This window comes from Prevotella sp. P2-180, from assembly GCF_002251435.1.
Taxonomy (GTDB): Bacteria; Bacteroidota; Bacteroidia; order Bacteroidales; family Bacteroidaceae; genus Prevotella.
The window spans coordinates 1-43,950 of the sequence record NZ_NPJI01000047.1; the positions used below are offsets into that span (position 1 = coordinate 1).

Here is a 43,950-nt window from a genome sequence, read left to right on the forward strand (position 1 = left end):
GCTTTGAATGATTTTGTATAATTGTTTCTGACACTACAAAGATACAAAATTTCCGCGTAATACGGAAGTATTCAAAGCCTTTTTTATTTAAATAATGTTATATAACTTTACTTCCGAAACTTGAGTACTTTATTCAAAATATTCAATAGCATTGTGGCGCTGTAAAGTATGGGCAGTCGAATTTTTAGAAACTATCGGTTGAAAAGTTTGGTGGATAGAGGGATTTATTGTATATTTGCAGCCTGAATGAATAATGTTGCACGACGCGAAACGTACATTGCACGGCGTGAAACATATATCCCACGACGAGGAACGTACATTTCGCGCCGTGGAATATACTTCAGATAGGCTGTACGCAGACTTTTGTATAGGCTATCGGCAGAGATTTATTACCGCATTCATTAACTAATAACAGAAAGGGAACTACTACATGACACAATTTGTGCTGAAAGAGATGAACGATCTCGATGGTAAAGGCAAGGGAAGAGTCTATCCACAAGTGGTGATTAACAGGTTGATGACAACCGAAGACCTTGTGGAACGTATGCAGAACAACACACGCTTGGGTTCTGCTGTCATACATGCTATGCTTCTTTCGCTGGGCGAGAACATTGCGACATTGCTCGATTCTGGTTTTTCGGTTAAGATAGACAACTTCGGCACCTTCTCGCTCTCGCTCGGCTTTGCCGACAAGAAAGGCAACAAACTGGAGGACGAGGACGACAAGATGAAATACAGGAGGGTGATGGTGAAGAACATTACGTTCAAGCCGGAGAGCGACTTGATATTCAAAATAAACAAGAACATTAGACTTGAGAGACATGTGCCGGGAGTGGTGAAATCGGAGAGCGACAGTTTCACTCCTGAGGAACGAAGGCTGCGCGCCATTGATTTCATCGAACGGCATGGGCAAATAACCCTGCAGGAATATGCCAACCTGAACAACATCAGCCGCTCAAAGGCATCGCGCGAACTGAACAAATTGGAGGGCATTGAGGGCAGTGGCATCAGAGGCTACGGCAACGCTCCGCACAAGGTCTGGAAAAAGAAATAGCCACTTGTCGGGACAGCGCGCGAGGGACAGGGGACAAGTCCGTGTCCTGCCTCCTCATTTTTTGTAACATTTGAGATTATATTTTTGAATATCCCTGCTGGAAAGTGACCTGTCCTCTGTCCTGATGTCAGTCCTTCGATATTATCTCGTTTATATATGTCTTCAGGTAGGCGGACAATGACAAGTCCGCCCCCTTATGTCTCATCACGAAATAGGGGATGAGGTTTATCAACACATAAAAGATTACAGATGCCACGCCGAAACATATCTTCATACAGAAGGATAAATCAGCAAATGTGGCACAATAAAGACAAGTTGTCATGGCAATAAAGAAGGCTAAAGCCAACAATATCAGATATTTTCTTCTCATAGTGTTGTCGAATGATTATATATTAAACGACTTATGGAATGATGGATACCTTGTCATCCGGTATCGTCAATACAGCGAGACATTCATCCCCGACTACAAGTCTAAAGCCAATCTTGACCTTACCAATATCCCCATATCCTACACATTTGCCCACAATTCCTGCCATATAGCCTTTCGTAACTATCAGTTGGTCACCTTTATTATACTTTTGGCTACTCATATCTTTTCGTGCTACTAATACTCATCTTCTTCGTCGTCTTCCTGCCATCTGTTGTCACAGTCAGGACAAACATATGATACACCATCGTGGTATGCATCTTCGCAACCACAATTAGGACATTCTATTAACATAATAAATATTTATTTAAAAGGGTTAATACTTCTGTATTTTGCATACTTGCTATGACCTGTATAATACGACTCGCCAACTTTGTAGGAGTTGCATATTTCACCATAATGCACTAATTGAATAACGGACTGCAAATTTGCTTTCCATGCTTTGTCGAATGCCACCTTTGGGATGCCATCAGCCCGGAAAAACGAACGTTGACAGGGATTTCTTACTTCAGAAGGCTTGTGAAATACTACATAACCCCCTATGGCCAAAATTGATACACCGGCGACAGTCCCAACGCCAATTAAAATTTTTTTTGCTGTTGTTTTCATATTATTTTTTTTTTTGTTTTCGCCAATGATTTCATGTCAAACACAGGGGCGAAGCCTATGAATGACGGCGCAAAGGTATGAACAAAAAAATATATGAGCAACGAAAAATCAAAAAAGATATGGTACGCGTACCAACGATTTCTTATGGGGGATGGTATGCGTACCATAATTTTGGTCATTATTACAATTGTTTCTATTCAAAAAGTTCGTCAATATCCTCATACTTTTTGGGACAGCTGCCCTTTCTTCGATAACCAAAGTCAACTTCAGTGGTTGGTTTGCCATTATATAGGAATAACTTGGCCAAAGGCTTCACTGGAAAATTTGATTTCCCTTTGACCAACACATTTTTCTTGTTTTCTTCAGATTTTATACGGTCTCCCATTAATAAACGACCACAAAAATATATAAGTCTGTTTTTTTTGTCAGATTTCCAATTGTATTTATAGTCTTCTCCAACCTTAACTAATTCCATGTATCCTTTCTTAATGGCTTTCATGATAGTTTCTCTTGGATTCTCTACATAGTAATGAAAATCTTTCAGCAAAGGCAGTTCTTCAATTTTTGGGTTGGCTACCAGTTCATAATTAGAGATGTCGTTACTCTTATTGTCCAACAACTTCTGCTGTTCGCTTGTTTCGATAGAAACACAATGTTCTGTCATTTTCAAGAATTCAGTATGGTCAGCTTTCTCCAAGACGAAGTCGCCCCCAAATATGTCACCTTTCGTAAACGAGGTAAAATATGCATGCACGATTGGCATTTCTGTCTTTTTCTTTTCAATAAAATTACCAATCAGATGTTTATCGTAGTCATTCAGCCAGTCTTGCTTAGCAAAAACATTTATTGAATTGACAACTTGATAAAAACCAATTAAGTTTCTGATTGACAAACTATCTAAAAATGTATCTATCGATGAAAAATCTAAAGTACATTTTGAGACAATTTCAATAGTTGGTTTGATTTCATTGATATCATCATCAGAACAACCGTCATTTTTCAAATTCTTTACCATTAGCGACTTGGCATCTTCATATAATGCCCGAATCTTTAATGAGATATCTTCTTCCGATCCTTCCTCTGATAATACCTCTATTTTACTATTCATTTCTCTTTGCATGTTTAAGAATAAACATAAATGAGAACACAAATCAGAAGCTGTTTTGTAGTTAATATCGTATTCCTTTATTGTATCTTTGAACAACTGTAAGTTACATTCCTTTATGCTTCTTTTCAATTCACTTTTCGCATAAGTGTTGCAGTCAAGTTTCTTGTCGATAATAATGTCACAAGCTATATCAAGCGAAATGTCGTGTGTCATATTTTCAAACAAACTTTCTATCGTCATCAAAGGGTGCGAATTCTTGGAAATATCCCATTCGTTATAATTTTCTTCGAGATAACGAACTAGTATAATGTATAAAACTCTACATAAGGGATGGATAAATGACAACCAGAATACATTTAATCCGATATAAGTTTTTAATTTGACATTATCAGGATTGTCCAATGCCATCTTTTGGTATTGTTCAATTTCTTTTCGTTCATCTTCTTTAATTGCCAATGCATTTTTTATGGCATTGATATATACAATATTGTTCATTTCACTTACTTGAATTTGTTAAAGTTAATTAAACAAGCCATAGCCCGAAGAATCGGTCGTATATCTGATACTCCCCGTTGTTATCAAGTAGCAATTCCTTTCCCACCAATGATTTGACGGCGGTTTTCACTGTGCTTGCAGCACCAAGCTGATATTTTGTCAGGAATGCCTTTCCCTGAATTTCCTTGATTGTCCCCTCTGTAGCAACTGCATGAAGTACTTTCGCTTGAATGGGAGTTACAAGACGAAGGAACGTTTGGAATGTACCCTCGTTTTCCAAGAGTATGTCAGCAAGAATGTCGTCAACTGTTGCCTTGTCGATTGTCTCAATACCTGTCTCGTAGAGTCGGTTGAGTAGAGTGTGAACGTACCATGTGTGAGAAGAAAGTTTGGTGTATAGATAGTCAAATGTTTCCTCATCAATCGACTGTCCGTTATTTCTCATCATATCCGAAGAAAAAGCATAATATGCCGACTTGTCAATTGTTCCAAGCGGCATCATTTGAGTACTTTGATAAAATGGTCTGGAGGCTGAGGCAAACATATTCTCGAGTACATGACGCTGGCTACCAGAGAAGATGAAGTTGACATTTGTAAGTCTTTGGATATAGGAGCGCAAGAGAGCTTCCACATTTTTGTCGGCATAGCCTGCTATCGTCTGAAATTCATCAAATGCCACGAAACATCTATAATCAGATTGTTCCATATATGCAAATATCTCAGACAAAGAGTATTCTCCCTGTCCAGGCTCCACATCAACCTTGAATCCTGGTTCGCCTGTCATTGTATCAGCCAATTTCTTGACTAACAATTCAAGGCTGTCAGTCTGATAAAGATCAACGTAAAAGCATTTTACATCATTGTCCTCCTGCATATTACGGAACACATGATGTATAAGACCTGTCTTACCCATACGTCGTGGACTTGTCAAGGTAATATTTCGGCCATTTAGCAATGCTGATATGATTTTGTCAGTCTCTTTTTGCCTGTCACAAAAGTACTCTGGCGAGACATATCCCGTCAGCACAAATGGGTTGAGTGGTATTCTTTTTTTCTTATTCATATCATCACGTATTTTACGTCACGTACTTCACGCGATGCAAATATACGTCTTTTTGATGACAATTCTACAGAGAGAAGAAAATAATTAACTTTATTTATATTTATCTCCAAATATTGTAATGCGCGGATTCAACTAACAAGTATTATTTAAACCAAAGAGATAAAGAGAAAAAGAGGGGTTTTGTTGATGGAGTAGGTCGCAAGCGACAGAGGAAAAGAGGTTTTGCGCAGCTCTCTATAAGCTCTAAATGCCTTGGCATTCAACCTCTATCATTATACAAATACTCTTAAACTCTTAAACTCTTTGGTAAAAAACTACGAAGGGTATTATTTAAACCACAGAGTTAAAGAGAAAAAGAGATTAGTATAAATACTCTATATCTCTTAAACTCTGTGGTTTAAAATAACTTCCGAAGTAACACTTTATTATGGGGGCATATAATTGAGCGATTAATTTATCAAATATATCTTATCCTTACCATTGTAAGTGCACTTCACGGTGGCACGTCCTGCAACAATCTTGCTCACCTCATACTTTACAGGACCATTTGCGCTTACCTTTATCACTGATTTTTCGCTGAGCGGCGCATAGGTCTGATAGTGGCCTAGGTCTGTATAGCCATTCTGGTTGGTAGAGAACACTGGTTGCTTAGGAATAGCTATCTCCTTACCATCCACCATAATCCTAACCTCAGGAACAGGTGACGGAACGATGGCCGACACTGGCATGTCATTCTTCGCAAATCCCAGTCCGTAAATATCCACGAGGCCTTCGTTGCCCTTGCCTTCCACCTTGAGATAGATGGCATGCTTGCCTGTGAGACCTTCCACTGCAGGCACAGGCACATTGTAGTAGCGCACATCCTTCGAGGCGTTGGCAGGCACATTCACCACGGCAATCTCCTTACCATTCCATGTACTGTTAGAATATGGTCCGTCGAGCATTACACGTATTTTAGCCGCTCCCTTGCCTTTTGAGGCAATGCCAATGCTGAGCTGCGTGTTGTCGCCCTTCTGTGTGCCAGCGAAGGCCTTAATGCCCTTTGTGTCCTGGGCGAGGCCGCCGAAGCCGAAGTATTTGAATCCTACTACACCGCCGTTAGGCACGTCGGCGAGAGTCATGCCGTTGTTCCACACGTCGAAGTTGTCTTGCAGCCAGCGTTGGTCGCTCATATAGCAAGCGTAACCGGCTGAATAATAAGCGTAGGGGGGAAGACCGAAGATATGGAATCCCTCGCTCGTCACCTCAGCTCCGGTGTATTTCATTCCGTCTGAAGCCTCGGCAGTCCACTCGTTGTTCTTAGAATAAGGGTCGTAGGCAGTGATGCGCACCATTCCGCCCTTTGCCACAGGCTTCTTGTCCCACTCAATCTTTATAGGAGCCACCATGGCTTGGCGTGCAAATCCAAAGCCGCGTGGCGGACGATGATAGAACACATACCACTGGCCGTTGATTTCCTGTATCGAGCCGTGTGTGTTATGGGCGGCGTTCATGCCCACGAGATGCGAGCCATCTTCGTTAGGCACAATACCACGGGAGTCGACGAGGACACCGCCTGAGCGCCATGGGCCGAGAGGAGAGTCGCCGAAAGCATAACGCAGTGCTGAGTTGGTAGAGCCCTGTCCGTATTCCGGTCCGCTATATCCCGAGAACACCATCACATACTTGTTTCCCACCTGGCGAATGCTCGATGCCTCGAAGAAGTTGAAGTCGCCAGGGTTCTGCCCCTTGTATAGAGCCGGATATTGTGTGCCCTCGGGGTCACGTATCACGCCGTAACGCTCCGATGCTGGCAGGAAATAGTCGCGTATCTCCGTTCCCGGACGTACACCGTACATGTTGTCTTGGTCAAGCTCGTAGGCAGTGGAATGCCGGAAGCCATAGAACACGTAAGCCCTGTAACCCTTGGCATAGTCGGGGTCCTTTTTGTTTGTAATTTTTTCAACAAATACCGATGGGTCAAAATCTATGAGCGACCCTTCTACACATGCCGTTCCGTCGGCATTGAGGTTTACTGGAGTGAATGGTCCGTCGGGGCGGTCGCCCTTGCACACCATTGGCACTCGGCGCCATCCGCGAGAATGCGGGTAGAGCCAATAAGTCTTCTTGCCCGTGGTCTTGTCTACAGTCTCCACGAGGTCAGGAGCAAACATTGTGTCCCACTGTCCGTTGATGAAGTAAGAGAAGATAGGGCCCTCGTCGCGCCATTGAGTAAGGTCTTCTACCGGAGCCGACCACATACGGATGTCTGGACCGCAGTAGGCGGTGTAGGTAAGGTCATGTGAGCCAATGATGTATGCTCTCATCTTTCCCGGATTGTCCGGATCTTCAAACACACGAGGCTCGCCGTCGGGAAGATGTTCCCACAACGGCAGATAAGGGTTTTGGGCAGTAGCCGCTGTCGCCATCAGTGCGAATGCGGCAGTCATAAGTTTTTTAATCATAATATTTTAGTATTTCAATTTTTTCTTCGTCAATCTTCAATTTTCAATCTTTCATATCTGAACCAGTCGACATCCACATATCCGCCGGTCTTCTTTGTGGCATAGTTGAAGATGGCGAATTTCGAACCCATAAAGAAGCGTCTGTAGTCGAAAATCATTTTATAGTCCTTCAGCAGTGGTGTCCAGTTGTTACCATCCATACTATAATATAATGTGGCGAGGTCTTTTCCGGGGCGGAAGTCTGCATCGATACGGAAATATACGCTCTTAGGCTTGTTAATCTCTTTGCGGAACACTTCCTTAATTCTTACATTCGTCACACGCTTGTCCTTATCGGTCAGTTCTACGTTCTCCTCGTCAGCCACTACGACCCACTTTTTCCCCTCTTTCAGCACCTTCACCACACCGGCGTCGCCGTTGAAAGCAGAGAATCCGCACACATCGCCGTCTTTCATCTTCTCTATGTCAATCTTCACGCTTGCTGTACAGCATGGTCCTTCCATGCGTTGTGTCATGGTGTTAGGTGCGAGATAAAGATTATCCACCACTCGTGTGGTCTTAAGGCGCATGTAGCCTGGGCGTTTTGTCAGCGACCATCCTTCAGCCACAGGGTTATGGTTCCATTGCCAGTTGATGTTCAGCATGGAGGAGTCAAATTCGTCGCTCGACACTATCTCTCCTCCCGTATATCCCGCCATAGGCTTTCCCATAGTAGTAGGAATCAGTCCGTTCTCGTCACCCAGCATAGGCCATCCGTCTTTCCATGTGCAGGGCATAAGGGTGAGCACGCGTCCACAACCACCACGGTCCTGGAATATCACTCCATACCAGTTGCCCTTTCCGTCGTCCACTATAGTGCCTTGTCCGGCATACGGGAAACCACCGAATTTCGAAAGCAGAATCACCTTTTTCTCGTAAGGTCCCATTATATTGTCTGCACGGTAGCACACCTGTCGCCTTGCGCCTCCACTGGGCCATGAAATCATGATGAGATAATACTTTCCGTTGTGCTTTATGAATCGGCTGCCTTCGAGCAGTCCAGTTTCCGTAGAATCCCGTTCAAACACTTTTCCGGCCAGTCCACCCTCCTTCACTCCGCTGAGGTCCGGGTTAAGTTCCTTCATCTCGCCTGTGCCGTAGAACACGTATGCCCTACCATCGTCGTCGAAGAAGAGGGAGGCATCGTGGAAGTGAGGTATGCGGTGGGCGAGAGTCCAGCCTTCACGAGGATCTTTTGTAGTGTAAACATATCCCTGCCAGGGGGCCTCGTTTGGCGAGAAATAGAGATAGTAGAGTCCGTCCTTATAGCGGATGGATGTTGCCCACTGTCCGCGACCATACACAGTTCCCTCCTTTAGGTCGTATTTGGGACTGTCGTGAAGCGAGGGGAACACGTAGCTTGCCACGCGCCAGTTCACCAGGTCCTTTGAGTGCATCACAGGAGCACCAGGCATAAGGTGCATTGTGGTCGACACGAGCCAGTAGTCATCGCCAACGCGAATAACGTCGGGATCGGGCACGTCTGCCCACATCATCGGGTTTTGAAATCCGTTTTCTATCTCCATTACCTTCTCGGCAAACCGTCGTCCAATGATGCGGTAGCCTTCGGCAGTGTAGTGCAGGAAGTCCTTTGCACAAGGGCAGTCTTTCGACGACACGACGTGAGCCGTAGGAATCACCTCCGGCAACTTGTTGATAATAGGATTGTGTGCGGCACATTGTCCTCCTACTTCCTTTCCCACCACTTCTCCTGCCACGAGTGGCACGTCAGCAGCCTTGAGGTTAAGGTCGGCGAGCAGGTTTTCATACACCTTTTTCACCTTCTCTGGCCAGTCTTGCTGTCCGGTGTTGGTTTCTCCCTGCAACATGAGTATTCCCTTTATCACTCCGTCTCGTTGAGCAATCTTGGCCAGTTCCACAAGTCGGGCATAAGGGTTGTCGTCATAGTCCTTAGTCATGTTTTTCATCCATAGAGGCTGCTTTTCGAGATACGAGGCATAGTTCACCTTGTCAAACAGTTCGATGCCACATCCTCCGATAGCTACATTTATCACTCCTATCCGAATATTTTCGGGAGTCCGTGCCACCATCGAGCGTCCGAAATAGTCGGCAGGGGTGAGTCCCGTATATGGTCGGCATAGAGGCGGCACAGCGCGGTGCCATTGTCCTTTTTTCCATCCTAATTTCTCGTCGTCCATCGACGCCATCGACAAAAATCTTTTGTCCACACCTTCAAGGTCTTGCTGCTCGTAGCGTGCGTTCCCCTCCATATTCGACTGTCCGAAGCAGAGATAGATATGAAAATTAGGGTCTTGGGCGTGACTTGTCAAAGCCACCAGCATAGTCAAAGCGAATACAAATAATCGGTTCATAATTATTGTGTTTTGTAATTAATGTGAGTTTCGTTTTATATTCTCAATAAATGTGGTGCAAAGTTAGTGAAAAATTTTCCAAACGCACATTTGTTTTGTAACATAAACATGAATTATTGTTTCATAATTCCTTTTTATGTTTATTTCCACTATTATTTAGGCAAAAAATGAATAATTTTTGTTTATACCTGCATAGTATCCGGTAATACTATCAATTTTCAACTTAATAAATATTCTCTATTACCCGATAGATTTTTTCGTTTGTCTCGCTTTAGTAAATACCGTAACTTTGCAGCAGAAAAGAAAAAACATTGTATAACTAAAAAAAAAGGAGAAAAAACTATGAGAAGTATCACAACATTTGACTTGCAGTATGCACACCGTTTCTATGGCTTCAAGGGTGAGGCGCAGTATCTTCATGGCCACACTGGCGTGTTGACAATCGAAGTGGAAGATTCGGTAAACATGGGAGTAAACATGGTTTATCCGTGCAACGAGATACAGAAAGTGGCATGGAACGTGCTTAAGAACTTCGACCATTCGCTCATTCTTCGCGAAGACGACCCGCTACTGCCTGCCATTCTCGACGTGTATGAGAAACAAGGCATCAAAAACGGGCACCCTCAGAACACCATGAAAGGCGAGGCTTTCAAGACCGAACTTGCCACAGCTTATCCCGACTGTCGTCTTGTGGTGACCAAGGAGACCATGACCGTGGAAGGCATGATAAAGATTGTATACGACCTGCTGAAGGACAAGCTAAACATCGCCAAGATTACATTCACCAGCGGCGTGAATGCAGCCTCTGCCGAGTTCTCCGACCGTAAGGAGATCGACCGCTGCCCACTCTGCGGTATTGCCCTCGACGAAAACGGAGTCTGTCCGAAGTGTGGTTATAAGAAAAGATAGACTGGCATTAGTATAGCCGTTCTATAGCCGGTATCACGACTGTTCACGTCTTATGAATAGTCGTGATACTTTTCTGTCTTATGATGACTTCCAGAGCAGTATATCAATAATATTCTATAAGATGTTTGTCGCTTACGTTGTAGTCCTCGTGCCATCCATCGTCGTAGATATACTTTATATAATAGCCTCGGTAATCAGAGGGCACGTAGACTTTTTCAACGAGATGCCAACGTGGCACTCCATAATCGTGAGACTGGCGGTAGAGTATCAGGCGATTGGAAATATAATCTACATCAAAGAAACCGCCGCCTATGGGCTGGTCGTCTGGTTGAACAAGTTCGCTGTGTAGATGCACCATTCCTATGCGAATATGCCCATCAATGGTAAGTACAAATTTCGGCAGTGCCTGAAATGACATAATAATATGGTTGTCGTGAATTGAAAAAAGTTATGACATAAGAAAAAATCCCAAGGGGCAGAACCCCATGGGACTTTTCATAAAGTATATCTCTTGAGTATTATTCAGCCTTTGGAGCCTCTTCAACCTCAGCAACTGGAGCCTCAGCAACTGGAGCCTCAGCCTTAGTAGACTTGCGAGAACGACGTGTAGCCTTCTTCTTGGCAGCGGTCTTAGCCATGTTCTCATCGAAGTCAACGAGCTCAATGAAGCAAATCTGTGCAGCATCGCCTTGACGGAAACCAAGTTTGATGATGCGGGTGTAGCCACCTGGGCGATCGCCAACCTTGGCAGCAACAGCACCGAAGAGTTCCTTCAGAGCTTCCTTGTTCTGGAGATAGCTGAAAACCACGCGACGAGAGTTTGTTGTATCTTCCTTGCTACGGGTAATCAGAGGTTCTACATATTTCTTCAAGGCCTTAGCCTTGGCTACGGTCGTAGTGATTCTTTTGTGCATGATCAACGAGATAGCCAAGTTAGCGAGCATGGCATGACGATGGTCAGCAGTACGACCGAGATGGTTGAATTTCTTATTATGTCTCATTGTTGTTTATTCTGTTTTGAGAGGAAAAGGAGAGATTACTCCTTTTCCAGTTTATACTTTGAAATGTCAGTTCCAAACGACAGATTCAGACTCTCGAGCAAATCATCAAGCTCAGTGAGCGATTTCTTACCGAAGTTACGGAACTTCAAGAGGTCAGTCTTATTGTACTGTACGAGGTCGCCCAGTGTCTCTACATCAGCTGCCTTTAGACAGTTGAGAGCACGAACAGAAAGATTCATGTCGATGAGACGAGTCTTGAGCAACTGACGCATGTGCAGTACTTCCTCATCAAACTCCTGGTTAGCGCTGTCATCAGAGTTCTCGAGAGTAATCTTCTCGTCACTGAAAAGCATGAAGTGATAGATGAGAATCTTTGCCGCCTCTTTAAGAGCGTCTTTCGGGTGAATGGAACCGTCCGTAGTTACTTCCACCACAAGCTTGTCGTAGTCGGTTTTCTGCTCGACACGATAAGGCTCTACGGCGAATTTAACGTTACGGATAGGAGTGTAAATAGAATCGATAGGAATTACGTTAACATCAGTGCAGAACTCGCGGTTCTCGTCAGCAGGCACATATCCACGGCCCTTGTTAATCGTAAGGTCTATCTGCATTGATGCTTTTGAGTCTAAATGACAAATCACCAAATCTGGGTTTAACACTTCAAATCCAGTCAGATACTTACCTATATCGCCAGCCTTGAACTCGGTAGAATTCTCGACCGTGATACTGACTTTTTCGTTCTCGAATTCTTCTACTACTTGCTTGAACCGAACTTGCTTCAGGTTCAAGATAATGTTGGTCACGTCTTCCTTTACACCAGAAACTGAAGAGAACTCATGCTCGACACCCGTAATGCGTATGGTGTTGATGGCATAGCCCTCAAGTGATGAAAGAAGAATGCGGCGCAAGGCATTACCGATGGTAACACCGAAGCCGGGCTCAAGCGGACGGAATTCGAACTTTCCGAATTTGTCGTTGGCCTCCAGCATTACGACTTTATCAGGTTTTTGAAATGCTAATATCGCCATTAATTTAATGATTTATTTAGAGTACAACTCAACGATTAACTGCTCCTTAATGTTCTCAGGAATGTCGGCACGCTCCGGCTTGTGAAGGAACTTGCCACTCTTTGTGTTCTCATCCCACTCCATCCAAGGATATTTGCTGTGGTTGAAGCCTGCCAATGCAGCCTCGATAACCTCGAGAGACTTAGACTTCTCGCGAACAGCGATCACCTGTCCTGGCTTTACAGCGTAAGAAGGGATGTTCACTACCTGACCATCAACAGTAATATGCTTGTGACCTACAAGCTGGCGGGCAGCTGCACGTGTTGGTGCGATTCCAAGACGGAATACCACGTTGTCGAGTCGGCACTCAAGATTCTGGAGGAGAACCTCACCGGTGATGCCATCAGCCTTAGCAGCCTTCTCGAACATATTACGGAACTGACGCTCAAGTACACCATATGTATATTTGGCTTTCTGCTTCTCTGCCAACATGACAGCGTACTCAGACATCTTTCTGCGACGGTTATTGCCATGCTGTCCAGGAGGGAAGTTTCTTCTGGACAAAACTTTGTCTGCGCCGAATATGGCTTCGCCAAAACGACGCGCAATCTTTGATTTCGGTCCTATATATCTTGCCATAATATTTTTATCTGTTAATATAAGTGTTCAACAACATAATGTGATTATACGCGACGTCTTTTTGGAGGACGGCATCCGTTGTGGGGCAGTGGTGTTACGTCAACAATCTCGATGACCTCAATACCAGAACTATGCACGGCACGGATAGCAGACTCACGTCCGTTACCTGGACCCTTCACGTAAGCCTTTACCTTGCGAAGACCAAGGTCGAAAGCTACCTTTGCGCAATCCTCAGCAGCCATCTGTGCAGCATAAGGAGTGTTCTTCTTAGAGCCACGGAAGCCCATCTTACCGGCTGAAGACCAAGAGATGACCTGACCTTCTCCATTAGCCAAAGACACGATAATATTGTTGAAAGAGCTATGAACATGCAGCTGTCCGATAGCGTCTACCTTTACATTTCTTTTCTTTGAAGCGACTGTTTTCTTTGCCATAATAATCTGAAATTTAAATGTTCAATTCTTAATTCCTAATTTTTAATTCCTAATTATTTAGTGGCCTTCTTCTTATTTGCAACAGTCTTCTTCTTTCCCTTGCGGGTACGAGCATTATTCTTGGTGCTCTGACCACGAACAGGAAGACCGTGACGATGACGAACTCCACGATAGCAACCAATATCCATCAGTCGCTTGATATTCAACTGGATCTCTGAACGGAGATCACCTTCTACCTTGAATTCAGCGCCGATAATTTCACGGATTTTGGCAGCCTGGTCGTCACTCCACTCTGAAACCTTCAGGTCGCGGCTGACACCTGCCTTGTCCAATATCTTTGCTGAACTACTTCGACCTATACCATAGATGTAGGTCAATGCGATTTCGCCACGCTTATTCTGGGGCAAATCTACTCCAACAATTCTTATTGCCATTTTGTTTAATAAAAAAATTTGTGATTAATTAATTAACCCTGACGCATCTTGTACTTAGGGTTCTTCTTGTTAATTACGAAAAGACGGCCCTTACGACGTACAATCTTGCAGTCTGGGGTACGCTTTTTCAATGATGCTCTTGTCTTCATATTATGTTGTCTGTTGTTTATTTGTATCTAAATACAATTCTACCCTTGGTTAAATCATACGGACTCATCTCTACCTTTACCTTGTCGCCAGGAAGAATCTTGATATAGTGCATGCGCATCTTTCCTGAGATGTGAGCAATGATTTGCACTGTGTTCTCTAACTCTACCCGGAACATTGCATTTGAGAGCGACTCGATGATTGTTCCGTCTTGTTCAATTGCGGATTGTTTTGCCATAAATCAATTCTTGACGTCTTAACTTTCTATTTCTGAAAATGATGATAAAATTTCTGCCTTTCCACGACGTATCGCCACTGTATGCTCATAATGAGCTGACGGTTTACCGTCGATTGTCTTTATAGTCCATCGGTCGTTCATAAGCATCACCTTGCGGCTGCCCATAGTGACCATCGGCTCTATAGCTAAACACATGCCCGATTCAAGTAGTATACCGGAGCCATGCGAACCGTAATTCGGCACTTGGGGATCCTCGTGCATCTCTCGTCCAATGCCATGCCCCGTAAGAACCCTGACCACACCATATCCATTACCTTCACAAAGGCTTTGAACGGCATGTCCGATATCTCCAAGATGATGGCCAGCCTGAGCAACATCTATTGCGTCATATAACGCTTGCTTTGTAACGTCAAGCAGCTTTTTCACTTCAAGTGAGATTTCACCTACGGGAAAAGTGTAACAGGAGTCGCCGTTGAAACCGTTGAGCAATGTAGCGCAATCAATCGAAATGATGTCACCATCTCGAAGTATTGTCTTGGAATCAGGAATTCCGTGGACAACAACATCGTTAACCGATGTACATATACTTGCAGGAAACGGACCACCGAACTTATTTGGAAAACCCTTGAACGTGGGTATTGCACCATGATCGCGGATAAACTCGTCGGCAATGCGGTCGAGCTGTAAGGTAGATACTCCTGGTCTTATATGTTTAGCCAATTCGCCAAGTGTCTTCCCGACAAGGGAATTCGCTTGGCGCATTAGTTCGATTTCGTCTTCTGTCTTCAGAAATATACTCACCTGTTCACCTTATATTAATAAGCTGAAACACCTGTGCGGCTATGAACCTTTCCAGAATTCAGCAAGCCATCATAGTGACGCATCATGAGATGACTCTCTATCTGCTGAAGAGTGTCAAGAACGACACCAATGAGAATCAGCAAAGAGGTACCTCCGAAGAACTGAGAGAATGCATCCTGCACATTCAGCAGTCCGGCAAGTGCGGGCATAATAGCAATGAAAGCTATAAACAAAGAACCGGGCAGTGTGAGTCTAGACATGACATCGTCGATATAATCGGCAGTGTCCTTTCCAGGCTTGACACCAGGTATGAAGCCATTGTTGCGCTTCATGTCCTCAGCCATTTGTGTAGGATTCAGTGTTATTGCTGTGTAGAAATATGTAAATGCAATAATGAGTGCAGCAAACACAATATTGTAGAGAAGACTGTTTCTGTCGAGCATAGAACGCAAGAACCAACTAGAATTCTCAGATGCTGAATACTGAACGATGACGAGCGGGATGAACATCAGAGCCTGAGCAAAGATGATAGGCATCACGTTAGCAGCGAAGAGTTTCAGCGGTATGTACTGGCGTGCACCACCATACTGCTTGTTACCTACAAGACGCTTTGCATACTGAACAGGGATACGACGTACACCCTGTACCAAAACAATAGATGCGCAAACAACTGCATAGAGTATGATAATCTCGACGAGGAACATCACAAGTCCACCACCAGTGATGGCAGTGAAACGTGAACCGATTTCCTGTATGAACGCCTGCGGTAAGCGAGCGATAATACCAATCATGATGATTATCGAGATACCATTACCTATACCTTTATCTGTAATGCGCTCACCCAACCAAAGGATGAACATACTTCCAGCTGCAAGTATGACGGTACCGGTGATGATGAACACCGGCCAAGCGATTCCCGATGCCAATGCACCGGCAGCCTGCATTTTAAGATTGATGAGGTAACTCGGGGCCTGAAACAGGAGAATACCCACTGTCAGCCACCGAGTGTACATACTAATCTTCTTACGACCGCTCTCACCCTCACGCTGCATCTTTTGGAAATAAGGTACAGCTACAGCGAGAAGCTGCATAACGATAGAAGCAGAGATGTAAGGCATGATTCCCAATGCGAAAATAGATGCATTGGAAAATGCTCCACCAGAGAACATATCCAGAAGTGACATCAAGCCGCCCTGGGTCTGCGACTGAAGTTTATCCAACATGGCAGGGTTGATGCCAGGAAGCACAACAAAGGAGCCAAAACGATAAATCGCCGTAAACAGGATAACCACAAGGATGCGCTGGCGCAGGTCCTCGATTTTCCAGATGTTCTGTAGTGTCTCTATTAACTTCTTCATTATCTTAGATTATAGTTGCGTTACCACCTACTGCTTTTATAGCTTCTTCAGCAGACTTAGAGAAAGCATTAGCCTCTACATCAACCTTTGCCTTCAACTCGCCGTTACCAAGAATCTTTACAAGTTCCTTACCGTTGGTCAAGCCAGCAGCCACGAGTTCAGCTATGCCGATCTTCGCAAGGTTCTTTTCCTCAGCCAACTTCTGCAATGTAGAGAGGTTGACAGCGAAATACTCCTTGTGGTTGATATTCTTGAAACCAGACTTAGGAACACGGCGCTGAAGTGGCATCTGTCCACCTTCGAAACCAATCTTCTTCTTATAACCAGACCTAGCCTTTGCACCCTTGTGACCACGAGTAGAAGTGCCTCCGAGACCTGAACCCGGACCGCGACCGATTCTACGCTGTGAATGAGTAGAGCCTTCAGCTGGCTTTAAATTATGTAGTTTCATAATCGTATCTGTTTTTATTTACTTTATTAGTCAATAACGGTCACTAAGTGGTGAACCTTGCCAATCATACCACGGATTGCAGGAGTATCTTCCTTCTCAACAACCTGTGAGATTTTGTGCAGTCCAAGTGCCAAAAGAGTACGCTTCTGGTCAATAGGTGCGCCAATCTTACTTTTTATCTGTTTGATTTTTATTGTTGCCATATTGAATATCTCCTTATCCTCTAAATACTTTTTCCATACTGATACCACGAGTAGCTGCGATGGTGTAAGCATCACGAAGCTCAGAAAGTCCCTCGATAGTAGCCTTCACCAAGTTGTGAGGGTTAGAAGAGCCCTTTGACTTTGCGAGAATGTCCTTAACACCAACACTCTCGAGCACGGCACGCATAGCGCCACCGGCTACGAGTCCAGTACCGGCAGCGGCCGGTCTCATATAAACGTGAGCACCACCGAAACGAGCCTCTACGTCGTGTGGAATAGTTCCCTTGAGAATAGGAACCTTAACAAGATTCTTCTTGGCTGCCTCAACACCCTTAGCAATGGCAGCTGTAACTTCACCAGCCTTGCCAAGTCCCCATCCGATAATGCCATTGCCGTCACCAACAACGACGATAGCAGCGAATGTGAAAGTGCGACCACCCTTTGTTACCTTTGTAACACGGTTAATAGCAACCAACCTGTCTTTTAATTCAACGTCACTATTTATTTTAACTCTGTTCATTGCCATAATCGTTTAAAATTTCAGTCCGCCTTTGCGAGCAGCATCGGCAAGAGATTTTACTCTACCATGATAAAGATAACCATTGCGGTCGAATACAACAGATGTGATGCCAGCCTCGATTGCCTTCTGTGCAACGAGCTCACCTACCTTTTCAGCCTGCTGAATCTTAGGCATAGCCTCAAGTCCGAGAGAAGAGGCAGAAGCAAGTGTTTTGCCCTCAAGGTCGTTGATGACCTGTGCATAAATCTGCTTATTGCTGCGGAAAACGCTCATACGTGGACGCTCTGCAGTACCGAACACATTCTTGCGAATTCTATATTTGATTTTAATTCGTCTTTCTACTTTCTTTGTTGTCATAATCTTGAAATGTTAAAGTTACTTAGCTGAAGCTGACTTACCAGACTTTCTGCGAATAACCTCGCCCTTGAACAGAACGCCCTTACCCTTGTAAGGTTCAGGTTTACGGAAAGAACGAATCTTAGCACAAACAAGTCCAAGCAATGCCTTGTCACAAGACTCGAGTATAATCTGAGGATTCTGGTTACGCTCAGACTTAGTCTCAACCTTGATGACGTTAGGCAACTGAATAAAGATAGGGTGAGTATAACCAAGAGTAAACTCGATGATGTTTCCCTGGTTAGAAACACGATAACCGACTCCGACGAGCTCAAGTTCCTTTTTGTAACCAACGCTAACACCTACAACCATATTGTTTACCAGTGAACGATAAAGTCCATGGAAAGCCTGCTTCTGCTTGTAGTTTACGGGGCTGTTCTCATCAATCTCCATCACTACCTCGCCATCGGCGATGTTAACCTTGATAGAAGGGTCGACGTACTGTGAGAGTTCTCCCTTAGGACCCTTAACGGTCACTACGTTGTTGCTCATAGCAACAGACACACCAGCTGGTATGCTAATAGGTAATTTTCCAATTCTAGACATAGTAAAACCTCCTATTAATAAACGTAGCAAAGAACCTCGCCGCCGATCTTAAGGTCAGCAGCCTCTTTGTTTGTCATTACACCTTTGGATGTAGACAAGATAGCGATGCCCAATCCGTTAATAACTCTCGGCATGTCCTTGTAACCAGTGTACTTACGAAGACCTGGTGTAGACACTCTCTTAAGGCACTTGATAGCGTTAGCCTTTGTTGTTGGGTCGTACTTCAGAGCGACCTTGATACTACCCTGAGGACCATCCTCTACGAACTTGTAGTTCAGGATGTATCCCTTCTCGAAGAGGATCTTTGTAATCTCTTTCTTCAAGTTTGAAGCTGGAACTTCGACTACACGGTGATTAGCCATGATAGCGTTTCTCAACCTCGTCAGATAATCTGCTATTGGATCTGTCATTATAAATAATTGTTTAATTAATCGGGCCTACCCCGACAATATTAAATAAATAAAGTGAAATTCACTGATGTGTTGTTACCAGCTAGCCTTCTTTACACCAGGAATGAGACCAGCCGAAGCCATCTCACGGAACTGGATACGAGAAAGGCCGAACTGACGCATGTATCCCTTTGGACGTCCGGTAATCTTGCAACGATTGTGGAGTCGAATAGGATTGGCATTGCGTGGTATGCTCTGCAACTTACGTGCAGCCTCGTAAGCCTCTGCAGGATCCTCAGCAGTAGCTATGATCTTCTTCAGTGCGGCACGCTTCTCAGCATAGCGGGCAACAAGTTTGGCGCGCTTAACCTCGCGGGCCTTCATTGATTCTTTTGCCATATCTCTTAGTCTTTTTTAGCGTTCTTGAATGGAAGACCGAATGCCTTTAGAAGAGCGAATCCCTCCTCATCGGTCTTTGCTGTGGTAACGAATGTGATGTTCATACCCTGGATGCGGTCTACAGAGTCGATATTAATTTCAGGGAAGATGATCTGCTCCTGAATACCAAGAGTGTAGTTACCACGTCCGTCAAACTTGCTTTCGATACCCTTGAAGTCGCGGATACGAGGAAGAGCCACTCTTACGAGCTTCTCGAGGAATTCGTACATACGCTCACGACGTAGTGTAACCATCACACCGATAGGCATCTTCTTACGCAACTTGAAGTTAGCGATGTCCTTCTTTGAATATGTAGCCACAGCCTTCTGACCAGTAATGGCAGATATTTCGTTGATTGCAACGTCGATGAGTTTTTTGTCCTGTGTAGCGTCACCAAGACCTTGGTTAACTACGATTTTCTTGAGGACAGGAATCTGCATCTTTGAGCTGTAGTTGAACTGCTTTTCGAGAGCAGGAGCGATTTGCTCCGTATACTGCTTCTTAAGTTGTGCTGTATTCATTATTTGATTTCCTCCCCTGACTTTTTAGCGACACGAACTTTCTTTCCGTCGTCGTTTTTCTTGATGGCAACGCGAGTTGGCTCACCAGTCTTTGGATCAACCAAGCTCAGATTAGAGATATGAATTGGAGCTTCCTGCTTAATAATTCCTCCCTGAGGATTTTTAGCAGAAGGCTTGGTGCTCTTAGACACCATGTTCTTGCCTTCAACAATGGCACGCTGCTCCTTAACAAGCACCTTTAGCACCTTGTGCGGAGCAGGATACTTGCCGTTCTGGTCTTTTCTATCCTTGCTATTACCAGCAAGCACCAGAACCATGTCGTCTTTCTTTATTTTAAACTTTGTCATTTCTTGTCTCAATTAACGTTTAAAGAACCTCAGGTGCCAATGAAACGACCTTCATGTTAACTGCACGCAGTTCACGTGCAACAGGACCGAAGATACGGCTACCACGAAGCTCACCTGCATTGTTAAGCAATACACAAGCGTTATCGTCGAATCGGATGTAAGAACCGTCAGCACGACGTATTTCTTTCTTCACTCGAACAACCAAAGCCTTAGATACTGCACCCTTTTTCAAATCGCTTGACGGAATGACGTTCTTCACTGAAACGACAATCACGTCACCGACACTTGCGTAACGGCGGCCAGTACCACCGAGTACTCTGATGCAAAGAGCCTCTCGCGCACCGCTGTTGTCACATACTGTAAGTCTTGATTCTGCCTGTATCATAATTACTTAGCTTTTTCAACAATTTGAACTAATCTCCATCTCTTGGTTTTGCTCAAGGGACGTGTTTCCATAATGAGTACTGTATCACCTACATTAGCCTCATTTTTCTCATCATGAGCATGGTACTTTTTTGTCTTCTGGACAAACTTACCATAAATAGGGTGCATCTCCTTGAACTTAGTTGCAATAACAATGGTTTTATCCATTTTGTTGCTGACTACGACACCCTGTCTTGTCTTTCTTAAATTTCTTGTTTCCATCTGGCCCATTATTATTTGTTAAGTTCTCTTTGACGGAGTTCTGTCTTCATACGTGCGATGTCACGACGTGCCTTCTTTATATCAGATGGATGCTCCAGAGGAGTGATTGCGTGGTTCAACTTCATTTGGTTATACTTAACAACCTCTGCCTCGATCTTCTCTGCCAAATCCTTGGTTTCGAGTTCTCTTACTTCTTTAATCTTCATAAATTAAGCGTTTTTATCGTAATCACGTCTAACTACAAACTTAGTCTTCACCGGCAGTTTCTGAGCTGCGAGTCTTAGAGCCTCTTTAGCGATGTCGAAAGAAACTCCCTCAACTTCGAAAAGAATACGTCCTGGAGTTACAGGAGCGACCCATCCAGCAGGATCACCCTTACCTTTACCCATTCGGACGTCAGCAGGCTTTCTTGTAATAGGTTTGTCCGGGAAAATACGAATCCAAACCTGTCCTTCACGCTGCATGTAACGGTTAACAGCTACACGGGCAGCCTCAATTTGTCGGCTGTCTATCCATTTTGCCTCAAGAGTTTTAATACCGAAAGAGCCGAAAGCGAGCTGAGTGCCGCGGTGAGCATTGCCCTTGTTTCCTCTTCCATCCTGAGGTCTTCTATATCTTACTCTCTTAGGTTGTAACATGATAGCTTCTTCTTTTAACGATTATTATTCTTCTTACCACGGAACTTTCTGCCACCATTGTTACCATTAGAGCCACGTCCAGATGACTTCTCCTGAGTGAAGTTAGGTGTGAGTTCACGCTTTCCGTAAACCTCGCCACGGCAAATCCATACCTTTATACCCAGTAGGCCAACCTTAGTGAGCGCCTCTGCCTGACAATAGTCGATGTCTGCACGGAATGTGTGTAGAGGAGTACGTCCTTCCTTGTACATTTCCTTTCGTGCCATTTCAGCACCATTGAGACGTCCTGTGATTTGAACTTTGATACCTTCAGCACCAGCACGCATTGTGTTAGCAACAGCCATTTTGATTGCTCGACGATAAGCTATTTTACCCTCGACCTGACGTGCGATGTTGTTAGCGACGATGTTGGCATCGAGCTCAGGTTTTTTAACTTCGAAGATATTTATCTGAATCTCCTTGTCATAAAGCTTTTTGAGCTCTTCCTTGAGTTTGTCAACATCCTGACCACCTTTACCAATGACGATGCCCGGGCGAGCGGTGCAAATAGTAATGGTAACCAATTTCAGTGTACGTTCGATAACGATGCGAGAAATGCTAGCCTTAGCAAGTCTCTCGTTGAGATACTTACGTATTTTCTGGTCTTCAACCAGATTGTCGCCGAAGTTCTTGCCACCGAACCAATTTGAATCCCATCCTCTAACGATACCGAGGCGGTTGCTTATTGGATTAACTTTCTGTCCCATTCTACTATCTATTAATCATTAGTTTTGGCATCAACAAACAGCGTTACATGGTTAGAACGCTTGCGTATTCTATATCCACGTCCCTGTGGTGCAGGTCTCATGCGCTTCATAGTTACGCCTTCGTCAACGAATACCTTTGTAATATACAATTCTCCATCTTCAGCCTTGCGGTCATTTTTAGCTTCCCAGTTAGCGATAGCCGAGCGCAGAAGTTTCTCCACGTCGACAGAAGCTGCTTTTTTAGAGAAGCGGAGCACACCGAGTGCCCTGTTCACTTCCATTCCACGGATCATGTCAACGACATATCTCATTTTTCTTGGAGAAGAAGGAACCCCCTTCAATTTAGCAAAGTACTGAGTTTTAAGAGCTGCTTTTCTTTCTTCAGCCTTAATATGTTTTCTTGCTCCCATTATTGATATCTTTAATTTTCTGGTGAACCTGATTACTTCTTGTTACCTGCATGGCCACCGAATCGACGAGTAGGCGAGAACTCACCAAGCTTGTGACCTACCATGTTTTCTGTGATGTAAACAGGAATAAACTTATTTCCGTTGTGAACTGCAACAGTGTGACCCACGAAGTCTGGGGAAATCATTGATGCACGAGCCCAAGTCTTAACGACGCTCTTTTTTCCGCTTTCATTCATAGCGAGAATTTTCTTCTCGAGCGATACGTTGATGTACGGACCTTTTTTTAATGAACGACTCATAATTTTCTCTTAGTTAACTTGATTACTTACTTGCTCTTTCAATGATGTACTTGTTAGAATGCTTCTTAGGTGCACGTGTCTTGAGACCCTTAGCGTACAAGCCCTTGCGTGAGCGTGGGTGTCCGCCAGACTGACGTCCTTCACCACCACCCATTGGGTGATCATGTGGGTTCATAACGACACCACGGTTGTGAGGTCTACGTCCCAACCAGCGTGAGCGACCTGCCTTACCAGACTGCTCGAGTGCATGATCGGAGTTACCTACGCTACCGATAGTAGCCTTACAAGCACTCAGGATTTTGCGTGTTTCTCCAGAAGGGAGTTTGATGACGCAATAGCTACCCTCACGGGAAGTCAACTGAGCGAAATTACCAGCCGAACGGACGAGCAGAGCTCCCTGTCCTGGGCGTAATTCGATGTTGTGAATAACGGTACCGACAGGAATGTTGGCCAATGGGAGTGCATTTCCAATCTCTGGAACAGCATCCGCACCTGACGAGAGAGTCATGCCAACCTGCAATCCATTAGGAGCAATGATATAACGTTTTTCACCATCAGCATAGTAAAGCAGAGCGATACGAGCCGAGCGGTTTGGATCGTACTCGATAGTCTTTACAACTGCTGGAACACCATCTTTCTCTCGCTTAAAGTCGATGAGACGGAACTTTCTCTTGTGTCCTCCGCCCATATAGCGAACAGTCATCTTACCGGTGTTGTTTCGACCGCCGGTAGAGCGCTTGCCGCGAACGAGAGATTTTTCTGGCACGGATGCAGTAATTTCCTCGAACGTGCCAATAACTTTGTGTCTTTGTCCCGGAGTTACCGGTTTAAATTTACGTACTGCCATTTTATATTATTCTATATTGCTGTAAAAATCAATAGTGTCGCCCTCTTTAAGAGTGACGATAGCCTTCTTGTAGGCATTCTTCTGGCCTCTCACGAGTCCTGCCTTTGTATAGCGGCTAGAGCGCTTTCCGGCATAACGAAGAGTGTTAACCTCAAGAACTGTTACATTGTACAGACTTTCAACTTCCTTCTTAATCTCCAACTTGTTGGCTTCAGGGCGAACGATGAATCCGTACTTTGGCTGTGCGGTCTTTGTCACCTGTGTACCCTTGTTTTTACCAGTTTTAGGAGTATAAGTTCTGTCGACAGATGTCTTGTCTGTCAATTTTGTCATCTTCTCAGTGACCAATGGTTTGATTATGAATGCCATATTACTTTATCTCCTTGTTGATTATTTGTTTAAGATGTTGTTGATCGTCTCCAATGAATTCTCTGTTATCACGAGCACGTCTGCATTCAAAACATTGTACGAATTGAGCAGCGCAGCAAGTGTAATTTTCGAACCCTGCAGGTTTCGAGCAGACAAATATACGTTTTTATTTACTTCTGACAAAACGAAGAGCGATTTTTTGCCCTCAACTTTAAGATTTTTAGTAATATTTACGAAATCTTTAGTCTTTGGAGCCTCAAAATTGAAATCTTCTACCACAACGATAGCATTCTCCTGCGCCTTGTAAGAGAGAGCACTTTTACGAGCAAGAACTTTTACTTTTTTGTTAAGTTTGAAGCGATAGTCGCGTGGTTTAGGACCGAAAACACGTCCACCACCTACGAGCACTGGTGAGTTGATATCACCACGGCGAGCACCGCCGCCGCCCTTCTGACGACCAAGCTTGCGTGTAGAACCTGCATGCTCACTTCTCTCCTTCGATTTTGCTGTACCCTGACGCTGATTAGCGAGATACTGTTTTACGTCCAGATAAAGAACGTGGTCATTAGGCTGGATTCCAAAGACAGCGTCGTTAAGAACGACCTTTCGTCCTGTCTCTTGGCCATTGATATTTAATACGCTAATTTCCATTTTACTTCTTGATTAAAACGGTTGAACCATTGCAACCAGCTACACTACCCTTAATAAGTATGAGGTTGTGCTCTGGTATTACCTTTAACACTTTCAAGTTCTGGGTTGTTACTCTTTCGTTGCCCATGTGGCCACCCATTCGCATGCCCTTGAACACCTTTGCAGGGTAAGAACAAGCACCGATAGAACCCGGTTTGCGGGCGCGGTCATCCTGTCCGTGAGTGCTCTGGCCTACACCACCGAAGCCGTGACGCTTCATTACACCCTGGAAACCCTTACCTTTTGATGTTCCGACAACGTCAACGAACTCAACTCCATTGAAGATGTCAACCGTAATCGTATCTCCGAGGTTATATTCCTCATCGAACTTGAACTCGGCCAAGTGGCGCTTTGGTGTTGTATTAGCCTTCTTGAATACTCCCTGCATAGGCTTGGTAGTGTTTTTTTCCTTAGCCTCGCCGAAAGCCAACTGAAGGGCAGCATAACCGTCCTTTTCAACGGTCTTAACCTGTGTAACAACACAAGGACCAGCTTCGATAACAGTGCACGGTACATTCTTACCGTCGGCACTGAAAACGGATGTCATTCCGATTTTTCTTCCAATTAATCCTGGCATTTCAATTATATACTAAAAATTAGACTATACTTTGATTTCTACTTCAACACCGCTCGGCAACTCGAGTTTCATCAGAGCGTCTACGGTCTTTGCTGTAGAGCTGTAGATGTCGATGAGACGCTTGTAGTCTGAGAGCTGGAACTGCTCGCGAGCCTTCTTGTTTACGAAGGTTGAGCGGTTTACTGTGTAGATACGCTTGTGTGTTGGCAATGGAATAGGACCGCTGATGATAGCGCCTGTAGCTTTTACTGCCTTCACAATCTTTTCTGCTGACTTGTCAACGAGAGTATGGTCGTATGACTTCAGCTTGATTCTGATTTTCTGACTCATGTCTTTTATTAATTATTAAAAAAATTATCTGTTTTGGAAAAGAGGTACGCCACTTAAGAGTCATTCGCTAAGTGACGCCTCTTTACTCAATATTAAATTGCTTTTGGATTAAACCAAGTCTGCACGACCCTTCACTTCTTCAAGCACAGCCTTTGCGATGGCGCTTGACAGTGGTGAGTGGTGGTCATACTCCATTGAGCTTGTGGCACGACCGGAGGTGATGGTACGAAGTGCTGTTACATATCCGAACATCTCTGACAGTGGCACCATTGCCTTGATGACGCGTGCACCGCTACGAGCCTCGTCCATTCCTTCCACCTGACCACGGCGCTTGTTAAGGTCACCGATCACGTCACCCATGTTCTCCTCAGGAGTGATGACCTCAAGCTTCATGATTGGCTCCATGAGCACTGGACCTGCCTTTACGCATGCATTCTTGTAGGCGTTGAGGGCAGCGAGCTCGAACGAGAGCTGGTCGGAGTCTACGGGGTGGAAAGAACCATCGAGAAGTGTTACTTTCATGCTGTCCATTGGATAGCCGCCAAGTATACCGTTCTTCATTGCGTTCTCGAAACCTTTCTGAACTGAAGGTATGAATTCCTTAGGCACGTTACCACCCTTGACCTCGTTGATGAACTGCAGGCCACCCTGCTTGAAGTCCTCGTCAACCGGTCCGACGTTAACGATGATGTCGGCGAACTTACCACGACCACCCGACTGCTTCTTGTAAACCTCGCGGAGGTTGACAGTCTTGGTGATAGCCTCTTTGTAGTTAACCTGCGGCTTACCCTGGTTGCACTCAACCTTGAACTCACGCTTCAGACGGTCGATGATGATATCGAGGTGGAGCTCACCCATACCAGAGATAATGGTCTGTCCGCTCTGCTCGTCGGTACGAACGGTGAATGTCGGGTCTTCCTCAGCAAGCTTAGCAAGACCGTTGTCGAGCTTGGCGATGTCAGCCTGGCTCTTTGGCTCAACGGCAATTGAGATTACGGTATCAGGGAACGACATTGACTCGAGAACGATAGGATGAGCCTCGTCGCAGAGTGTGTCACCAGTGCGGATATCCTTGAAACCTACACCAGCGCCGATATCGCCGGCGTCGATAGAATCCATAGGTATTTCCTTGTTTGAGTTCATCTGGAACAGACGGCTGATACGCTCCTTCTTGCCCGAGCGGGAGTTGAAGACGTATGAACCAGCCTCCACCTTACCAGAGTAGACGCGGAAGAATACCAGACGTCCCATGTATGGGTCAGTGGCAATCTTGAATGCGAGAGCAGCTGTAGGATCCGACTCACTAGGCTTACGTGTTTCCTCTTCCTCAGTATCAGGGTTAGTACCTGTGATATTCTCGATATCCATTGGAGAAGGCAGGAATGCGCAAACATAGTCGAGCAGAGGCTGTACACCCTTGTTTTTGTATGAAGAACCGCAAATCATAGGAGTGCACTCCATGGCAACAGTACCCTTGCGTACGGCAGCGATGATTTCCTCCTCAGTGATAGAAGAAGGATCGTCGAAGTACTTCTCCATGATAGACTCGTCGTACTCAGCGGCAGCTTCGAGCAGTTTGTTGCGCCACTCGTCGCATTCGTCCTGCAGGTCAGCAGGAATTTCCTCCACATCATACTCAGCGCCCATGGTCTCGTCGTGCCAGAGGATAGCCTTCATTTTGATAAGGTCAACGACACCCTTGAAATTTTCCTCAGCACCGATAGGCACTTGGAGAACAACAGGGTTGGCACCGAGGATGTCCTTCATCTGCTGAACAGTCTCGAAGAAGTCAGCACCAGAGCGGTCCATCTTGTTAACGTAACCAATACGTGGCACATTATACTTGTCAGCCTGGCGCCATACAGTCTCAGACTGTGGCTGAACGCCATCGGCAGCCGAGTAAGTAGCTACGGCTCCGTCAAGAACACGGAGAGAGCGCTCAACCTCAGCGGTGAAGTCAACGTGTCCCGGAGTGTCAATCAAGTTGATTTTGAAGTTCTGGTTCTTGTAAGTCCAGTTACATGTGGTGGCAGCCGAAGTGATAGTGATACCACGTTCCTGCTCCTGAGCCATCCAGTCCATAGTAGCTGCACCGTCGTGAACCTCACCTATTTTGTGGGTTTTACCAGTGTAGAAGAGAATACGCTCTGATGTTGTTGTCTTACCGGCATCGATGTGCGCCATGATACCGATATTACGAGTCAAATGTAAGTCGCGATTTGCCATTTTCTTTTTACCTTATTATTAATAATTAGAATCTGAAATGAGCAAATGCACGGTTAGCCTCAGCCATACGATGCATGTCTTCCTTACGTTTGTATGCGCCACCCTGATTATTGAAAGCGTCCATGATCTCAGCAGCGAGCTTGTCAGACATAGACTTTCCGCTACGCTTGCGTGCGAAGCTGATCATATTCTTCATTGAGATGCTTTCCTTACGGTCAGGACGAATTTCAGTAGGAACCTGGAATGTGGCACCACCGATACGGCGGCTCTTCACCTCTACCTGAGGAGTGATGTTGTCGAGGGCAGTCTTCCAAATTTCGAGTGCAGACTTTTCCTCGTTGCTCATTTTTCCCTTGACGGTTTCAAGGGCCTTGTAGAAGATCTCATACGAAATAGACTTCTTTCCATCGTACATCAGATGGTTAACAAACTTAGAGACCTTCTGGTCGTTGAAAACTGGATCCGGCAGGATCACGCGCTTCTTTGGTTTTGCTTTTCTCATTTTGTTTTTTAATGAAAATATTCTGCTTGGGGCTGTTCTTTTTTGTTCTTCAACACTCTCACTTGAGTATTTACTCAACCTTCTTTATAACAATTCTCCAGCAAAACTAATTAATAAATGTTGTCCTTTGGGCTTTCTAACCTTCTCCGGCTATTTACTTCTTTGCCTTTGGACGCTTAGCTCCGTACTTTGAACGGCGCTGGGTGCGGTTTGCAACACCGGCTGTATCAAGCGTTCCACGAACGATGTGATAACGTACACCAGGGAGGTCCTTAACACGACCGCCACGTACTAACACGATTGAGTGCTCCTGCAAGTTGTGTCCCTCTCCTGGGATGTAAGAGTTAACCTCTTTCTGGTTTGTCAGACGCACACGGGCAACTTTACGCATTGCCGAATTAGGCTTCTTAGGTGTTGTGGTGTAAACACGTACACAAACGCCACGACGCTGCGGACATGAGTCCAAAGCTGGCGACTTGCTCTTGTCTACAAGCACCTTTCTGCCCTTTCTTACCAATTGTTGAATTGTAGGCATTGTTCTTTATTTTTTATGTTATTATATATTTTGTATATTTTCTGCTTGATACATCAAGGCCTAAATAGACCTTTTGGGCTGCAAAGGTACAACATTTTGACGAAACTACCTAATAAATAGACAATTAATTCTAAAACGGAATCAATAATTTATTATTTGATAGCAATTTTTAACATATTATTAGACAATTCTCTGCCTTTTTTGCTTCATATCTCTACTTTTGAGAGTAGTCGGAAAGAGAAAAAGTTGCTGCGTGTTCTTATGCGAAACGTGCGAGAAACAGACAAAAAGATAGCGTTTTGTGATTAATTAACTCTACGGAAAATGTTGTTGTCGATTATTTATCGTACATTTGCAAAGACAAAAAACTAATAATAAAAAGAACTATGATAACAGTATTTGTAATGAGCACATGTCCTGATTGTACACGCATAGAAGCACAAATAAAGGACAACCCAAACTATCACATCGTCGACATCGGCGCTCATGTAAGAAACCTTAAGGCGTTCCTCCAGTTACGCGACAACGACCCCACATTCTCGGCAGCAAGACAGATGGGGTTTGTGGGCATACCCTGCTTTGTGCTTGAAGACGGCACCGTGACACTATCTTCCCTGGAAGCTGGCGTTGGGGCAAAGCCCGCTGCTGAAAATGCCTCATGCAACATTGACGGCTCTGGCTGCTGACGCATGAACACTACAGCTGACCGCTTAAAAGAATTGCAGAAACAGCTCACTTCCGGTTGCGAGGTATGCTGTTCGCACGGCATGCTCGACACATTCCCTGATGCATTGCGTATCAGCTTTCTTGTCGAGCATATCGGGATAATCATATGCCACCGCGGTCATTTTTCTTTCGTCACCGGGAAAGAGACCCACAAGGCAGTGAGCGGCAAGACGGTGTTTATCAACAGGGAGGTGTATTTCCACATTACGGAAAGCTCGTCCGATTGTCTCTACTCCTTGCTCTTCTATCGGGTGGACTCCATACGCGACTTGCTTGGCAACACCGTGAGGGGGATGAAATTCTGGGAAGTGATCAACCCTGCATCGTGCCAGATTGTTGACACTGCGGCCACTTCAGGCCTAAGCCTATATATCGACATGCTTTCATCGCTAAAGAACGACAATGCCGACGTGTTTATTGAGAAAGAACGACTCCTGCTCATGCTCTCGCTTACCTACCACCTGTGTTCCTTGTTCAGCAGACTGTTAGGTGTGCATCAGTCGGCACCGGCTCGCCAAACCGACATTTACATTAGTTTCATACAGTTAGTCGGGCAATACTTCAACAAGCACCGTGGAGTCTCCTTCTATGCCGACAAGCTATGCCTTTCTCCTAAATACCTATCGTCGATAGTGAAAAGCGTGTCGGGCATGACAGTACAACAACACGTGTTCAAGGCCATCGTCAGGCAAAGCATCTTCTTGATAAACAACACCGACAAAAGCGTAAAACAGATATCCGACTTGCTGAATTTTCCTAATCCATCTGCATTCGGCACTTTCTTCAAGAAACATACCGGTCTGTCGCCACGTCATTTCAGGAAAGAGAACATCGGGAAGACAAAACAATGAAACAGAAAACCACCCGCAGCAGGCTAATGCCCCCAGCGAGTGGTTTTTTATTGTCAGCCCTTACGTCCTATGTAGAACACATATCCATAATAGTCATTATAACGGGAGTACATCTCAGCCTCATGTTTCATATTGTCAACCAAGCCCTTTGCAGTGGCATTGTCGGGATGACGCTGAAGAAACAGCCTTTGCGCTTCCACCTGCGGCTCGTAGAAATTGCGCGTCCAGCATTCTCGAGGCAACACAAACGTGCTGATGTCAGTGTATCCAGCCTTCCGCATTTGTTCCACCTTATTATATATATAGTCTATCTCAGGATAGGCGTCTGTCCAAAACCGTATGATTTCCTCCGGCTGATTGTCGCAGAGCCATGAAGCCTCGCTTACGGCTATCCAGCCTCCGGCCTTCAGATACTTGCGCCAGAGGTTTATGCCATGTTCAAAGCCTATGTTGTAGATGGCCCCCTCGCTCCAAATCACGTCTATCGACTCTGTTTCGAACGGAAGGTTGCCCATGTCGCCTACAATGCCTTCAACCCTGTGGTCTACACCCTCGGCACGGCATTTTTCCATCGTCTTTTCTATAAAGAGAGGGAAGAGGTCGAGGGCCTTCACCCTTGCCTCGGTATGAAGCGCCAACTGCACGGTCTGGCTACCACAGCCACATCCGAGGTCGGCTACGACGGCATCCTCATTCAGATATCCCACCATACCTAATGCCTTCCTCGTGGCCTCATCGCTGCCAGGACCCTGGCGTTTGATACTGGAGAAATATTCGCAGATGAGCGAGAAGTCGAAATCATGTATTGACGATTCTTTGTTGTCGGCAACTGTATTGTTGCTCTTTAAATTATCATTATTCATTATTGTAAAGTTTGGTTTAAAAAAAATATAAAACAATAACTCTTCGACCGACATTCTGCCTTCGAAGAAACCTAAGGGATAACATCCATGACATAAGTAGTCGCGGAGGTTATTTACTTTACAATATCCGTGTTTTGTTTAATCATCCGCTGCAAAGGTACACCAAAAAGCCGTACCTACCAAACTTTTGGCATACTTTTTCCGAAATTTCTTTGCAGTTTAGGCGTTTATTGACTATATTTGCAGCCAAAAGAGGCGATAAAAGCTCTTTATACGCTATGACCAATACACCTTTATATATAATAAGAGGAAAAGCGGGGACAATATTCTTGCTGTATATGACCGTTGCCACTATTGTACAAATGCTCTATGGCAACATAGACGTAAGCATCTTCGCCTTCCCCATGGGACTGGCCTTGGGAGTGACAGGTCTGGCCATTGTATATGCGATGGAACGTAAGTGGGGACCGACCAAGACCGTCGCCGCCATGAGGTCTACCAAAGCCGCATGCCTTCTGCTCGGGCTCACTGCCGCCTTTGCCGTGGCAGGAGGTTTGGTGCCGCAGTTTGCCGGCTTCACCACCTCTTGGCCTTTCGTGGCCCTGCTCGCCGCCTTGGAGATGCACCTTTCGCTGGTGATAATTCACAAGCTAAGGACATTCCGCTTCCGGCGCGACCTTTCCTTCATGCTTGTACACATAGGCTTGTGGCTTGCACTGTTCAGCGGTATGGCAGGAGCTGGCGACACGCGGAAGAGCGACATCTTGGTTCCGGCACAAGCAGTCGCCCCCTCCCCTCGCCTGCTCTCATTCCAGATTGACAGAAATCCTGCCGACGGCTCTCCTGTACAGTATTCGGCAGAAGTGATGATGAATGGAGATACCATCAGACTTGCCGTCAACCGTCCGTATAGTGTCGGAATGGCCGAAGACCTCTATCTTGTGGACTTCAATACAAACATGATGACAGGCGAAGTGGACTATTGCATACTTCAAAAGGTACACCAGCCTTGGAAATACCCGATGCTTGCAGGCATAGGATCGTTGCTTGCAGGAACAATAATCATGACAACAAGAAGGAGAAAGGAGGCAGAGAGATGATATCATGGAACTTGTTTCTTCCATTTGCCGTCGCTACTGCCATACTATGGCTTGCGGGCGCCGTGGCAGCCCTTAGGCAAAAAGAAGGACTCAACAGGACGTGCGTCTTGACCATGGCGGCAGGCACAATGGTGTATGCAGCCTTCATAGCCGGACTATGGGTCAGTCTCGGCCGTCCACCATTGCGCACACTGGGGGAGACCCGTCTATGGTATTCCCTGTTTATGATTGTTTCAGGCTTGGCAGTGTATATCCGCTGGCACTACCGTTGGCTTCCTGGCACATCGGCAATAGTGGCCATCGTGTTTATACTGATAAACATAGCCAAGCCGGAAATACACGACCAGAGCCTGATGCCAGCCTTACAGAGCGCATGGTTCATCCCCCACGTCACAGTCTACATGTTTTCCTACAGCATCTTCGGCTGCGCCTTCCTGCTTTCCATAGCCGGACTGCGCCGTGGGTCGTCACGCTATCTGCCCACCTGCGACAGCCTCGCCCGCATAGGCACCGCCTTCCTCACCTTCGGCATGCTTTCGGGATGCATCTGGGCGAAACAGGCTTGGGGCGACTTCTGGACATGGGACCCGAAGGAGACGTGGGCGGCTGCCACATGGGCGGTATATATCGGCTATATCCATCACAGGCTTCGCTCGCCCAGCCTCCACGCCTACTGGTGGCTCATCGTAGGATTTCTGCTGCTGCAGATGTGCTGGTATGGTGTGAACTACCTGCCCTCGGCAAGCTGGAGCATGCATAGTTATTAACTCAAGTTTCACATGGGGTTAAATCTAAGAAGTTAAGGAAGTTAAAGACAAATGCGGTGTCAGTCTCATATAGTCCATTTTTTTTCGATTAATGTTTCTTTTATTTCCAGTGTCACTACCCTTCCCCTCTCCACGTTCTTTCGGATGCGGTCGTAGAGGGCGGCGAAGGCGTTGCGTGGGTGGATGATGCATCCGAGGGAGCTTCGTGTGCCTACTACTATTGAGCCGTCGTGGCGGTTGTGGATGCCGTTGCCGGGCTTCAGCTGCGGACAGGGTTGCGGCATGCGCGTGTTGCCGAACACAAATCTCATTCGTGGACAGTCGGCGCAGCGCGGAGCGAAGGTTTTCACGAGAATCATCTTGCGTGCATACTGCTTGCACTTTACGAGTTCCACTGCGTAAGAGCCTGCGGCGAGGCAAGAGAACGAGTTTTCGAGGGTGTCGCAGATGCGCTGTCCGTCGATAGTGACGTGCCCCTCGGTTATTTCACCTTTTATGAAGGTGCGTTGGATGGTAATTGTCATATTTCTTGAGAATTTGATTAGAATTACTCAACTTTCGGAAGTTATTTTTAACCACAGAGTTTAAGAGATATAGAGTATTTATACTAATCTCTTTTTCTCTTTATCTCTGTGGTTTAAATACTTGAGTTGAATTAGAATTTGAAAATAAAAACACGTGGGGTAACCGGGGTAACCGAGGTAACCGGGTAACCGTCATTTCACAAGCTTCACGAACGATTCGCCTTGCTTTTCAATGAGGTGGTTGTCGGTCCATCGGAATATTATGCTCTTCAGAGGCGAGTGGATGCCGTGAGACCTGACAGCCTTTTGCAGGTCGTCGGCACTGAACACGTCGCTCATGGCCTCAAAGAGCGAGGGATAGCGTCGTGCCACAGGAGCCTCATACTGCAAGGCCTGCTCTTGCGCCTTGGTGGCATAGCGGCTGTGGAGCGTGTGGAGTATGGATTCTGCCACCCATACGGCAAACTCCAGCGTGTAGTTCTTTCGCTCGCGGTTGAGATTTCCCCAAAGGAAGGCGACCACCATGCCGGCACGGAAACCTATCTGTGCTGCACGGCGCATAAACTGGTCGCGTGCGTAGTCCTCGTCGCGCACTGCCTGTACGCGCTGCTTCTCTATCCATTGCCCCATGCCCTTGTTGAGCCACTGGAGGTTGAGATGGTATTCGGGCAGCACGTTGCCTTCGGCATCCTGACAGACAGCCATGAGGGCATCCACTCTCTCCTTCACCACTTTAAGCTGAGCTTCCGAGAACTGCTTCCTTACGGGCATTGCCTTTCCAAACTGCGATGGCAGTTCCACCATTATGCAGCGTGTGATGAGTCCGTCCTCCACGTCTGGATAGGCTCTGGCTATGGCTCCTGGCGTGCCGAGGGTCAGCAGGTTGTAGCGCATGCGGCATGTGGCTGAGAACGAGGCGTCCGACTTGTAGTCCTGTCCGTAGCGACCTCCGTCGGCATCCTGTGCCACACGGTAGATGTCTGACTTCTGCGCCCACATTCCCGATTTGTTGGAGTTGGTCAGTGTGTCTGCCTCGGGCGAGATGCTTATGAGGTGAAGCCCTCGCGCCTGCACCATTCGCTTCAGCAGCTGTGCCACCGACACCTTGGCTGGTATGTCGCGCACTATGGGCTGCGGCTCTTCCATCTGCTTCTTCTGGTTCTTGTTCAGCTTCGCCTGTCGCTGATACTCCATCTCCTGTTCGCGTCCTTCGTCGTCCTTTGCCCTTATCTTTTCTAAGCAGATGTCGGGTATGCGCAGCAGCGAACCCTTTCCGCTTGCAGCCGGGGCAATGATGTTGACTATGAACGAGGGCGCCTGCAGGTCGCCGTCGAGATAGCGTGCACGGAGGCGGCTGCCGAGAAAACCGCAAATGGGCAGGCAACACATTGCCGTGGCAGGCTTGAAGTCGTCGGGGGCGGTGACTACAAACTCCTTGATGAGCGGCGGCAGGTGCGACGGTTGAGGCATTGAAGGGGGCAGCAGTGCCGGTTTCGATTCCTCCTCGGCGGAAGGTCGTGTGGCGCTTTCGGAGCCATCTATGCCAAGGTCGCGCAGCACTTTGTAGAGCACGTAGGGCAGCTTTTCCGTTCTTGCCGACTTGCATGCCGACTCGCAACATGCCTTCACCTCTGCCTCGCTGAGTCCGAAACGCGGGCATACCTGGAAGAGGCGGTCTGCCTGTCGGTCGGTGATGTTTGCCAGCAGTCGGCAGATGAGGTAGAGGCGGTTGTTGCGTTCTCCCTCGTAGGGTGTGCCTCCGGTGCGCTCTATCAGCTTTTCCACTATGTCGGTGTAGGGTATGCCGCGGAAAGCGAGAGGGGCTTTGGCGGCCTCCACCTTCTTCTCTTCTTTCGCCTCTTCCTTCACCTCTTCCTTCACCTTCTTTTCCAGTTCTTTCACCTCCGTTTCCAATGAAAAGACCTCTGGATTGTAGAAGTAGAAATAGCTTTCGGGCACGAGAAACGAGAGTCGTGCGAGGTCGCGTGTGCAGGCGTCGTGTTCCACATTCAGTTCCTTGGCAAGCCACGCCTGGTTGTCGGCAATGGTCTCGTGTTCGGGTCGGCACAGTGCCACCACTCTCAGTCCTTTGGTCGATGGTGTCTTGTGTACGATGTAGATGCCCAGTTCCTCCAGTCTGTCCTCGAAGGTGTGGAACAGGGTGTCGGGCTGGTCGATGTGGTCGATGTCGAGAGCGAAGAGTCCCGACGGGCGTGCGGTTTTGTTGCTGCGTCTCTCTCCGCCGAAGGCAGCCTGCCAACACACGGCTGGCAGGTCGCGCTTCAGGTTGAGGTTGCCCGCAGCTATCTGGTCGCAGAGGGCTTTCAGATGTGGCTCTCTGATGATTTGCTCGAATGTCTCGCGCGACAGCGGGACAGGGAGCTGGTGACAATTTGGGCAATAGTCGATGTTCATATCCTGGTATTTTTAGTTAATAAACTTAAGAGCGCTGCTTACCTCTTGGAAGAAGCCGAACGCAACGTCGGAGGGGTTGAAGCCGGGCTCCAGTCGCAAGGTCTTGGCATGTATTTGATACTTGCCGTTGGTCTTTCTGACGAGAGTGATATACTTTCCGTCGAAGAGCTTCGGGTTGCGTGGTGCCCTTCCCCTGCGTATAGCCTCCTCAAACTTCAGCGAGTTGCCGCGTTTAGAGAAGATGCCGGTGTAGCACTTGTTCTGACTGATTTCGTTGTCCTGCTGAAGCATGCAGGTGAGATTGGTGTTGTTGATTGTAATGTTTGTCATAATGTTAATGTTTTGAGAATGAAACAATGTCTTGTACGGTGATGTCCTGATAGGTGTTGCCGTTATAGTCGCGGCAGCTGAAGCGCAGTGCAGCCCACACGATGTCGCCCTTGAAGAACTTCACCTGGTTGCCGATGAGTGCAGCCACGAAGGTGTCGGCATACTTGCCCCCTACCTCCTGCATCACAAGTGTGGATTTCTGCATCTGTCCGTTCTGCGTGTTGATGGTCACGGCCTCTGTCTGGCTCACAATTTTAAAGATGTTTTGCATAATAGTTGTTGGTGTTAAAGGGTTTGACTGATGTAGATGAACATGCCGCCCACGACGATGTCGTTTCCCAGCTCCACTTCTCCTGTCTCCATGTAGTCGAGCAGCATGCAGCAAAGCTCCACCTGTGCAGGTTTCTTCAACACCCGGAGCAACGGACGGACGAACTCTTGTTGTGCCGGCTTGAGGTAGCCGAACAGGTCGGACTGAACCGACTGTGGATAGACGAAATTGTCTTTCTTTTCTCTTTTCATAATCATAATGTTTTTAAATAAAAAATTGATTTCGCTGCAAAGGTACGGAAGGTTGACTGCACAAACTGAGGTTCTCCGTTTATTGGCAATTTTATCCTGTACAGGCGTTTTTGACATCCCGATTAATAAGAATGTGGTATGAGCATAGGCAAGTATCTCGTTGAGACTGGCAAGAAGCATCACCCACGTCAGCGACTCACTCCAGAGGAAAGCAAAGCCCTGAACTCTCTGACTGAGGCACGTACCGACTTGATAAAAGTCCGCAGTAAGTTGCACGATGCTTCACCCGAGGAAAAGCAGAAGATGTTCAGATCTCCAAAGTTCATGAAGTGGTGGATTGAAGCCGTTGAACGACTCATCAAACACTGGTATAGCATTGAAGACAACCTTACTTCTCCTGTACTGACCAAAGTTCAAGAAGACGAATGATTATACTCGCAAGACCAGTAGCCTATGGCGGCAATGCCGCAAGGTACGCAATGGAGAAGGAGGATGCAACCGTGGTCAAGGTGAACCACATGCCTGACTATCTCGATGCCACCGAAATCTGGTATCGGATGAAGCATCACTGCCAGTTGCATCAACAGGACAGGACTGTTGGGCGAAAGTTGGAACGCTTCATGACCACGTTTGTACTCTCCCCATCCAAGGAAGAGTCAGAGAACTATACCTTGGATGACTGGGCAAACCTCGCTGATGAAGGATTGGAAGCTTTGGATTCAGTCGGACTTTTACCCAAAGGCTTTAAGGAGAAGGTCAAGACCAATTTCCGCAATTCTATGAGTGTTGCTGCCTTGCATCGGGATTCCAAGTCTGGAACCCTTCACCTGCATCTTGACTGTTGCCGTGTGGATAATGACGGCAAGACCAACGATGTTCACGATGTTCACATCAGAGCAATAAGGGCTGCGGAAATTATCAACGCAAGGCATGGTTGGGAGCAACCTCAGGAGGTTCGTGAAATGCGCCAACAAGATATAGCGGAGTTTTGCGAATATACCCTTCAGAAGATGGATAGTTTCGACATTGACCGTTACTTTGATATGCTTCGCATGAGAGGCTATGAGGTCAATCCAAGGTATGACACTACTAACTGCAAACTTGTGGGCTACACCATCGGCAAGAATGCCTCAGTGTTCAAGGCTTCTGCCATCGGTCGAAAGTTCATGGTATCACAGCTTGAAGCCACATGGAAGAAGATGCATCCTAAGCCTACTCAGGTCAAGATGCGACCTGCTTCACCTTCCGTTTCACCGGCTCGCCCTGCTCGCCCTGTTGCTCAGACAACGAAACCTACCCAGTCCAATTCTAAGCCATTGCCAGTTGCTACCAAGACTGCCTTCAATGTCAATGTTAGCGGTGAAATGAAGAGAATCTATATTCCGAACACGGTCAAGGACATCTTCCTCAATGAGGTTCAGGTTCCTGATTCTGATATGACTGCATCAAGAGAGGACATTTCTCATGTAGGTATGCTTCTCTTCCTTGATATGATTGATGCAGCAACAACCGTGTCCGAATCTTGTGGCGGTGGTGGTTCTGCTCCTTCCTCTGGTTGGGGTAAGGATGATGACGAAGACGAGCGTGAGCGGGCTCGCCGTTGCCTCCAGATGGCTCATGCCATGTGCAAGCCACCGCAGAAAAGACGTTCATTCCACCGTTAGACAAATCCTACATATCAATGAGAAGAACAAAACATGTAGAAGAACTCATCGAAGATGACGAGCAGAAGCCTGACTTCGATGACATGATGAACGAAGTCCAGGAAGAGATTGAAGAGCATGATGCCGAGGATGCTGTTGTCAGTCGTGCGCCTGAACTCAGGCAGTTGAGTGAGAACATTGACAAAGCGACCAACACTTGGATCAATGCAACTCTTCAACTGGAGTCTGCCATCCGTAAGTACAATTCAGCTCAGACTGCTCTTGGCAATGCCGTTGACACTATCAGTGGTAAGGTTGACACCATCAATACCCACATTGACAATGTTCTGAAGGATGCCCCAACCAAGTTGAAGGTTTCAGTCAGAGTCGATGATGTTGACTGGAAGAAGATTCAGAACATGTTCGACAAACAACATGAATGGATGACCACTCAGATGCAGAAGCATATCCGTGAGGTCAATCAAATGTTTTATGAAGAACGTAGAAGGGTTCAGGAAAGGTACAAGGAGTACGACGGAACCTACCTCGGACGCTATGTGCAGTATTTCTTCTGGTTCTTCTTTGTCCTTGGACTCGTTATTTTCGGCTTGGCTATCTTCCTGATGCTCGACAGTCACTACCACTGGACGAAGTAATCTAATGTTTATACCCTCCAAAATCCCTACGAAACTTGGCATAGTCTAAGTTTGTAGGGATATTTTTTTTCTTGAAAACGTCATTTTCTTGAAAATGTGCACTATTGCCCGTTGTGGGAGCCAGATAGCATGAGTAACTTTGCACCGTCAAAATAAACGAGTGTAAACCTAATTGTTATAAAGTAAGCATTCCGTAAACCACGTATAGATGGTTATGGAATACTTTTTATATAGTCCGCTAAATGGGAATTTACAATTCTGATATACTTCAGATGTAGGTTGCCGTTTCTAAAGCAATATAAAGTTTGTTTAAACTATGGTTGGCATTGTTCAAGCCTTTGGCTTCATATCCATTTGTATCCAAAATGTCACCTGTTTCAAAAAAAGCATACAACTTCAAATTGTAGAAGTCGCACACAGATTGAACTCCAGCCAATTCCATTTCTACAGCGATGCACCCTTCTTCCATACGTTTGCGTACAAGTCCTTTTGTTTCTCTGATCATCGAATCTGTCGTCCATATTTTACCTGTAATATATGGTACAGATAATTTGTCGAAAATTATGGAAAGTTCCTTGCTTGCGGCTATATCAATATAGTCGGATGGTGCTGCAAAATAATATGAACACCCGTCCCCTCTGTAACTTTGTGTCGGTATGATAAATCTACCTTGTGTGGTTGTACGGTCAAGACTGCCACAGGAACCGAACATAATGAACTTTGATGCTCCAGTTAGCCAGCTTGCAAGATGACATTGAGAGGATGCTACTGCTGAACCTATTCCTGACAGGTAGAAAGTTATCGTAACTCCTTTATAAGTTGTTTTATAGATATGCGTATCGCCATTGCAAGCCGGCATAGTTGCAATAATTTCAGATTCGTAGGAATCAAGTAAATGCCGATGAATCTCCTTCGAGAATATTATCAGGCATATATCTGCAAAATCTCCACGTCTGCCGTAGAAATCAAACAGATTGATCATTGGTTCAGTTTCAATATCATAACTATCAGTAATCATAGCATATTGAATCAGATGTGAGTTTTATATTGCTCCGGTATCTCAAGATTGAAAGTTCTGCATAATAACAGGACGTCGTGGACATCATTTTCATCGTATTCATATCCAAGATGGAACTGTACCTGTGCCTCCGGGTTTATGCATGTTACCTCAATATTCCCGATATTTCCTTTACCTGAGAAAGTTTCGCTTGGGAAAGTGTATCCGTCATATAGAATTCCATCTTCGACATATTCGAAACAATGCAGATCGATTATTCTTCCGTTGTCATCTTTCCAGACAGTATGGCTATCGGTCGTATAGTCCATTACAACTTCTCTGTATCCCTTCCAGGTAATCACGGATATGGCCTTACCATAGTCTTTCTTCTCTACGAACAGATCGATGTCGTTATGTATTCTTGTTTCTCTGCCTATAAGTGCATCGACACCCCAACCGCCGTCCAGAAACACCTTTACAGATGCTTCAGACAGCATTTCAAGAATCTCACATGCATCAAAATAAGTGACCATAAAATTGCAATTAAAATAAACTTTGGTGCAAAGTTAATAAAATTCCGTGAGACTAAAGAGACTTATACGTAGAAAGTTAAACATACAACTGTATTTTCGCAGAAAATACTATAAAATGCCACCTGAAAAGCCCACTTTTCGTGCACATTTTTCCAACTAAAGCCATTTTTTCAACCTGATTGCTGAAACGACAATAAGGTTCACAATACCTGATTTTGCACCTTCAGGAACGCAGCACAAAATGATAGAAAATGAAAATTTCCGTTCATTTCCGTGTTAAGATATGTTAAGCAGATGTTTTCATTTTGGGGTTTTTGAAATTTTTGTTTCCAGTTTGTTTCTTTTGGTACTTTTTGCTTTTTGGGAGTGTTGATATTCAGCACTTTACAATTCGGAAGCAGATTCTCAAGAAGAAGATCACCCTATGTCAGCCTAATCAAACTATAATCGCAGAATTTATAAGTTAAACTTACATAAATAATTGTGTTACAGTATATTCAAAGTATTTTCCTTTCATTTCTTTTGGCTTTCTTGTTTTGATTTGGCAACCATATAGTTTGACTGTTGCTGTGACTATTCCGTGACTCGTTTTCAAGAAGATTTCGTAACTTTGCAGGCAGATATATTAAAGAAACACGATATGAAAGCGAAAAAGAAGAAACACAGATTTACGGCAACATCGTTGACAAAAAGAAACGAGAAGCAGTGGATATGATACCCGATTTCATGCAGTAAAGCAGATTTTTGTATAAAAAAGCATAAATACAGACAGACTTTTACTTTTAAGTGAAATGTTCTTCGTATCTTTGCATCGACAAAACATGATACTATATGAGTGAAGCCGAATTGAAATTGGTTACAGATGCGAAAAACTGTACCATGTACACAATACAATTCCTATCAGATGATGATAGCGAATTTGAAAAGTTCTACGCCAAATTCAGAAATGAGTTGGAGTATAATGAGGATTTTGAGCGTCTTCTGAATATACTTGGACGTATTGCTGATTTTGGTGCTTTGGAACGTTTCTTCCGTCCAGAAGGCAAGATGAACGATAGGGTTTGTGCCTTGCCTGTATTGAAGTCCAAACTTCGTCTTTATTGCTTACGGTTGTCTGACAAAATACTCATCCTTGGCAATGGAGGAGTTAAGAAAACTAGAACATATGATGAAGACGATACCCTCAAAGGATATGTCATCACACTCCAGAACTTTGACAGGTTAATGAGAGCTGGTGTAAAAGATGGCACGATTTCGGTAACAGAAAACATAATTGAAACTGATAAAACATTTGACTTATGAAGCGGATTAATACATCATTTGACGAAATGTTGGCAAACACCTCTCCTGCCATACAGCAGGAGGTGGCAATGGAATTTGCCGTTTCAAACCGAATTTATGAGTTGATGACACAACGCGGTTTGACCAAACTACAGTTTGCTCAGGCTCTTGGCAAGAAACCGAGTGAAGTGACAAAATGGTTAAGCGGTCAACACAACTTCACACTAAGAACAATCTCGATGCTTTCCACTTTCTTTGGTCAGCCTCTCATCCATATTCATGAAAAGTGATTATATTCAAGATGGGGACTGGTGAACTCAATACATAAAAGATAAACAAATGATATTATGAAGACTATCAAATTATTTTTTTCTACATTGCTTGTCGTTATCATTTCTGCTATCGGAATGGCATCATGCAATGACGATGATGAACTCAAAGACAAGGTGGTCGTGATTACTATATCTGTTTCAGAGAACACAGACATCATGTATTCGTTATTTGATGACAACAAGGAGAATCCCGTTGAGTGTATGCTTGTCATGGAGGATGGCGTTGACCAGACCTGGCGAAAGAAGAGTTTCTCTGAGATAGAAGGATTTACGTATGAGAAAGGGCATAGGTATAAGCTGAGGGCAAAGAAGACCATACTAGCCAATCCCCCTGCAGATGGTTCGGCATGGATGTATGAACTTGTAGAGGTGTTGGAAGATAAGGAAATTATAGGTCCAGAACTTCCTGTAGAAGCCACAATCAAGTCAGAGGCAGACATTGTCTATGAGGAGCAGTGCCCTATAGAGAAGTATTCCGTGTCCTCGCCTATATTTGTGGATGGCAACGGAACAATATACAATTCTGAGGGAAATGAAAGACCATCCTACAAGAACTGCCGCATCTATCTGAATAATACTTTAGACCCAACAGTCCCTGATTGGGTGAAGCTCAATAGTACAACGTATATGGCTAGATATGCCTACGTTATCTCTCCTCTTTCTGACAAGATACGTCTTGTGGTGGCATCTGGCGGCGGTCCCATGCTGAAATATATCGTTACGGAAGACGATTTCCGCTTCGTGACTACCACGATGAATAATGGAGAACAACTGGCATACGTCCTTATTCTTGCCAATGCAAATAAGAAGGGCATCCAAAGATTAGAATTGACACTTGAGCGTAAGTAATGAGAATCACGGGGACAGGTACCACTGGTTCGCTACAAATTAAAGAGTCGAACCAATTATTCTTGTATATCAACAGACAGCCTATTGTCGAATGGCTCAAGGAGCAATGGAATAAACTAAGACCGTTTAAAAGATAAGGGATAAAGTATTAGAAAAAGTTGAGTTAGCGTCTCATAATCATATTACTTTCATATGGTACAACAAATTAAAAGAGACGGAATTTTCCGTCTCTTTTAATTATTTGATACGCCCTTCTTTTCTGAGAAGATTGATAAATTTATTCCAACCTTCAGAACGCTTATCTGCATTTTGTTTTGTCTTTTCTAAATTCCAATAATTCGGATAATTATCGTTGAGATAGTATTTGCCATCCTTGTCACAGAATAAGACCAAATC

At 45.4% G+C, this 43,950-nt stretch carries 61 protein-coding genes; 12 read left to right on the plus strand and 49 right to left on the minus strand.

Going from position 1 to position 43,950, the window contains the following annotated elements; translation table 11 throughout:
* Nucleotides 1–430 precede the first annotated feature (430 nt).
* Entirely contained in the window at nucleotides 431–1,054 is a 624-nt protein-coding gene (locus tag CIK98_RS07640; protein ID WP_094383665.1) for an HU family DNA-binding protein, read from the plus strand.
* Nucleotides 1,055–1,181: 127 nt separating this feature from the next.
* Here the strand turns inward: CIK98_RS07640 and CIK98_RS17635 are convergent, their stop codons facing one another.
* The 7 genes from CIK98_RS17635 to CIK98_RS07680 form a co-directional block, all read right to left on the minus strand.
* Nucleotides 1,182–1,424 carry a hypothetical protein gene (locus CIK98_RS17635; protein WP_141210465.1) on the minus strand — a complete coding sequence of 81 codons (243 nt, stop codon included), beginning with the start codon at nucleotides 1,422–1,424 and terminating at the stop codon, nucleotides 1,182–1,184.
* 31 nt (nucleotides 1,425–1,455) lie between these two features.
* Entirely contained in the window at nucleotides 1,456–1,644 is a 189-nt protein-coding gene (locus CIK98_RS07645) for a hypothetical protein (protein WP_094383666.1), read from the minus strand.
* 140 nt (nucleotides 1,645–1,784) lie between these two features.
* A complete protein-coding gene (locus tag CIK98_RS07655; RefSeq protein WP_094383668.1) occupies nucleotides 1,785–2,090 on the minus strand; it encodes a hypothetical protein in 306 nt (101 codons plus the stop codon).
* A 193-nt stretch (nucleotides 2,091–2,283) separates the two neighbouring features.
* Nucleotides 2,284–3,693: a hypothetical protein gene (locus CIK98_RS07665; RefSeq protein ID WP_094383670.1), complete on the minus strand. Its 1,410-nt coding sequence runs from the start codon at nucleotides 3,691–3,693 to the stop codon at nucleotides 2,284–2,286.
* Between the two features lie 28 nt (nucleotides 3,694–3,721).
* Nucleotides 3,722–4,756 carry an ATP-binding protein gene (locus CIK98_RS07670; protein ID WP_094383671.1) on the minus strand — a complete coding sequence of 345 codons (1,035 nt, stop codon included), beginning with the start codon at nucleotides 4,754–4,756 and terminating at the stop codon, nucleotides 3,722–3,724.
* A gap of 449 nt (nucleotides 4,757–5,205) precedes the next feature.
* Nucleotides 5,206–7,200, minus strand: a complete 1,995-nt coding sequence (locus CIK98_RS07675; protein WP_141210466.1) for a carbohydrate-binding protein — start codon at nucleotides 7,198–7,200, stop codon at nucleotides 5,206–5,208.
* 29 nt (nucleotides 7,201–7,229) lie between these two features.
* Nucleotides 7,230–9,572, minus strand: coding sequence for a family 43 glycosylhydrolase (locus CIK98_RS07680; protein ID WP_172409861.1), 2,343 nt, complete (start codon nucleotides 9,570–9,572; stop codon nucleotides 7,230–7,232).
* Nucleotides 9,573–9,914: 342 nt separating this feature from the next.
* Here CIK98_RS07680 and CIK98_RS07685 point away from each other — a divergent pair, with 342 nt between their 5' ends.
* Complete coding sequence (locus CIK98_RS07685) at nucleotides 9,915–10,481, plus strand: 6-carboxytetrahydropterin synthase (RefSeq protein ID WP_094383673.1); 567 nt, start codon at nucleotides 9,915–9,917, stop codon at nucleotides 10,479–10,481.
* A gap of 103 nt (nucleotides 10,482–10,584) precedes the next feature.
* On the opposite strand, the gene CIK98_RS07690 is transcribed toward CIK98_RS07685, so the two are convergent.
* The 34 genes from CIK98_RS07690 to rpsL form a co-directional block, all read right to left on the minus strand.
* Nucleotides 10,585–10,899 (minus strand): hypothetical protein, encoded by a 315-nt coding sequence (locus tag CIK98_RS07690; RefSeq protein ID WP_094383674.1) that lies wholly within the window; start codon nucleotides 10,897–10,899, stop codon nucleotides 10,585–10,587.
* Between the two features lie 100 nt (nucleotides 10,900–10,999).
* Nucleotides 11,000–11,482 carry a 50S ribosomal protein L17 gene (gene rplQ / locus CIK98_RS07695; RefSeq protein WP_094383675.1) on the minus strand — a complete coding sequence of 161 codons (483 nt, stop codon included), beginning with the start codon at nucleotides 11,480–11,482 and terminating at the stop codon, nucleotides 11,000–11,002.
* A 35-nt stretch (nucleotides 11,483–11,517) separates the two neighbouring features.
* Nucleotides 11,518–12,510, minus strand: coding sequence for a DNA-directed RNA polymerase subunit alpha (locus CIK98_RS07700; protein WP_094383676.1), 993 nt, complete (start codon nucleotides 12,508–12,510; stop codon nucleotides 11,518–11,520).
* A gap of 12 nt (nucleotides 12,511–12,522) precedes the next feature.
* Nucleotides 12,523–13,128, minus strand: coding sequence for a 30S ribosomal protein S4 (gene rpsD / locus CIK98_RS07705; RefSeq protein WP_094383677.1), 606 nt, complete (start codon nucleotides 13,126–13,128; stop codon nucleotides 12,523–12,525).
* Between the two features lie 44 nt (nucleotides 13,129–13,172).
* Nucleotides 13,173–13,562: a 30S ribosomal protein S11 gene (gene rpsK, locus CIK98_RS07710; protein ID WP_094383678.1), complete on the minus strand. Its 390-nt coding sequence runs from the start codon at nucleotides 13,560–13,562 to the stop codon at nucleotides 13,173–13,175.
* 53 nt (nucleotides 13,563–13,615) lie between these two features.
* Entirely contained in the window at nucleotides 13,616–13,996 is a 381-nt protein-coding gene (rpsM, locus tag CIK98_RS07715; protein WP_094383679.1) for a 30S ribosomal protein S13, read from the minus strand.
* A gap of 32 nt (nucleotides 13,997–14,028) precedes the next feature.
* Nucleotides 14,029–14,145 (minus strand): 50S ribosomal protein L36, encoded by a 117-nt coding sequence (rpmJ, locus tag CIK98_RS07720; RefSeq protein ID WP_009160995.1) that lies wholly within the window; start codon nucleotides 14,143–14,145, stop codon nucleotides 14,029–14,031.
* 17 nt (nucleotides 14,146–14,162) lie between these two features.
* Complete coding sequence (infA, locus tag CIK98_RS07725; RefSeq protein ID WP_094383680.1) at nucleotides 14,163–14,381, minus strand: translation initiation factor IF-1; 219 nt, start codon at nucleotides 14,379–14,381, stop codon at nucleotides 14,163–14,165.
* 18 nt (nucleotides 14,382–14,399) lie between these two features.
* A complete protein-coding gene (map, locus tag CIK98_RS07730; RefSeq protein WP_094383681.1) occupies nucleotides 14,400–15,182 on the minus strand; it encodes a type I methionyl aminopeptidase in 783 nt (260 codons plus the stop codon).
* A gap of 14 nt (nucleotides 15,183–15,196) precedes the next feature.
* Nucleotides 15,197–16,540, minus strand: a complete 1,344-nt coding sequence (gene secY / locus CIK98_RS07735) for a preprotein translocase subunit SecY (RefSeq protein WP_094383682.1) — start codon at nucleotides 16,538–16,540, stop codon at nucleotides 15,197–15,199.
* A gap of 4 nt (nucleotides 16,541–16,544) precedes the next feature.
* Complete coding sequence (gene rplO / locus CIK98_RS07740; RefSeq protein WP_094383683.1) at nucleotides 16,545–16,991, minus strand: 50S ribosomal protein L15; 447 nt, start codon at nucleotides 16,989–16,991, stop codon at nucleotides 16,545–16,547.
* A gap of 26 nt (nucleotides 16,992–17,017) precedes the next feature.
* Nucleotides 17,018–17,194: a 50S ribosomal protein L30 gene (gene rpmD, locus CIK98_RS07745; protein ID WP_094383684.1), complete on the minus strand. Its 177-nt coding sequence runs from the start codon at nucleotides 17,192–17,194 to the stop codon at nucleotides 17,018–17,020.
* Nucleotides 17,195–17,207: 13 nt separating this feature from the next.
* Nucleotides 17,208–17,720, minus strand: coding sequence for a 30S ribosomal protein S5 (gene rpsE, locus CIK98_RS07750; protein WP_094383685.1), 513 nt, complete (start codon nucleotides 17,718–17,720; stop codon nucleotides 17,208–17,210).
* A 6-nt stretch (nucleotides 17,721–17,726) separates the two neighbouring features.
* Nucleotides 17,727–18,071, minus strand: a complete 345-nt coding sequence (rplR, locus tag CIK98_RS07755) for a 50S ribosomal protein L18 (RefSeq protein WP_094383686.1) — start codon at nucleotides 18,069–18,071, stop codon at nucleotides 17,727–17,729.
* Nucleotides 18,072–18,089: 18 nt separating this feature from the next.
* Nucleotides 18,090–18,656 (minus strand): 50S ribosomal protein L6, encoded by a 567-nt coding sequence (gene rplF / locus CIK98_RS07760; RefSeq protein WP_094383687.1) that lies wholly within the window; start codon nucleotides 18,654–18,656, stop codon nucleotides 18,090–18,092.
* Nucleotides 18,657–18,670: 14 nt separating this feature from the next.
* On the minus strand, nucleotides 18,671–19,066 hold the full coding sequence (gene rpsH, locus CIK98_RS07765; RefSeq protein ID WP_094383688.1) for a 30S ribosomal protein S8: 396 nt from the start codon (nucleotides 19,064–19,066) through the stop codon (nucleotides 18,671–18,673).
* Between the two features lie 75 nt (nucleotides 19,067–19,141).
* The gene (gene rpsN / locus CIK98_RS07770; RefSeq protein ID WP_094383689.1) at nucleotides 19,142–19,444 is read right to left on the minus strand and encodes a 30S ribosomal protein S14; all 303 of its coding nucleotides are present in this window, start codon (nucleotides 19,442–19,444) and stop codon (nucleotides 19,142–19,144) included.
* A gap of 5 nt (nucleotides 19,445–19,449) precedes the next feature.
* The gene (gene rplE / locus CIK98_RS07775) at nucleotides 19,450–20,004 is read right to left on the minus strand and encodes a 50S ribosomal protein L5 (protein WP_094383690.1); all 555 of its coding nucleotides are present in this window, start codon (nucleotides 20,002–20,004) and stop codon (nucleotides 19,450–19,452) included.
* Nucleotides 20,004–20,351, minus strand: a complete 348-nt coding sequence (rplX, locus tag CIK98_RS07780) for a 50S ribosomal protein L24 (protein ID WP_094383691.1) — start codon at nucleotides 20,349–20,351, stop codon at nucleotides 20,004–20,006. The genes rplE and rplX overlap by 1 nt, the downstream gene beginning before the upstream one ends.
* 19 nt (nucleotides 20,352–20,370) lie before the next feature.
* Nucleotides 20,371–20,736: a 50S ribosomal protein L14 gene (rplN, locus tag CIK98_RS07785; protein WP_094383692.1), complete on the minus strand. Its 366-nt coding sequence runs from the start codon at nucleotides 20,734–20,736 to the stop codon at nucleotides 20,371–20,373.
* 2 nt (nucleotides 20,737–20,738) lie between these two features.
* Nucleotides 20,739–21,005, minus strand: a complete 267-nt coding sequence (gene rpsQ / locus CIK98_RS07790; protein WP_094383693.1) for a 30S ribosomal protein S17 — start codon at nucleotides 21,003–21,005, stop codon at nucleotides 20,739–20,741.
* 2 nt (nucleotides 21,006–21,007) lie between these two features.
* On the minus strand, nucleotides 21,008–21,202 hold the full coding sequence (rpmC, locus tag CIK98_RS07795) for a 50S ribosomal protein L29 (protein WP_094383694.1): 195 nt from the start codon (nucleotides 21,200–21,202) through the stop codon (nucleotides 21,008–21,010).
* 3 nt (nucleotides 21,203–21,205) lie between these two features.
* Nucleotides 21,206–21,634, minus strand: coding sequence for a 50S ribosomal protein L16 (gene rplP / locus CIK98_RS07800; protein WP_094380556.1), 429 nt, complete (start codon nucleotides 21,632–21,634; stop codon nucleotides 21,206–21,208).
* Between the two features lie 14 nt (nucleotides 21,635–21,648).
* Nucleotides 21,649–22,380, minus strand: a complete 732-nt coding sequence (gene rpsC / locus CIK98_RS07805) for a 30S ribosomal protein S3 (RefSeq protein ID WP_094383695.1) — start codon at nucleotides 22,378–22,380, stop codon at nucleotides 21,649–21,651.
* An 11-nt stretch (nucleotides 22,381–22,391) separates the two neighbouring features.
* Nucleotides 22,392–22,790, minus strand: coding sequence for a 50S ribosomal protein L22 (gene rplV, locus CIK98_RS07810; protein WP_094383696.1), 399 nt, complete (start codon nucleotides 22,788–22,790; stop codon nucleotides 22,392–22,394).
* Nucleotides 22,791–22,822: 32 nt separating this feature from the next.
* Nucleotides 22,823–23,089: a 30S ribosomal protein S19 gene (gene rpsS / locus CIK98_RS07815; RefSeq protein ID WP_022315727.1), complete on the minus strand. Its 267-nt coding sequence runs from the start codon at nucleotides 23,087–23,089 to the stop codon at nucleotides 22,823–22,825.
* Nucleotides 23,090–23,111: 22 nt separating this feature from the next.
* Nucleotides 23,112–23,936, minus strand: coding sequence for a 50S ribosomal protein L2 (gene rplB / locus CIK98_RS07820; RefSeq protein ID WP_094383697.1), 825 nt, complete (start codon nucleotides 23,934–23,936; stop codon nucleotides 23,112–23,114).
* Nucleotides 23,937–23,942: 6 nt separating this feature from the next.
* Nucleotides 23,943–24,305: a 50S ribosomal protein L23 gene (gene rplW, locus CIK98_RS07825; RefSeq protein ID WP_094383698.1), complete on the minus strand. Its 363-nt coding sequence runs from the start codon at nucleotides 24,303–24,305 to the stop codon at nucleotides 23,943–23,945.
* 21 nt (nucleotides 24,306–24,326) lie between these two features.
* A complete protein-coding gene (rplD, locus tag CIK98_RS07830) occupies nucleotides 24,327–24,956 on the minus strand; it encodes a 50S ribosomal protein L4 (protein WP_094383699.1) in 630 nt (209 codons plus the stop codon).
* 1 nt (nucleotide 24,957) lies between these two features.
* The gene (rplC, locus tag CIK98_RS07835) at nucleotides 24,958–25,572 is read right to left on the minus strand and encodes a 50S ribosomal protein L3 (RefSeq protein WP_094383700.1); all 615 of its coding nucleotides are present in this window, start codon (nucleotides 25,570–25,572) and stop codon (nucleotides 24,958–24,960) included.
* A gap of 24 nt (nucleotides 25,573–25,596) precedes the next feature.
* Nucleotides 25,597–25,902 carry a 30S ribosomal protein S10 gene (rpsJ, locus tag CIK98_RS07840; RefSeq protein WP_094383701.1) on the minus strand — a complete coding sequence of 102 codons (306 nt, stop codon included), beginning with the start codon at nucleotides 25,900–25,902 and terminating at the stop codon, nucleotides 25,597–25,599.
* Between the two features lie 108 nt (nucleotides 25,903–26,010).
* Nucleotides 26,011–28,128 carry an elongation factor G gene (gene fusA, locus CIK98_RS07845; RefSeq protein WP_094383702.1) on the minus strand — a complete coding sequence of 706 codons (2,118 nt, stop codon included), beginning with the start codon at nucleotides 28,126–28,128 and terminating at the stop codon, nucleotides 26,011–26,013.
* A gap of 25 nt (nucleotides 28,129–28,153) precedes the next feature.
* Nucleotides 28,154–28,708, minus strand: coding sequence for a 30S ribosomal protein S7 (gene rpsG / locus CIK98_RS07850; protein ID WP_172409863.1), 555 nt, complete (start codon nucleotides 28,706–28,708; stop codon nucleotides 28,154–28,156).
* Nucleotides 28,709–28,784: 76 nt separating this feature from the next.
* Nucleotides 28,785–29,165 carry a 30S ribosomal protein S12 gene (gene rpsL, locus CIK98_RS07855; RefSeq protein WP_094380547.1) on the minus strand — a complete coding sequence of 127 codons (381 nt, stop codon included), beginning with the start codon at nucleotides 29,163–29,165 and terminating at the stop codon, nucleotides 28,785–28,787.
* Between the two features lie 386 nt (nucleotides 29,166–29,551).
* On the opposite strand from rpsL, the gene CIK98_RS07860 reads away from it, so the two are divergent.
* Together CIK98_RS07860 and CIK98_RS07865 are read left to right on the plus strand one after the other, a co-directional pair.
* Nucleotides 29,552–29,851: a thioredoxin fold domain-containing protein gene (locus CIK98_RS07860; RefSeq protein WP_094383704.1), complete on the plus strand. Its 300-nt coding sequence runs from the start codon at nucleotides 29,552–29,554 to the stop codon at nucleotides 29,849–29,851.
* A 3-nt stretch (nucleotides 29,852–29,854) separates the two neighbouring features.
* Complete coding sequence (locus CIK98_RS07865; RefSeq protein WP_094383705.1) at nucleotides 29,855–30,742, plus strand: AraC family transcriptional regulator; 888 nt, start codon at nucleotides 29,855–29,857, stop codon at nucleotides 30,740–30,742.
* Nucleotides 30,743–30,795: 53 nt separating this feature from the next.
* On the opposite strand, the gene CIK98_RS07870 is transcribed toward CIK98_RS07865, so the two are convergent.
* Nucleotides 30,796–31,605: a class I SAM-dependent methyltransferase gene (locus tag CIK98_RS07870; protein ID WP_094383706.1), complete on the minus strand. Its 810-nt coding sequence runs from the start codon at nucleotides 31,603–31,605 to the stop codon at nucleotides 30,796–30,798.
* Nucleotides 31,606–31,883: 278 nt separating this feature from the next.
* On the opposite strand from CIK98_RS07870, the gene CIK98_RS07875 reads away from it, so the two are divergent.
* Together CIK98_RS07875 and ccsA are read left to right on the plus strand one after the other, a co-directional pair.
* The gene (locus CIK98_RS07875) at nucleotides 31,884–32,705 is read left to right on the plus strand and encodes a hypothetical protein (protein WP_094383707.1); all 822 of its coding nucleotides are present in this window, start codon (nucleotides 31,884–31,886) and stop codon (nucleotides 32,703–32,705) included.
* Nucleotides 32,702–33,472, plus strand: a complete 771-nt coding sequence (gene ccsA, locus CIK98_RS07880; RefSeq protein WP_094383708.1) for a cytochrome c biogenesis protein CcsA — start codon at nucleotides 32,702–32,704, stop codon at nucleotides 33,470–33,472. The genes CIK98_RS07875 and ccsA overlap by 4 nt, the downstream gene beginning before the upstream one ends.
* 65 nt (nucleotides 33,473–33,537) lie before the next feature.
* Here the strand turns inward: ccsA and CIK98_RS07885 are convergent, their stop codons facing one another.
* From CIK98_RS07885 to CIK98_RS07905, 5 genes are all read right to left on the minus strand, one after another.
* A complete protein-coding gene (locus CIK98_RS07885; protein ID WP_094383709.1) occupies nucleotides 33,538–33,996 on the minus strand; it encodes a DUF5675 family protein in 459 nt (152 codons plus the stop codon).
* 192 nt (nucleotides 33,997–34,188) lie between these two features.
* Nucleotides 34,189–36,411, minus strand: a complete 2,223-nt coding sequence (locus tag CIK98_RS07890) for a DUF3987 domain-containing protein (RefSeq protein ID WP_094383710.1) — start codon at nucleotides 36,409–36,411, stop codon at nucleotides 34,189–34,191.
* A gap of 12 nt (nucleotides 36,412–36,423) precedes the next feature.
* A complete protein-coding gene (locus CIK98_RS07895) occupies nucleotides 36,424–36,741 on the minus strand; it encodes a hypothetical protein (protein ID WP_094383711.1) in 318 nt (105 codons plus the stop codon).
* Nucleotides 36,742–36,745: 4 nt separating this feature from the next.
* Nucleotides 36,746–36,991, minus strand: coding sequence for a hypothetical protein (locus tag CIK98_RS07900; RefSeq protein ID WP_141210467.1), 246 nt, complete (start codon nucleotides 36,989–36,991; stop codon nucleotides 36,746–36,748).
* A 35-nt stretch (nucleotides 36,992–37,026) separates the two neighbouring features.
* Nucleotides 37,027–37,263, minus strand: a complete 237-nt coding sequence (locus tag CIK98_RS07905; protein ID WP_141210468.1) for a hypothetical protein — start codon at nucleotides 37,261–37,263, stop codon at nucleotides 37,027–37,029.
* A 138-nt stretch (nucleotides 37,264–37,401) separates the two neighbouring features.
* Here CIK98_RS07905 and CIK98_RS07910 point away from each other — a divergent pair, with 138 nt between their 5' ends.
* The 3 genes from CIK98_RS07910 to CIK98_RS07920 are packed head-to-tail and all read left to right on the plus strand — an operon-like array spanning nucleotide 37,402 to nucleotide 39,562.
* Nucleotides 37,402–37,692 (plus strand): hypothetical protein, encoded by a 291-nt coding sequence (locus tag CIK98_RS07910; protein WP_229045419.1) that lies wholly within the window; start codon nucleotides 37,402–37,404, stop codon nucleotides 37,690–37,692.
* Nucleotides 37,689–38,927 (plus strand): hypothetical protein, encoded by a 1,239-nt coding sequence (locus tag CIK98_RS07915; protein ID WP_009317650.1) that lies wholly within the window; start codon nucleotides 37,689–37,691, stop codon nucleotides 38,925–38,927. The genes CIK98_RS07910 and CIK98_RS07915 overlap by 4 nt, the downstream gene beginning before the upstream one ends.
* Nucleotides 38,928–38,944: 17 nt before the next feature.
* A complete protein-coding gene (locus tag CIK98_RS07920; RefSeq protein ID WP_094383714.1) occupies nucleotides 38,945–39,562 on the plus strand; it encodes a hypothetical protein in 618 nt (205 codons plus the stop codon).
* 268 nt (nucleotides 39,563–39,830) lie between these two features.
* Here the strand turns inward: CIK98_RS07920 and CIK98_RS07925 are convergent, their stop codons facing one another.
* Nucleotides 39,831–40,580, minus strand: a complete 750-nt coding sequence (locus tag CIK98_RS07925) for a nucleoside phosphorylase (protein ID WP_006743466.1) — start codon at nucleotides 40,578–40,580, stop codon at nucleotides 39,831–39,833.
* An 11-nt stretch (nucleotides 40,581–40,591) separates the two neighbouring features.
* Complete coding sequence (locus tag CIK98_RS07930) at nucleotides 40,592–41,092, minus strand: nucleotidyltransferase domain-containing protein (RefSeq protein ID WP_006743465.1); 501 nt, start codon at nucleotides 41,090–41,092, stop codon at nucleotides 40,592–40,594.
* An 831-nt stretch (nucleotides 41,093–41,923) separates the two neighbouring features.
* Between CIK98_RS07930 and CIK98_RS07935 the strand changes: the two genes are divergently transcribed.
* Genes CIK98_RS07935 through CIK98_RS07945 form a run of 3 tightly spaced genes read left to right on the plus strand, consistent with a single transcriptional unit; the run spans nucleotide 41,924 to nucleotide 43,554 of the window.
* Nucleotides 41,924–42,394 (plus strand): hypothetical protein, encoded by a 471-nt coding sequence (locus tag CIK98_RS07935; protein WP_094383715.1) that lies wholly within the window; start codon nucleotides 41,924–41,926, stop codon nucleotides 42,392–42,394.
* Nucleotides 42,391–42,663 carry a helix-turn-helix transcriptional regulator gene (locus CIK98_RS07940; RefSeq protein ID WP_094383716.1) on the plus strand — a complete coding sequence of 91 codons (273 nt, stop codon included), beginning with the start codon at nucleotides 42,391–42,393 and terminating at the stop codon, nucleotides 42,661–42,663. Before CIK98_RS07935 ends, CIK98_RS07940 begins: the two co-directional genes overlap by 4 nt.
* Nucleotides 42,664–42,720: 57 nt before the next feature.
* A complete protein-coding gene (locus CIK98_RS07945; RefSeq protein WP_094383717.1) occupies nucleotides 42,721–43,554 on the plus strand; it encodes a DUF4377 domain-containing protein in 834 nt (277 codons plus the stop codon).
* Nucleotides 43,555–43,950: the final 396 nt, after the last annotated feature.

Bases quoted from the DNA above. Each gene is read 5' to 3' on its own strand.
- secY (WP_094383682.1), bottom strand. From the start codon at position 16,540: ATGAAGAAGTTAATAGAGACACTACAGAACATCTGGAAAATCGAGGAC.
- CIK98_RS07665 (WP_094383670.1), bottom strand. From the start codon at position 3,693: ATGAACAATATTGTATATATCAATGCCATAAAAAATGCATTGGCAATT.
- CIK98_RS07890 (WP_094383710.1), bottom strand. From the start codon at position 36,411: ATGAACATCGACTATTGCCCAAATTGTCACCAGCTCCCTGTCCCGCTG.
- rpmJ (WP_009160995.1), bottom strand. From the start codon at position 14,145: ATGAAGACAAGAGCATCATTGAAAAAGCGTACCCCAGACTGCAAGATT.
- rpsJ (WP_094383701.1), bottom strand. From the start codon at position 25,902: ATGAGTCAGAAAATCAGAATCAAGCTGAAGTCATACGACCATACTCTC.
- rplQ (WP_094383675.1), bottom strand. From the start codon at position 11,482: ATGAGACATAATAAGAAATTCAACCATCTCGGTCGTACTGCTGACCAT.
- fusA (WP_094383702.1), bottom strand. From the start codon at position 28,128: ATGGCAAATCGCGACTTACATTTGACTCGTAATATCGGTATCATGGCG.
- infA (WP_094383680.1), bottom strand. From the start codon at position 14,381: ATGGCAAAACAATCCGCAATTGAACAAGACGGAACAATCATCGAGTCG.
- CIK98_RS07925 (WP_006743466.1), bottom strand. From the start codon at position 40,580: ATGATTACTGATAGTTATGATATTGAAACTGAACCAATGATCAATCTG.
- rplE (WP_094383690.1), bottom strand. From the start codon at position 20,004: ATGAATACAGCACAACTTAAGAAGCAGTATACGGAGCAAATCGCTCCT.
- rpsN (WP_094383689.1), bottom strand. From the start codon at position 19,444: ATGGCAAAAGAATCAATGAAGGCCCGCGAGGTTAAGCGCGCCAAACTT.
- CIK98_RS07675 (WP_141210466.1), bottom strand. From the start codon at position 7,200: ATGATTAAAAAACTTATGACTGCCGCATTCGCACTGATGGCGACAGCG.
- rplO (WP_094383683.1), bottom strand. From the start codon at position 16,991: ATGAAACTACATAATTTAAAGCCAGCTGAAGGCTCTACTCATTCACAG.
- rpsL (WP_094380547.1), bottom strand. From the start codon at position 29,165: ATGCCTACAATTCAACAATTGGTAAGAAAGGGCAGAAAGGTGCTTGTA.
- rplD (WP_094383699.1), bottom strand. From the start codon at position 24,956: ATGGAAATTAGCGTATTAAATATCAATGGCCAAGAGACAGGACGAAAG.
- CIK98_RS17635 (WP_141210465.1), bottom strand. From the start codon at position 1,424: ATGAGAAGAAAATATCTGATATTGTTGGCTTTAGCCTTCTTTATTGCC.
- CIK98_RS07875 (WP_094383707.1), top strand. From the start codon at position 31,884: ATGACCAATACACCTTTATATATAATAAGAGGAAAAGCGGGGACAATA.
- rplB (WP_094383697.1), bottom strand. From the start codon at position 23,936: ATGGCAGTACGTAAATTTAAACCGGTAACTCCGGGACAAAGACACAAA.
- rplC (WP_094383700.1), bottom strand. From the start codon at position 25,572: ATGCCAGGATTAATTGGAAGAAAAATCGGAATGACATCCGTTTTCAGT.
- rpsS (WP_022315727.1), bottom strand. From the start codon at position 23,089: ATGAGTCGTTCATTAAAAAAAGGTCCGTACATCAACGTATCGCTCGAG.
- rpsQ (WP_094383693.1), bottom strand. From the start codon at position 21,005: ATGGGCCAGATGGAAACAAGAAATTTAAGAAAGACAAGACAGGGTGTC.
- CIK98_RS07680 (WP_172409861.1), bottom strand. From the start codon at position 9,572: ATGAACCGATTATTTGTATTCGCTTTGACTATGCTGGTGGCTTTGACA.
- rpsE (WP_094383685.1), bottom strand. From the start codon at position 17,720: ATGGCAATGAACAGAGTTAAAATAAATAGTGACGTTGAATTAAAAGAC.
- CIK98_RS07700 (WP_094383676.1), bottom strand. From the start codon at position 12,510: ATGGCGATATTAGCATTTCAAAAACCTGATAAAGTCGTAATGCTGGAG.
- CIK98_RS07930 (WP_006743465.1), bottom strand. From the start codon at position 41,092: ATGGTCACTTATTTTGATGCATGTGAGATTCTTGAAATGCTGTCTGAA.
- rpsC (WP_094383695.1), bottom strand. From the start codon at position 22,380: ATGGGACAGAAAGTTAATCCAATAAGCAACCGCCTCGGTATCGTTAGA.
- CIK98_RS07670 (WP_094383671.1), bottom strand. From the start codon at position 4,756: ATGAATAAGAAAAAAAGAATACCACTCAACCCATTTGTGCTGACGGGA.
- CIK98_RS07645 (WP_094383666.1), bottom strand. From the start codon at position 1,644: ATGAGTAGCCAAAAGTATAATAAAGGTGACCAACTGATAGTTACGAAA.
- CIK98_RS07860 (WP_094383704.1), top strand. From the start codon at position 29,552: ATGATAACAGTATTTGTAATGAGCACATGTCCTGATTGTACACGCATA.
- rpsM (WP_094383679.1), bottom strand. From the start codon at position 13,996: ATGGCAATAAGAATTGTTGGAGTAGATTTGCCCCAGAATAAGCGTGGC.
- rplV (WP_094383696.1), bottom strand. From the start codon at position 22,790: ATGGGAGCAAGAAAACATATTAAGGCTGAAGAAAGAAAAGCAGCTCTT.
- rpsD (WP_094383677.1), bottom strand. From the start codon at position 13,128: ATGGCAAGATATATAGGACCGAAATCAAAGATTGCGCGTCGTTTTGGC.
- CIK98_RS07915 (WP_009317650.1), top strand. From the start codon at position 37,689: ATGATTATACTCGCAAGACCAGTAGCCTATGGCGGCAATGCCGCAAGG.
- CIK98_RS07920 (WP_094383714.1), top strand. From the start codon at position 38,945: ATGAGAAGAACAAAACATGTAGAAGAACTCATCGAAGATGACGAGCAG.
- CIK98_RS07945 (WP_094383717.1), top strand. From the start codon at position 42,721: ATGAAGACTATCAAATTATTTTTTTCTACATTGCTTGTCGTTATCATT.
- CIK98_RS07935 (WP_094383715.1), top strand. From the start codon at position 41,924: ATGAGTGAAGCCGAATTGAAATTGGTTACAGATGCGAAAAACTGTACC.
- CIK98_RS07940 (WP_094383716.1), top strand. From the start codon at position 42,391: ATGAAGCGGATTAATACATCATTTGACGAAATGTTGGCAAACACCTCT.
- rpmD (WP_094383684.1), bottom strand. From the start codon at position 17,194: ATGGCAACAATAAAAATCAAACAGATAAAAAGTAAGATTGGCGCACCT.
- CIK98_RS07690 (WP_094383674.1), bottom strand. From the start codon at position 10,899: ATGTCATTTCAGGCACTGCCGAAATTTGTACTTACCATTGATGGGCAT.
- rpsK (WP_094383678.1), bottom strand. From the start codon at position 13,562: ATGGCAAAGAAAACAGTCGCTTCAAAGAAAAGAAATGTAAAGGTAGAC.
- rplN (WP_094383692.1), bottom strand. From the start codon at position 20,736: ATGATACAGGCAGAATCAAGACTTACAGTATGTGACAACAGCGGTGCG.
- rplR (WP_094383686.1), bottom strand. From the start codon at position 18,071: ATGACAACAAAGAAAGTAGAAAGACGAATTAAAATCAAATATAGAATT.
- rpmC (WP_094383694.1), bottom strand. From the start codon at position 21,202: ATGAAGATTAAAGAAGTAAGAGAACTCGAAACCAAGGATTTGGCAGAG.
- CIK98_RS07865 (WP_094383705.1), top strand. From the start codon at position 29,855: ATGAACACTACAGCTGACCGCTTAAAAGAATTGCAGAAACAGCTCACT.
- rplP (WP_094380556.1), bottom strand. From the start codon at position 21,634: ATGTTACAACCTAAGAGAGTAAGATATAGAAGACCTCAGGATGGAAGA.
- CIK98_RS07870 (WP_094383706.1), bottom strand. From the start codon at position 31,605: ATGAATAATGATAATTTAAAGAGCAACAATACAGTTGCCGACAACAAA.
- ccsA (WP_094383708.1), top strand. From the start codon at position 32,702: ATGATATCATGGAACTTGTTTCTTCCATTTGCCGTCGCTACTGCCATA.
- CIK98_RS07655 (WP_094383668.1), bottom strand. From the start codon at position 2,090: ATGAAAACAACAGCAAAAAAAATTTTAATTGGCGTTGGGACTGTCGCC.
- CIK98_RS07910 (WP_229045419.1), top strand. From the start codon at position 37,402: ATGAGCATAGGCAAGTATCTCGTTGAGACTGGCAAGAAGCATCACCCA.
- rplW (WP_094383698.1), bottom strand. From the start codon at position 24,305: ATGGCATTCATAATCAAACCATTGGTCACTGAGAAGATGACAAAATTG.
- CIK98_RS07885 (WP_094383709.1), bottom strand. From the start codon at position 33,996: ATGACAATTACCATCCAACGCACCTTCATAAAAGGTGAAATAACCGAG.
- CIK98_RS07685 (WP_094383673.1), top strand. From the start codon at position 9,915: ATGAGAAGTATCACAACATTTGACTTGCAGTATGCACACCGTTTCTAT.
- CIK98_RS07640 (WP_094383665.1), top strand. From the start codon at position 431: ATGACACAATTTGTGCTGAAAGAGATGAACGATCTCGATGGTAAAGGC.
- rplX (WP_094383691.1), bottom strand. From the start codon at position 20,351: ATGACAAAGTTTAAAATAAAGAAAGACGACATGGTTCTGGTGCTTGCT.
- rpsH (WP_094383688.1), bottom strand. From the start codon at position 19,066: ATGACAGATCCAATAGCAGATTATCTGACGAGGTTGAGAAACGCTATC.
- CIK98_RS07895 (WP_094383711.1), bottom strand. From the start codon at position 36,741: ATGACAAACATTACAATCAACAACACCAATCTCACCTGCATGCTTCAG.
- CIK98_RS07905 (WP_141210468.1), bottom strand. From the start codon at position 37,263: ATGAAAAGAGAAAAGAAAGACAATTTCGTCTATCCACAGTCGGTTCAG.
- rplF (WP_094383687.1), bottom strand. From the start codon at position 18,656: ATGTCTAGAATTGGAAAATTACCTATTAGCATACCAGCTGGTGTGTCT.